Origin of the sequence: Bacillus proteolyticus (assembly GCF_001884065.1) — a bacterium.
In the GTDB taxonomy this organism is placed as follows: domain Bacteria; phylum Bacillota; class Bacilli; order Bacillales; family Bacillaceae_G; genus Bacillus_A; species Bacillus_A proteolyticus.
The window spans coordinates 173014-229594 of record NZ_MACH01000142.1 but is presented as its reverse complement, the minus strand read 5'-3'; the positions used below and the strand labels follow the sequence as shown (position 1 = coordinate 229594).

Here is a 56581-nt window from a genome sequence, read left to right as displayed (position 1 = left end):
AGTAAGTATTATGTTTTATCGTGGTTGCCAACTATTGTGTACGCAGCGTTTGCATTTATGATTTCTGTTTTAACGAGATCTAGTGGCGGCGCAATTGGTATTTCGCTATTTCTTGCTTTATCAGGAAATATTGCGTTAATAGCAGCAACTAGATATGAATGGGCGAAATATTTATTGCCAGCAAACACAGATTTATATAGTATTTCAAAGAATGGAAGCTTTATTGATGGAGTAACATTCCCATTCGCTTCTTGTATACTTCTTCTGTATTTAATTGTATTTCTAGGGATTTCTTATACAGTATTTATAAAACGAGATTTAACCGCATAGGCAAAAGCCGTTAAGGATTAACTTAACGGCTTTTTGTATGTGCTAATTGATGAATAGCCTCTTCGGCTAATAAGGAGAAATACTCCGCGCTAATAGGTAATGCTTTTTCATCTACTGTAAAAGATGGATGATGCCATTCATGTGTACCACTTGTTCCCATAAAGACGAATGAACCTGGTGTTTTTTGTTGGTAAAAAGAAAAATCTTCTCCGGCCATTGATGGTGTAGGAGAGATAACGTTTAGATTCATTTGCTCTGCAATTTGAATAGAAAGATTAGTGAGTGTTTTATCGTTATGAACAGCAGGAGGACCTGGGTAAAATCGGAATTTTGTTTTTACACCTAGTGCATCAGAAACCCCTTTAATAATACGCTCCATTAATGCTGGAATCTTTTCACGTGTTTCAGCTTGGAATGTACGTACAGTTCCTTCTAACGTAGCTTTTTCAGGAATAACGTTCCACGTATTTCCTGAATGGATGTTTGTAACACTAACAACTGCATTATGAGATGAACTTATATTTCGACTTACAATTGTCTGCAGTGCCATAACAATTTGAGAGGATGCGACAATAGGGTCAACGCCAGCATCTGGTACAGCTGCATGTGTACCAACTCCGTGAATTTCAATTTCAAATCGATCAACTCCGGCCATTAGTGGTCCATCTTTAATACCGATTGTACCTACTGGTAAATCAGGTTTATTATGCATACCAAAGATAGCTTGTACATCCTGTAAATGTCCAGCTTCAATAACTTTGCAAGCACCATTACTGCTTTCTTCAGCTGGCTGAAATATAAAGCGTATAGTTCCGTTAAGAGAAGATTCTTTTTCCTTTAATAAATAAGCTGCACCAATAATAGCAGCCGTATGAAAATCATGCCCGCAAGCATGCATTTTACCCTGTATTTTTGAAGCGTATGGAAGGCTTGTTTCTTCCTGGATAGGAAGAGCATCGATATCAGCACGAATCGCTACAACTGGTCCATTTTTATTACCAGAAATTTCAGCGATAATCCCTGTTTCTAAGTTGGAATCCATAATAGTGATATTGGCCTCTTCTAACCAATTTTTTATCGCTTTTGTTGTTTCAAATTCTTCGTATGATAGTTCTGGATTTTCATGTAAATGCCGACGAATAGAAATAAGTTTTTCTGTTAATTGATCTGGAATAGATGCCACTTATTATGCCCTCTTTCTTAAGTGAAGTATTTATATTAATTATACAATAATAAAAGAGAGGATTCTCAAATGAAAATCCTCTCTCGTTTATCCCCGATTGGTTTAACTAATAATCAGTGGGGATGAACAAAACCCCCACTGATTAAAGTTTCACTTTATGCTGCAACTTTTTTATGAGTATGCTGTTTTCTATGACGTCCACGCATTGCATATGCAATTTGCGGGATTGCGATACCGATTAAAATAAGTGATACACCGAACCATTGTGAAGATAGTACAGCTTCTTTTAAAACGAATACAGACATAATAGTTGTAACTGGTAGTTCTGCTGCACCAAGAATAGTCGCTAATCCAGAACCGATTTTTGGAATGCCAATTGTAAAGGCAATAGACGGAATAACGATACTAAATATTCCTAATCCTAAGCCATATTTCCAAAGCCCTTGAGAAATGGCACCGTTCATAATAAATGTTGGCGGGAATACGAGCATTACTAAAGTTAAAGCACCAGCCATTAAAAGAACACCGCGCGGTAATGAAGGCACTTCAACAGCAACTTTTCCGCTCACGAAAATGTATGTTGCGAATGTGACGGCAGATAATAAACCTAAAATGATTCCAGTCGTATCGAAATCACCTGCTGATTTTTCTAGTAAACCACTTGATAAAAATGTACCTACAAGTAAGAAAATAACCGAAATAACTTTTTCTCTTGAAGGTAATGTTTTCGTTGCGACTGCTTCAATGATAATCCCAACCCAAACGAATTGGAATAAAAGTATAATTGCAATAGAAGCTGGTACAGTTTTTAATGAAGCGTAATAAAAAATTCCAGTGAAGCTTGCCGATGTTCCTGCAACGAATAAAATTAACGCTTGTTTTAATGGAACACGGTGTCTAGAAAATAGAAGTGTAATAGTAAGCAAAATAATCCAACCGAACAAATATTGGCTACCAATTACCTCTCCGAGTGAAAATCCTTCTGCATATGCAAGCTTAACAAAAATAGCTAAAATCCCATAACTACACGCTCCTAATAAAACTAAAAGAGAATAACGAAGCATGAAAAATTCCTCCCATCTATATGAAATTGTTCCGTAACGGACATATATAACTAGAGGGAAGTATACAAAATTAAAAATAAAGGGTCAACTGAAAGAAAAGTGCGACATTTTATAGAATAATAATAAAAGTATGATATTTATGCATAATCTTGAAATTAATAATAATTAAAGTATTGTAAAATCAGTGTTACATTGTATAAAGACAGCATTTGAAAAAAATATTTTTTCAGGTCAATATGTGTGAAGTTGATTGTAATGTGCTAAGTATTTGAGAAACTGTGATACCTTTGTTATGTTAGTAACAACTAGAAAGAGCTTCATAATTCAATTGAGATTGTTCTATATAATAGAAGGAAATGAAAACGTTTTATTAGAAACTGTTTGAAAGAGTAGTTTTTCTTATTATCACGTTGTTAAAGTGAGTTCACGAATTGTTCATAGTATTTTTATGTGTTTTTGCTACAATATGTAAGGAGAGGAGTGGAATCATGCAAGATATTAGTATTTTTTTAGCGTTTGGCGCTGGGTTTTTATCATTTATTTCCCCATGTTGCTTACCGCTTTACCCGGCATTTTTATCATACATAACAGGTATGTCGGTTTCTGAATTGAAAGAAGAAAATGCAATGCTTCGCAAAAGAAGTATGATACATACAGCGTTTTTCTTACTTGGTTTTTCAATTATTTTTATTGCGATTGGATTTGGTACAAGTTTTATCGGAGGCATCTTTACGGATTATAAAGATTTAATTAGACAGTTAGGTGGTATATTTATCATCGTGTTCGGTCTTATAATTGTCGGTGTGTTTAAGCCGAAGTTTTTAATGCAAGATCGTAAATTTACTTTTAAGAATCGTCCGAGTGGTTATTTTGGTTCAGTTCTAATTGGATTGGCATTTGCTGCAGGGTGGACACCATGTACTGGCCCTATTTTAGTGTCTGTAATTGGATTAGCTGCAACAAATCCAGAATCGGCAATGATTTATATGATTGCTTACATACTTGGATTTGCTATCCCGTTTTTCGTACTTTCATTCTTTATTACGAAAATGTCTTGGATTAAAAGAAATAGTATGGCTTTCATGAAAATCGGAGGATACATTATGATTGTCATGGGGATATTCTTATATTTTAATTGGATGACGAAAATTATCGTATATTTCTCAAGTTTATTTGGTGGTTTTACCGGTTTTTAGTATTATTCTGTGAAAATGTTGGAAATACTAACGGAAAAGCATATAATGAAAGTATATTTTGCATATAGCCACAAAAAAGGATGAGAAAATATGAACATAGTTCTTTTATCAAGTATCGTTGCTGTTTGTATGGCTGTCGGTGCGATGTTTATTCGTTTAAAAGCAGCTAAGAAACCCGCAACATTGAAAAAAATTATACTTCCACCATTTTTTATGAGCACGGGAGCATTGATGTATGTTTTTCCTGAATTTCGATTAACTCCAGCGGAAATGTTAGAAGCTATTGGCGTTGGTTTGTTTTTCTCTATTTTTCTTATTAAAACATCTAAATTTGAAATTAGAGGGCAAGAGATTTATTTGAAGCGTTCAAAAGCATTTGTTTTTATATTAATTGGATTACTTGTAGTGCGAATTGTATTTAAAACATACTTAAGCCAATCTCTTGATTTAGGACAACTTAGTGGCATGTTCTTCTTACTTGCGTTTGCGATGATTGTGTCATGGAGAATTGCGATGTACCGTTCCTTTACGAAATTACAGAAGGAAATGGAAAAAGAAGACGGTTTTTATAATGAAAAAGATATGAAGCTAACTTAAAACTGTATATGTATTAAATAAAAAGACAGCGCCAAAAACGCTGTCTTTTTATTTATATTGTTAACATCCTCTGTTCCAACCGCGACGTATAAAACGTTCACCATTAAAAAAATAATTTAAGTTTGGTGAGACGAATGGACCGATAAACGGAACGATGTTAGGTTCTGAAGTCTCATCAACAGGAATTGGTGGTTTAGTAGGGTCTGGTCTGAGTGTATATCTAACTCACGCAGTATTTCGGATAAGGCCATTTTGTGGCTCGCTTGTTACTTGTACGATGAAGCGAACGATAACGGATTCCCCTGGATTGACAGTTTCAATAAGAATACCAATAGCTGGATTACTTCCAGGACGTAATACGCCGTTTACTGTTACTGAATCCTGATAGAAAGTAACTTCAGGAGGTAGTGAGTCGGTAATGAGTAAATTATGTGCTGGTATAGTGCCATTGTTAGTGAAGGTAAGTGTATATGTTATGAAGTCACCAAGCTGGGCGCTATTTACATTTGCAGTCTTAATAAATGTGTTTGGCTCATTCGGGTTTACTTCTATCGTAATTGGTGGTGTTGTTGTCGTTGTTGTCGTTGTCGTTGTTGTGACGGGTGGTCTAGTAGGATCAGGCTGAGAAGTATACGTAACTGATGCGATATTTGTAATCATTCTATTAGTTGGGAGTGTAATAACCTGTACTTGGAATGAAATAGTTACTGATTCTGATGGATTCAAGGTTCCAACTGGAATTCCTAATGGTGATACGGATGCGACTGCAGATATATTTGTTTTAAATGGTAGTGCACTTTCAGGACCTAACAATGCTAATCCAAACTTTTTCGCCTTACAAGTTAATAATTATTTAGGGAATTTAGATACAGTAGGTAGCTTTGCAGACCGAAATATGCCTATTGGAACTGCTGCAACGAATCGGCGTGCTGAATTTGATGTGACGAATGTTCCTGCGAACGGTGTATTAACAGCGGGATCAACTTCTACGTCAGTTAATATTCCAAATACATTTGATTATATTTATGCTGGTGCTGTAGGCTTGCAAATAGAGTTAGGAGAGGCTCGTCTAGTTGCTACAAAATCAGTAACTGTAAGTTAAAAAAGATTGCCATAAGCTAGCAATCTTTTTTTACGAAGGGTATTTTGTTAGTAAAGATTGATAATTAGAATAATCAATCTCTTTTTCTTGTAGTTTTTTAACTAAAAATTTATGATCACGCTTTGGTGTGGCGATAATATATCCTTTAATAATTAAATCTTGTGTAATTTTAGAGGCATTTTCTTGTAATGCTAGTTCCCCAATTTTACCAGCAATTTTTGATTTAGCAACATCACGAAATAGTTCAGGAACAGGGCTTACGAGTTCTTCTAATAATTGTTTCTGCTCGTTATCCCATAAGTGTCGTGTTTGATCAATGTAGTGTGCTTCCCAATCTAAAATAGACATGCCGTCTTCTTTCGGTAATCGTTTTAAAAATTTTCTGAACATAAAGTATCCACCGATAGACATAAGTCCTAATAAAATTACAGTCCATAATACAATGAACCAACTGAACCATCCTTCGAGCAAGTATATCCCCCCTTAATGATTGCGGTCTTCTTTTATTCATATTATAAACAGTGAGATTCATAGAAAGCAAGAACGCTTGGTCAATTTGACCAAGCGTTATAGTTTAAACGAAGTATAGTTGTTCAACACATAAATTATTATTATCGTCTTCAACGTACTCAATAATAAGTGTGCCAACTTTACGATCTTTATCTTCAGTTGTGAAAATAGAGTAAGAAGTAAAACGCGCTGTTGATAGGCCGCTTATATGTGTAGGTAAAGAAATGTAGTCGTTATCGCGGAAGAATTCCATTAGTTCAATATCTTCAAATTCTTTTCGGTCAACTTGTTTGTTTGTATAGCGGCGTTGAAGTTGTTTTAAAGATGCATTCCAAGAAATTGCTTTTGTGTCGTATACCATTGTTCTATCTCCTTACTGTATGTAATTATTAAGAACATACGTTCTAATTTAGTATACTCTTTTTATAAGAAAAGGGAAAGCAAAAAATAATGTAAGCTTGGATTTCCAAGCTTACATTATTTTGCGTCCGTCATAATCTCTATTTTTTATTATAAGTTACATAAGAATAAGAAACAAGGTGATATATATTATGTTGATAGTTTTCAAAATTCTGTATATTATCAATGTATTATAAGAAAAGGGAATGAGAGGGATGGTATACGTAATTTCACTTCAAGGACCGATGGCAAGTGGAAAAACAACATTGGCCAAAAGCTTAGAGCGATGTGGGCTTTCAGTTATATATGAAAATCCTTATCAAATTGTAGAAAAGCGAAAAAAATTAAATTTGGATATGTGTACAAAAGAGGGATTTATTACAAATCAAAAAATGTTTATTGAAGCAAAAATAAAAGAGGTTCAAAATGTGAAAAGTTCAGTCGTGATTTTTGATCGTGGGCCAGAAGATATTGAATTTTATACACTCTTTTATCCGAAAGTGATAGGGAAAGAGTGGGATATAGAAACAGAATTAAAAGATGAATTGTATAAATTAAGAGAATGCCGTTCGGATGCAATTTTTTATTTAGACGTTTCGAAAGAGAATGTATATGATAGAAAAAATAATGATATGACAAGAAATCGAAGTACTTTTGAGGAACAATTTAAATTAGTAGAAACTGAAAAAGAATGGTATAAACAATTTCCTGTAACTTGTGTGGACACGAATACATTAACAGTGGATGAATTAGAAGCATATTTTATGGGCTGGTTAAAGGAGAAAGGACTATGAAAAAAATATTATTATTCGTATATCCAACATTTGCGGAGTTTGAAATTACAGTAGCAACAGCATTGCTGAAAAAGAAATATGAAATCATTACTGCGGGTTTAACAAAAGAATTGATTATAAGTGAAACAGGCTTGCAAGTACAACCGCATATAGAATTAAGTGAAGTGCGTGTAGAAGAATATGAGGGGATTATTATTCCAGGCGGAGATGCAATACATATGAAGGGTGCGGAAGTACTCTTTTCACTCATCCGTCAATTTCACGAACAAGAAAAATTAGTAGCTGCTATTTGTGCTGGACCGTATGTGCTAGCAAAAGCAGGCTTATTCAAAGAAATCTCGTATACAGTGACTATCGATTATAAAAAAATAGATTGTTTTCCAGTAGAAAATTTTGTGTATGAAGAAGTTGTGCGACACTCAAATATTATTACAGCACAAGGACATGCTTTTGTACCATTCGGAATAGCAGTTGCTTCTTATTTTGGAGTAGCGAACGAACATAATACAAATTTTTATGGTGGCAAGGGCAATATGATGATGGAGAATCTTTTACCGGAAAACGTGTAAAAGCTAGCATTTGCTAGCTTTTTTCTTTTTTACATTGATAAATCGCTATCGTTTTCGGATCGCGCCATATACCGTTGTGAAATGATAATTCATTTTCTATTTCTTCTTTTAGCCATTCCTTCATTTCAGTGTGAAGATATATATTATCAGGTATATTCAGGGACGGAAACATGCTAGAAATATAGTTTATAATTGGAGAGGCATGATGGAAAACGAGTGCATTATGAATAATTGTTTCTTCAACAGTTGAAAAAACAGATTGTAGTATCTCTTTACCATTTTCTGAACAAAATGGAGCTACCGCTACTGATGTTTTTGGTAAGTCAAATGCGTCTAGCATGCTGTTACACATTTCAACTATACGAGGCATTGAAACTTTGGAATTTGTTGTAGCTAAAAGTGCGCCGCCGGGACGAATTACTTTATGGAATCCTTGAATTGTTTTTTCGACATCTTTCATGTGGTATAGCATATGCCTTGCGATTACCCAGTCATAACAATTAGCGTCGAAAGGAAGTTTACTAGCATCGCCCAGTTTCCATTCAATTATTTTATTCTTTATTGCAGCTTCAGAAAGCATAGTTTCCGATTGATCAAAGCCGGTTAGATGTCCTTTATGACCGTTTGTTTGTAAAAGGGAAAGGAATTTTCCATTAGCGCATCCGACCTCTAATATTTTTTCTTCTCCTTGGAGTTGTAAATGTTCCATGACGACTTCATCTACATTCACTCGTTTCTCTTCAAAATGTTTATGCGTATTGATACGTGTTTGTAAATGGTTGCTTACGCTGTATTGGCGTTTTACATCATTCATTTTTTCACATTCCACCTTTATGCAAAATTGCTGGATTGCATGTGTTAATACGTCTGTTTTATTTAAACTTTCGTAATGGAGTGCTGCTTCAAATCTTTCAAGTAATTTTTCTTCAATTCGAAAATGAATATCTTTTCGCTTCGCCACTGAAATTTCGCTCCTTTGCATCTGTTAGTGAGACTATAGCACGCTTGAAAAATTTATGTAAATAATTTGTGTACACAAATTGAGAAGATGAAAAAATTGTTTGAATATTATTTTAAACTATTGACGATTTAACCGTTTTCATATATTCTTAAATTAAGTAATATTCAAATAATTCAAAAGAAATGAGAGAGTCACATGCTTCTTCAAGGAACACATCGAATTGGTCGTATGGCCATGCTGTTGGCACTTGCGGATGAGAATGAAAGCCCTGTATTATCTATTCCAAAAGGTTGGAAGTATTGTACGGGGAAAGTGGGTTCTATGAATTCGCAAAAGGTTGTAGCAGCAATGGAAACAGCGGCGAAAAGCACCCAAGTTATTGAAACAGACGTTTACAGAGAAACACATGCACTTTATCATGCAATAATGGAAGCTTTGTACGGAGTGACGAGAGGTCAAATTCAGTTAGCAGACGTTCTTCGTACAGTAGGACTTCGCTTTGCGATTGTGCGCGGTAGACCATACGACGGAAAAAAAGAAGGCGAATGGGTTGCTGTTGCATTATATGGAACGATTGGTGCACCTGTAAAAGGATCTGAGCATGAGGCGATTGGTTTAGGAATTAATCACATATGATTTGCCCATAGTCTATTAGTTAGAAGGGGGCCTTACTTTTTTAGGACAGAAGTCTGTCTTAAAAAGATAAGGTCCCCTTTTGCCTTTATAAGGAGGAAAAAGAATGATTACGCTAACAGGACACACATTGACAGTTGAAGAAATGAAGAGGTTGTTACTTGAAGGTGAAGGTGTAACAGCTTGCCCAACTAGTATGCAAAAGGTGGCAGAGTGCCGCGAAGTTGTCGAGAAAATTGTAGAGGACGGAAAAGTTGTTTACGGTATTACAACTGGTTTTGGAAAGTTTAGTGATGTGCTTATTCAAAAAGATGATGTAAAGGCACTTCAGCACAACTTAATTCAATCACATGCATGCGGGATAGGCGACCCATTTCCTGAAGAAGTATCACGCGGTATGTTAATTTTACGAGCGAACACGATGCTTAAAGGAGTATCTGGTGTTAGACCGCTTGTTGTAAATATGCTTCTTGAGTTTGTAAATCGTAAAATTCACCCAGTCGTTCCGCAACAAGGTTCACTTGGTGCGAGTGGCGATTTAGCACCTCTATCTCATCTTGCTCTCGTTTTATTAGGGGAAGGTGAAGTGTTCTACAAAGGAAAACGAGTTCATGCGATGGTCGCTCTTACAGAAGAAGGACTTGAACCTATTGAACTTGAAGCAAAAGAAGGTCTTGCGTTAATCAATGGTACACAGGCGATGACAGCGCAAGGAGTTCTTTCTTATATAGAAGCTGAAGCAACGGCTTATCAATCTGAATTAATCGCTTCTATGACAATTGAGGGATTGCGCGGCATTATTGATGCATTTGATGAAAATGTTCATAAAGCGCGTGGTTATAAAGAGCAAGTAGAAGTAGCCAGCAGAATTCGTGACATTCTTCATGATAGTAAATTAACAACAAAGCAAGGAGAACTTCGGGTACAAGATGCATATTCACTTCGTTGTATCCCACAAGTACACGGTGCTTCTTGGCAAGTTTTAAATTACGTGAAAGAAAAATTAGAAATTGAAATGAATGCAGCGACAGATAACCCACTTATTTTTGATGGCGGGGAAAAAGTAATTTCAGGTGGTAACTTCCACGGACAACCAATTGCATTTGCCATGGACTTCTTAAAAGTTGGAATGGCAGAACTTGCAAATATTTCAGAGCGTCGTATTGAACGCTTAGTAAATCCGCAATTAAATGATCTACCACCATTTTTAAGTCCAGAGCCAGGACTTCAGTCTGGTGCAATGATTATGCAATATGCAGCGGCTTCACTCGTTTCAGAAAATAAAACGTTAGCACATCCGGCGAGTGTAGATTCAATTCCATCGTCAGCTAACCAAGAAGATCACGTGAGTATGGGGACAATCGCTTCACGTCACGCACATCAAATTATTCAAAATGCAAGACGCGTTCTTTCTATTGAGATGATTTGTGCGATGCAAGCAGCAGAATATCGCGGTATTGAAAACATGAGTACAGTAACGAAAACGTTCTATCATCAAGGCCGTCAGCAAGTACCTTCTATTACAAATGATCGCATATTCTCAACGGATATTGAAAATATCACGCATTGGTTAAAAACGAATTATTCGATAAAAGAAAGATTGGATGTAAACGCAGCACTATAAAACAAGAAAAGGGAGAGATTGAAATGGAAAAAGTACAACAAACAATTCGTGCGGCAAGAGGTACTGAGTTACAAACGAAAGGGTGGGTTCAAGAAGCTGCACTTCGTATGTTAATGAACAATTTAGATCCTGAAGTTGCTGAAAAACCAGAAGAATTAGTTGTATATGGCGGAATTGGTCGTGCAGCTCGTAACTGGGAAAGCTACAATGCAATTGTTGATTCATTAAAAACGTTAGAGAGCGATGAAACGTTACTTGTTCAATCAGGAAAACCAGTTGCAATTTTTAAATCACATGAAGATGCACCTCGCGTTCTGTTAGCGAACTCAAACTTAGTACCAAAATGGGCGAACTGGGATCACTTCCGTGAACTGGAGAAAAAAGGTCTTATGATGTACGGCCAAATGACAGCTGGTAGCTGGATTTACATTGGAACACAAGGGATTTTACAAGGAACATATGAAACATTTGGTGAAGCGGCACGTCAACATTTCGATGGATCATTAAAAGGTACAGTAACACTTACTGCTGGTTTAGGTGGTATGGGTGGTGCGCAACCTCTTGCTGTAACGATGAATGGCGGTGTTGTGATCGCTATTGATGTAGATAAGCGTAGTATCGATCGTCGTATTGAAAAGAGATATTGTGATCTGTATACAGAATCATTAGAAGAAGCATTAACTATTGCGAACGAGTATAAAGAGAAGAAAGAGCCAATTTCAATTGGGTTGTTAGGAAATGCAGCAGAAATCTTACCTGAGTTAGTGAAGCGTAATATTACGCCAGATTTAGTTACGGATCAAACATCTGCTCATGATCCATTAAACGGTTATATTCCAGTAGGTTACACGTTAGAAGAAGCAGCGAAACTTCGTGAAGAAGATCCAGAACGTTACGTACAATTATCAAAAGAAAGTATGAAAAAACATGTAGAAGCAATGCTTGCTATGCAAGAAAAAGGCGCGATTACATTTGATTACGGAAATAATATTCGCCAAGTTGCTTTTGATGAAGGTTTGAAAAATGCATTCGATTTCCCAGGATTCGTTCCAGCATTTATCCGTCCGTTATTCTGTGAAGGAAAAGGACCGTTCCGCTGGGTAGCGCTTTCTGGTGATCCAGAAGATATTTATAAAACTGATGAAGTAATTTTACGTGAGTTTGCTGATAACGAGCATTTATGTAACTGGATTCGTATGGCTCGTCAACAAGTTGAGTTCCAAGGTCTTCCATCACGTATTTGTTGGCTTGGTTACGGTGAGCGCGCAAAATTTGGCCGCATCATTAATGAAATGGTGGCAAATGGCGAATTGTCAGCACCGATCGTTATCGGTCGTGACCATTTAGATTGCGGATCAGTAGCATCTCCAAACCGTGAGACAGAATCGATGAAAGACGGCAGTGATGCAGTAGCAGACTGGCCAATTTTAAATGCATTAATTAACAGTGTAAACGGTGCGAGCTGGGTATCTGTTCACCACGGTGGTGGCGTTGGTATGGGTTATTCACTTCACGCTGGAATGGTTATTGTTGCAGATGGAACAGAAGCAGCAGCAAAACGTATTGAGCGCGTATTAACTTCTGATCCTGGAATGGGTGTTGTTCGTCACGTAGATGCTGGATATGACTTAGCTGTTGAAACAGCGAAAGAAAAAGGCGTTAACATTCCAATGATGAAATAAGGAGGAGAAAACATGCTGGACACTTTACTAATAAATATCGGTCAATTACTAACAATGGATCAAGAAGATGGCTTGTTAAGACGGGAAGCGATGAACACGCTTCCTGTTATTGAAAACGGTGTAGTTGGAATTGAAAACGGCGTAATTACTTTCGTTGGAACAGCGGAAGAAGCAAAAGGGCTTCAGGCGAAAGAAGTTATTGATTGCGGCGGGAAAATGGTTTCTCCTGGTCTTGTTGATCCGCATACTCATCTTGTATTTGGTGGATCACGTGAAAATGAAATCGCGCTGAAATTACAAGGAGTTCCGTACCTAGAAATTTTAGAACAAGGCGGAGGTATTCTTTCAACTGTAAATGCAACGAAGCAGGCGTCGAAAGAAGAACTTGTTCAAAAAGCGAAATTTCATTTAGACCGTATGCTATCTTTCGGTGTGACAACTGTAGAAGCGAAGAGTGGTTACGGATTAGATGATGAGACAGAATGGAAACAATTAGAGGCAACTGCGCAATTACAAAAAGAACATCCAATCGATTTAGTTTCCACATTTTTAGGTGCCCATGCAGTTCCGAAAGAGTATAAAGGTAGATCAAAAGAATTTTTACAATGGATGTTAGACTTAATGCCAGAAATGAAAGAGAAGCAATTAGCTGAATTCGTCGATATTTTCTGCGAAACAGGTGTGTTCTCTGTAGAGGAATCAAAAGAATTTTTATTAAAAGCGAAAGAGCTTGGCTTTGATGTGAAAATCCATGCAGATGAAATCGACCCTCTTGGTGGTGCGGAAGCAGCAGCTGAAATTGGTGCAGCATCAGCGGACCATTTAGTTGGCGCTTCTGATAAAGGAATTGAAATGCTTGCAAACTCTAATACAGTAGCGACTTTATTACCAGGGACAACTTTCTATTTAAATAAAGAAAGTTTTGCACGTGGACGCAAAATGATTGATGAAGGTGTAGCGGTTGCTTTAGCTACAGACTTTAACCCAGGTAGCTGTCCAACTGAAAACATCCAGCTTATTATGAGCATTGCGATGTTGAAACTGAAAATGACACCAGAAGAAGTTTGGAATGCCGTAACAGTTAACTCTTCTTACGCAATTAATCGTGGTGATGTAGCTGGGAAAATTAGAGTTGGTCGTAAGGCAGATTTAGTTTTATGGGATGCTTACAATTATGCTTACGTACCGTACCATTACGGCGTAAGTCATGTAAATACAGTGTGGAAGAACGGTAATATCGCATATACAAGAGGTGAACAATCGTGGAGCACGGCCACTATTTAAAGAAAAATGCAAAATTTATTGATCGTGAAGTAACGAAATGGAGTGAGATGATTAAAGATTGGGAGGAAGGCGTAGAAATATTCGGTGCAGCCTTAATTGGTGCACCTCTTTCTAAACCATCTATTAGTCATTCAGGGGCATGTTTTGCACCGAAAACAATTCGTGCGATGTTAGATGCATATAGCACGTACGCAATTACAGAAGAACACGATATGAAAGAAAGTGTTCTTCATGATTGCGGTGATATTACGATGCATGTGACAGATTTAAAAGAAAGTCATAACCGAATTGCGAAAACAGTTGGTCACTTGACGAAAGTAAACCCGAAAATGATACCGATCGTTCTTGGTGGTGACCACTCGATTAGTTTCCCGAGTATAACAGGTTTTGCAAATAGTAAAGGAAAGGTCGGTATTATTCAATTTGATGCCCATCATGATTTACGCAATTTAGATGATGGTGGTCCATCAAATGGTACACCGTTCCGTAGTTTACTAGAAAATGATGTGATTACAGGAAAACAACTCGTTCAAATCGGAATTCGTAATTTTTCAAATGCACGTACGTACCATGAATATGCAAAAGAGCATGGCGTGAAAGTGTATACAATGAAAGATGTAAGAGAGCGAGAAATAAAAGATCTTATTTCAGAAAGTATTGAAGTATTAAGAAAACAAGGTGTGACTTCTATTTATATTTCTCTTGATATGGACGTATTAGACCAAGCGTTTGCGCCAGGCTGTCCAGCAATTGGTCCTGGTGGAATGGATAGTACAACTTTACTTGATGCAATTGAATTCCTTGGTAAAGAGCCACTCGTTCAAGGGATGGATATAGTCGAAATTGATCCAACTCTTGATTTTAGGGATATGACGAGTAGAGTAGCTGCGCAAGTGATTATGAGTTTTCTTTTAGCGCGAGAAACGATTAGTAAACAGGTTAGTATATAAGCGAAGAATTGTGCGTGTGAAGTTTTGAAGTAACCGTTTTTGTCTTTCATGTTGCACATTATATAAAAATACATTGCTACTTATATGTAGTGATGTATTTTTTGTTTTACAAGGTATATAAAATTGGAGGAAAAGGTAACAAAAATGCGGGTTTTTTAGTGTTTCTGTACAGATTGAATTTTTATGTGTAAATAAATTGACATGGAAAATATTTTTGTGATATTATAAAAATTTTGCTAAAAAAATAAATGTGTGTTATGCTTGAGAAGGTTACCATATATGGAGGTGGATTATTTGTTTCAAATTGGCGATAACATTGTTTATCCAATGCACGGAGCAGGTATAATTAAAGCCATAGAAGAAAAGGAAATTTCAGGAGAAAAACAACAGTATTATGTTATAAAAATGTCGGCTAGTAATATGGAAGTAATGATTCCTATGGGGAAAATATTGAATTCAAATATACGACCAGTTACAACTCTAAAGGCATTAACACACATAATAGATGTTTTTCAACATGGAGAATCAGATAGATTACTTACGTGGAAACAAAGGTATAAATTGAACACTGATAAAATAAAAACGGGTAAAATACAAGAAGGTGCTGAAGTTGTACGTGATTTATTACGTATGCAGAAGGAAAAAGCACTTAATGCAAGCGAAAAGAAAATGTTAGATAACGCACATGAATTTTTGATTAGTGAACTGGGATTAATTGAAGGTATCACAGAAAATCAAATAAAAAGCTTTTGTTAAGATTCATTGTAGATAATGTATTACATCCCAAAAAAGATCTTGAATTTTTTGGGAATATAATTATAGAGAATCAATCATTTCAAAGACATTCAACTCTTTCAAACCACTTTTAGAGCATTAACCTCTTTTGTTATTACTACAATCTAATCCATTTTTATTTTTTAATTTCTTTTACGAATGTTCGAGGTTTAATTAAATAACTCGATAAAATAGTTACTTGATTTTTGCAATCCTGATTCACACTGGCACGGACGAGGAGCCGTAAGGATGAAAGAGAGGTAGGGCTTTCATTTTTTTAGGTATATAAGTTATTATTTTTAGAAGAATACTGAACCACTCCCACTTCTATTGTTAAGAGATTTTCCATATGTGAGGAGATAATAATTGTTTATTTTCTTTATGTAAAAGAGATAAACGAATTGTTAGCCTTATATGGTCAACTAAAAAAAGGTTTCCTAATTAGGAAACCTTTTTAATTTTTGTTTTTATCATTCTGTTTGTTTAATATTCGAATTTATAATGGCAAAGACGTATAAATTGACGTTACTATCTAAAAGTAAGTATGATGCGATTGTAGTAAGAATTTTTTTAGGGGGAAGAAAAATGACAAGTTCAAATAATAAAGCAGCGAGTATTTATGAAGGAACAAATATAAACGCTTGGGGCTCTTTTGAAAATATTGAAAAGACGAAGTTGTTTGATCCGATTCAAATAGGTTCTTGGTCTCTTCGTAATCGTATAGCAATGGCACCGATGACGAGATGTTTCGCGGATAATGAAACAGGAGTAATTGGTGCTGATGTAGTCGAATACTATAGAAAACGTGCTGCTGATGGATTGGGATTAATTATTACAGAAGGAATTGTTATTAGTCCGAGAGCAAAAGGGAATCCAGGAGTACCAGGTATTTACACACAAGCGCAAGTCGATTCTTGGAAACCTGTTACAGAGGCAGTACATAAAGAAGGCGGAACGATTATTGCTCAAATATGGCATGTTGGCCGTATGAGTCATCACGAAATAATTGGTGGTCAAATGCCACAAGCACCGTCTGCAATTGCTGCGGAAGGGAATGTTCCGCGTTTTCGTAAACCGTTTGATACACCAGAAGCAATGACGTTAGCAGAAGCAAAAGAAGTTATCGGTCAATACGCACAAGCTGCGAAGAATGCGATAGAAGCTGGGTTTGATGGAGTAGAAATCCACGGTGCACACGGATATTTAATTGATCAGTTTACTTATGAGTTTGCGAATAAGCGTACTGATCAATACGGGGGAGACTTAAAGCAAAGGTTAACGTTTATGAAAGAAGTAACGGAGGCTGTAATAGAAGTGGTTGGAGCTGATAAAACACTTCTTCGCTTCTCTGCTTTCAAAGGTGATAATCCTACTTATATGTGGGAGAACCCTGAACTTGCAATTGAAACTTTTGTAAATATGTTCAAAGAAGTTGGATTAACGATGATTCACCCTTCAACGATGAATTATACGCAAGTTATTGCTGACGAAATGAATTTTCATCAATTAGTAAGAAAGTATTGGGATCGTACTATCGTAGGAGTAGGTAATTTAAATCCGAAAGAGGCAGAAGAAGCACTGCAAGAAGGAACAATTGATGTAGCGGCATTTGGAAGACCATTAATCGCTAATCCGGATTTTGTTCATCGAATTAAAAATGCTGAAAGTTTAGTTGAATATGATGCGAAAGAGCATCTTGCTACGTTAATTTGAATAAGGATAAAAGGAGAACACATGAAGTGTTCTCCTTTTATTATGGAATTTCATAGGGGGAAGCGGGATGAGTGAAACTCTACTCGTTATTATTAGTATATTGCTCTTTTTGATGTTACTTTTAATTGTCTTTTTTATTATTACATTTTTTATAAAAAAACGGACGCACCATTCTATATTAAAACTGCATCCATACTTAGGAAGAATGCGCTATTTACTTGAAAAGATAGGACCGGAATTCCGGCAATACTGGTTTGATCATGACACGGATGGAAAACCTTTTTCACGTTACGATTTTCAAAGTGTTATGTTCTTAGCGAAATATCGTTCTGAAATACTTGGTTTTGGATCGAAACGAGATTTTGATGCATCTGGCTATTATATTGCTAATACATTGTTTCCGATTTTAACAGATGAATTAAGTGTAAATCTCACGAAAGAAAGTAAGGGGAAAAAGTATGTAATTCATAAAGAAGGATTATTTTCAAGAAGAGAGAAATTGACAGCGGATACAACAAATCTTTGGTTATATGAAGATGACGATGCAATTATAGTTGGTGAAAATCGTAAATACCCATGGAAGCTACATGGAATGTTTGGAGCATCAGCGACATCTTACGGTGCGATTGGAGAGAATTATATTTTAGCGAGCGGTTTTGGTGCGAAAATGGCAGGTGGATCGTGGATTAATACTGGAGAAGGGGGTGTAATTCCAGAACATTTACATACAGGTGCGAATATCGTTGCACAAATTGGTCCAGGGTTATTCGGATACCGTGATGAAGACGGGAATTTTTCAATGGAGAAATTTATGGATAAAGCGAAAGAAAGTAATATTAAGGCGTTCGAGTTAAAATTTGGGCAAGGTGCTAAAATACGTGGTGGCCATCTAGAGGGACAAAAAGTAAATGAGAAAATTGCTTCTGTTCGGAACGTACGAGAAGGGGAGACGATTAATTCACCGAATCGATTTTCATTTTTAAAAAATGCAGCGGATACACTTTACTTTATTCAAAAGTTGCAAGAAAACGGTGGTAAGCCAGTCGGGATGAAAATCGTAATTGGACAGCAGAAGCCTCTGGAAGATTTATTAAAAACAATGAGTGAATTAAATATTTATCCAGATTTTATTACAATTGATGGTTCAGAAGGTGGATCGGGTGCTACGTATAAATCGATGGCAGATAGTATGGGACTTCCGCTTATACCCGCATTACTTACATTTATTGATACAGCAAATCATTTTGGTGTTCGGGATAAATTAAAGGTGTTTGCCTCTGGGAAATTAGTCACACCAGATAAAGTGGCGATTGCTTTAGCTATCGGTGCAGATGCCGTAAATTCAGCACGTGGATTTATGATGGCGAGTGGCTGTATTATGGCACTTCAATGTAATTCAGGACAATGCCCATCGGGGGTTGCAACTACAAATCCACACTACCAAAAAGCATTAGATCCGTATGAGAAAAAATGGCGAGTAATGAACTATGTTATTAGTATGAGATATAGTTTGTTTTCATTAGCGGCAGCAGCAGGGGTAAAGAGCCCACGCCATTTAACAAGAGAACATATTGTATTTAAAGATGAGATGGGGAGGGTAGTTGTTCTGTCGGAATTGTTTCCTGCTGTAAGTGAGAAGTAAACATATAGTAGAACAAAAAATATTGGTAAAAGTCATACATTTGTATGGCTTTTTTGATTATAGTAGTATGGGTATTAGTTATCAGAATATTGCTTTTGATGAAAAAGTGAAACGATATACTCATTGACAATAAAAACTAATTAGATTATAATAAATCTCGAATTCAAGATAAATTTTAAGGGTAGTCAAAACAATAAAAAATTATTTTAAATAATGTTAAACTAAGCATATTGTAAGAACTGTAATTTTTTTGTAAATTATCTCGAATTCGAGATAATTTCTGAGCTGAATGAAATGTGTTAGTTCTTTAGAGAAATACCTCAATTTTGAAAAAGATAGTATTGCGGATTGAACTTTATCATATGGACAAAATGAATAATGAAATTTAGCGAATAAACGTTTTTTGTAATGAAATAAAAAAGGAGTGGAAGAAATGGAAAAGAAAACAATGGGAATCCATCATATTACAGCAATTGTAGGACATCCACAAGAAAACGTAGACTTTTATGCTGGTGTATTAGGGTTACGTTTAGTGAAACAAACAGTGAATTTTGATGATCCAGGTACGTACCATCTTTATTTTGGTAATGAAGGAGGAAAACCTGGAACAATTATTACATTTTTCCCATGGGCAGGTGCTCGCCAAGGAATTATTGGAGACGGTCAAGTAGGAATTACTTCTTATGTTGTGCCAAAAGATGCAATGGAGTTTTGGGAAAATAGATTAGAAAAATTTGATGTTTCGTATACAAAGATGATTCGATTTGGAGAACAGTATATAGAATTTGATGATCCACACGGTTTACATATAGAATTAGTTGAAAGAGAAGAGGGCGAATTAAATAATTGGAATTTTGGAGAAGTCACACCAGAAGTAGCAATTAAAGGATTTGGCGGAGCTGTTCTTTTATCTGCACAACCTCAAAAAACAGCTGAATTATTAGAGCATGTTATGGGTCTTGAGAAAATTGGAGAAGAGGGTGAATTTGTTCGATTCCGTTCTTCTGCTGATATTGGAAATATTATTGATTTAAAATTATCAACAATCGGACGCGGTCAGATGGGCGTTGGTACAGTTCATCATATTGCTTGGAGAGCGAGCGACGATGCTGATCAACTAGATTGGAGAGAACATGTATCTCGCTTTGGGTACGGTGTAACTCCTGTGCAAGATCGAAATTATTTTAATGCGATTTATTTTAGAGAACACGGGGAAATTTTATTTGAAATTGCAACAGACCCTCCTGGTTTTGCCCATGACGAATCTTTAGAGACGATGGGTGAGGATTTAAAGTTACCGGAGCGATATGAAACACATAGAAAACAGATTGAACAAACACTTTTACCATTTGAAGTGAGAAATTTAGACTAAAGTGATTGGAAGGGGAAAAGAATTATGATGAAACATGTTTTTCAAAAAGGAAAAGATACGTCAAAACCAGTATTGTTATTACTTCATGGTACAGGTGGTAATGAGTTAGATCTATTACCGCTTGCAGAAAGAATTGATCCAAAAGCTTCTGTATTAAGTGTTCGTGGAAATGTATTAGAAAATGGTATGCCTCGTTTCTTCCGCCGATTAGCAGAAGGTATTTTTGATGAAGAGGATCTTGTTTTCCGTACTAAGGAATTAAATGAATTTTTAAATGAAGCAGCAAAAACATATGAATTTGATAGAGATAATATCGTAGCTGTTGGGTATTCAAATGGAGCAAATATTGCAGCGAGTTTATTATTCCATTATGAAAATGCATTAAAAGGTGCTATTCTTCATCATCCAATGGTCCCAAGAAGAGGGATAGAACTTCCTAATTTAGTAGAGAAAGCGGTGTTTATTGCTGCTGGAACAAATGATCCAATTTGTTCACCTTCTGAGTCAGAGGAATTGAAGATGCTATTAGAAAACGCAAATGCTAATGTAACAATGCATTGGGAAAATAGAGGGCATCAATTAACGATTGGTGAAGTAGAGAAGGCAACAGAATGGTATGAAAAAATGGTTTCACAGGCATAAATGATAGACTAAAACGGGTATAAAATCTTTATGATTTTATACCCGTTTTTTGTTGTAATTTAAGGGATTAAAAGAGAATAGGAAAACTATGTTAAAATATAAAGAAAAGTAAAGGGGTTCCTGTTTGTTAATGAGCAGGAGTGTGGATTTTTCTAATAATGAGGGGGAAACTATTAGATGGCAAACTACGAAAATGAAGAAATGCTAACGGGAGGGAATGTTTCAAACGTATATCGTTCGGAAGATACTGTTCGACGAGAATTAAAGAAAGGCAGTACGAAAATTCATAAGCTATTAAAACATTTGGAAAACAAAGGTTTTAGTTATGCACCAAAGTTTTTAGGTATTGATGATAAAGATAGAGAGATATTATCATTTATTGAAGGGAAAGCCGGTAATTATCCTTTAAAAGAGTACATGTGGTCTAATGATGTTTTAAAAGAAATAGCGAAGATGCTCCGTCTTTATCATGATGCTGTGAGTGATTTCCCGTTATCAGATGATTGGAAACCGATGGATAATACTCCAAATAAAATAGAGGTTGTATGCCATAATGATTTTGCAATATACAACATTATTTTTAATAACGAAAAACCAGTAGGTATTATTGATTTTGATGTTGCTGGTCCTGGACCAAGACTTTGGGACATAGCCTATACTCTTTACACTTGTGTCCCATTAAGTAGAGTTTATTATAAAGAAACAGGTGAGGCAGTTTATTATAGTTCATTACAGCATGCGGATCGTATAAAGCAAAGGGTTAAATTATTTTTTGAATCTTACGGTGGGGGTATGGAAGAAGATTATCTGGAGATGGTATTGCTACGATTAGAGGGATTATGTAAATACATGAAAAGAAAAGCACTAGAAGGCGATATGAACTTCCAAAAGATGATAGATGAAGGGCATCTTGAACATTATGAAAATGATATTCAGTTTATTCGTGAACATGGAAAAGAGTGGATTTAATAAAATAAATCGTTTACAAAAATAAAGCTCAGAGTCATATAGGGACTTTGAGCTTTTTAACGTATTAGTGTAGATGTTTTCCACAATAACCCAACTACTTATAACAGATGTCTTTTACTATATTAATGTAGCATAGTTAAGAGTTTGTTACAGGCTGGGCTGTAGCAATCGGTAATTGGATATCGACAGTTGTTCCTATGTTTAATTCACTGGAAATGAATAATTTACCGTGATGCTCTTGAATGATTTTATAGCACATCATTAAGCCGAGGCCAGTTCCTTTTTCTTTCAAGCTATAAAAAGGTTCGCCAAGACGAGCCATGCGCTCTTCAGGAATCCCACAACCTTCATCAATAATGCGTATTGAAACAAAATCATTTTCTAACGAAGCTGTTTGAATGAATATGTTACCACCATCAGGCATCGCCTCGATTGCGTTTTTTAATATGTTAATAAAAACTTGTTTTAATTGATTACTGTCACATTGAATGTCAGAAATATAATCGAAATGATCCATGATGATATGAACGCTATGCATAATTGCTGTTGGTAAAATAAAAGTTACAACTTCTTCAATTAATGCCTGTACGTTGCATGTATGAATAGATAACACTTGTGGTTTAGACATCGCCATAAATTGGCTTGTTATAGATTCCATTTGTGAAATTTCACTCAACATAACGTCCACATACCATTTATTTTCCTCATTTATTTCTGGATGCAATAATGTTAAAAATCCTTTTAATGAAGTGAGTGGGTTTCTAATTTCATGGGCAATTCCAGCTGTCAGTTGTCCTACTACTGCAAGCTTTTCGGATTTTCGTAATAACTTTTCAGTTTTTTTTAGTTCGGTAACGTCCCTTCCCATCACTATAAGACCTTTGCGTGAGCCATCAGGGTGGAAGAGTGGGACCTTTGAAATACTTAAAATTAGGTCGAAATCATCTCTATGTATAATAAATTCCTCTCCGTGAAGAATTTGTCCTTTTTGCCATGTTAGTTCATCAACTTCTTCACAATGCAAAAAAGCTTCCCGATACGCTTCGTTATATTGAATGAGTTCATTATCTCTTTTTCCATGATAAGGAACGTTATGGAAATTGAAACAAGAAAGTGCATAGTCATTCGCTTCAAGCCAGCGCCCTTCATGATCCTTAAAAATAACAAACGCAGGCATTGAATTCATTAATGTGCGTAATCGTTTCTCGCTCTCTTGTAATGTTTTCTCAATTCTTTCTGATTTTTCAAGGGGTTTCATAATGGCGTATACACCTGTTAAACGGTTTTCAACAAAAATAGGAACTAATTTTGTTACGACATCTAGTGAATATCCGTCTTTATGATAAATAGAGACGATATACTCTTTTTGATTGTCAGCTGCAGTATTTTTTATGTATTGTAGTACTTGATCAAAAATATGTGCTTCTAAAATAGAAGTGATTATTTTTCGCTCTAATTCGCTAGAAGTATAACCCAATATTCTTTCAGCAGCGGGGTTAATATGTAAAATAACTCCTTCTAAATTCAATGAAATAATACTATCAGGATTATGTTCAAAAAGAGATGCATACATTTCTGCTAAAGAACGATTTTGTATATGGTTTCGCAAGCGTCCAGATACGTTCGGATGACGCTTTTTTTGAGTAGATGAATATTTTTTACGACTCATAATATTTCCTCCGTACAACTAGCATCTAAAAAGATTAATCTAGTACTAACTATAATATAGGTGCAATGTGTATTTCTATAAAAAATGGAAATTATATAATAAATTTTCTTTTTTATTTTTAGTGTAAGGTAAAAAAAGGTGATAATAAGAGAATCTTATATTGCTTTATTAATTTTTTCTAAGTTACATGAATGTATTTTCGTTATAACATTAGAATAGAAGAGGGGGAAGGAATATGAAAAATTATATTCAAGGAATTGATCATGTACAAGTAGCCGCGCCCGTAGGATGTGAAGAAGAAGCACGAGAATTTTATGGTAATAAAATTGGTATGGAGGAAATCCCCAAACCAGAGGAATTAAAGAAGCGTGGTGGGTGTTGGTTTAAGTGTGGAAATCAAGAGATTCATATCGGAGTTGAACAAAACTTTAATCCAGCTAAAAAAGCGCATCCAGCTTTTTATGTTTTGAAAATTAATGAATTTAAACAAGAGTTAATAAAGCAAGGTGTTGAAATAATAGATGATAATGCACGACCAGATGTGATTAGATTTTACGTGTCAGATCCGTTTGGAAATCGAATTGAATTTATGGAAAATAAAAACTAGGTGGAGGTCCACCTAGTTTTTTACGCTTTTCTAAACAATCCTAATACTTCAACAGTCTCCGTAATATTAACGAATGCATGAGGATCAATTTCGGAAATCGTTAGTTTCATACTTGCTAACTCTTCACGAGAAACGACTGTCATAAGTACACGTTTTTTCTCGTTTGAATAAGCACCTTCACCATCCAGTAATGTAATTCCGCGTACTACAGTTGAAAGAAGCTTTTTTTTCATTTCTTCTGCTTGATTTGTTACAATCATAAGTGTAACTTTACGATGCTTCGTATGAACGGCATCAATTACTTTACCAGTTACATAAATTGAAAGTAAGCTTGTAAGGGCAACATCCCAAGTGAAGAAAAATCCTGCAATGACAACAACAACAGTATTTAATGCAATAAGGAATCCACCAAGTTTAATATCTCGCTTACGAGATAACAACATACCGATAATATCAAATCCACCAGTTGAACCATGGCAGTTAAAGACAAGACCAATACCAGCTCCGGCGATGACACCGCCAAATACAGATGATAAAAGTGGGTCTGTTGCCACGACTTTTACAGGAATATAATATAGTGCAACAGATAATACAATTACAGAGACAACTGTGTTAAAAATTACTTTTTTTCCAAGACCTATGTATCCTAAAATGAGGATAGGTAAGTTCAATACAAAGTTAATAATACCTGTGTTCACAGGGGTTGCAATTCCTAAAACAATAGCAATTCCGCCAATTCCACTACTTAAAATTTTATGGGGGATAAGGAAAAGATTAAAGGCAATTGCAATAATAATAGAACCAAAAATAACACCAAGAAATCTGACCATCTCTTTCCCGTCCTTCACTAAATAATCATATTATTTCAAGATTATATATGAAATTGAAAGTTTTGGGTAAAAACAGTTTATTTCGGGAAATCGGAGTAGTCTAAAAAGTTTGATTTTTTAAAAGTGGAAGGGGATACAAAAATGGAGATAATGACGTATCAACAGAAAAGCCCTTTAAAACAAGAATGTGAGGATTCATTTTTTTGTAATGAGCATAACATGATGTACGGTGTATGTGATGGCGCAACACCGCTTGTCCCGTTTCGTGATGAAAAGGGACATAATGGAGCATACATCGCTTCGCATTTATTTGTAAGTCATTTTACTTCATTACGGGAGATTAATAGTTTAAAAGTTGAAGTGGAAAAAGCGAATGCGTTATTACAGAACAAGATGCTAGACTATAAGGTTGATACGAGAAAAAAAGATCATTTGTGGTGTACATGTGTTGCGGCAGTTCGAATAGTTGACGAAAAACTGGAATATGCACAGCTAGGTGATTGTATGATTGTCGCAATCCTTCAAAATGGAACGATGCAAGTATTAACGAAAGATACAGTTCAAGGAATTAGTAAACGTGCAAAAAAGAAGAGAGAAGAGGATCGAAAAAAAGGTTTACCAGTCCCGGAAGAACAAATTTTTCAGGAGGTTCGGGAACAGTTGAAATACAATCGTTATCTTGCAAATATGCCAAATGGCTATTCAGTCGCAAATGGTATGAAGGAAGCGATGACCTATTTACAACATGGAGAATTACATGTAGCTGACGTAAGTGGGATCTTTATTTGTTCAGATGGATTGTTCCACCCAGAGTGGTCGTTAGAACAAACTGTAGCATATATAAGAAAGAATAGTATAAAAGAATATGTAGCAATCATTGAAGAGTTAGAAGGGGAAAATAGAATAAGACCAGATGATAAAACAGTTATTATGATTGATTTTTAAGAGGAGGACGTTCATATGGAAATTAAATGTGCAAATTTAACATTTCAAGATGAGTTAGTCCCTTTAGAAAAAGTAAATAAGCTTATTATCCACCATACGTCAGAAGATGGATGGGATGTGTATAAAACCCATGAATTTCATCAAAAAGTACGAGGATGGAGCGGTATTGGTTACAATTATTTTATTGAAGAAGATGGAACTGTAGTCGAAGGGCGAGGTTTACATATTGGAGCACATGCGAAAGATAATAATAGTGACACAATTGGAATATGTATGACGGGAAATTTTGATAAATATGATCCTACTACCCCGCAAATGAATTCATTATATTCTTTATGTAAAATGTTTATGAAGCAGTTTGCCATAGAGAAAGGAAATATACTCGGCCATAGGGAGTTAGAAGGGGTTACAAAAACTTGTCCAGGAAATCGCTTTTCTATGGTAGAGTTAAGAAAAGTATTATCTTAAATATAGAGGAGTAACGAATGATGATGAACATAAAAATACCAAATGATAAAAAAGAAGAGCTTGTAGCACAAATTCAGCAATTTTTCGTTGAAGAAGATTTAGATGAGATTGGACGTTTCCAAGCAGAACGTTTAATAGAAGAAATGATAAAGTTAGTAGGACCATTTGCATACAATCAAGCAATTGGAGATGCAAGAAAACTTGTAAGTGAGAAATTAACGAATATTGAAGAAGATTTATATGTGTTAGAGAAGAATGAGGGTAAATAAAAAAGAGCCAGATGGCTCTTTTTTATTTGTTTTCTTTATATTCATGTATTTTCTCTTTTATATTACCGACAGTATCTTTTGCATTACCTTTTACTTTATCCCATTTTCCTTCGGCTTGTAATTTTTTATTGTCAGTTACTTTCCCAACAACTTCTTTTACTTCGCCTTTTACCTTATCAATGGCACCTTCTACTTTTTCTTTTAAACCATAATCATGTTTAGTCATACATTTCTCCTCCTTGTAGTTTGAGTAGAATTCTCTTTTCATATTGCAAGTTGAATGATGTATCTAGTAATAGCGTAACAAATCTTGTTTGAATATTCAAATGATTGATGGGATAGAAAAGGAATTGTCATAAAGTGAAAATTTAATCAGTGGGGGTTTTGTTCATCCTCCACTGATTATCAGCCCTCACCAATCGGGCTTTTACGGGCAGCCCGACGAATAGTGGGATAAAATGTATAAGGTTGTAATAGAAAGAATGTTAATTACATGTCTTTTGCAGTCCATATCGATTTCGTATAAGCGATTTTCATATGGGCACGTTCCATATTATTTTGACTGCCGCTACCAAAGCGAGCTTGTCCAACTATTAAATTGCAATTGGATTCAACAGCGGTCTCAATCCGTTTTTGAATTAATGCAGTATGACAACCTTTACGTTGAAATTCTGGTAAAGTAGCAGAAGCAGCTAGTGAGGCGACACCTTTATTTATGTAGAGTACCCCTATACTAGCTGGAGTGTTTTGAACTTCGGCTATGAAAAAATGCCACCCAGGCTGATTGTAAAGAATTTCATTATTTCGACGAACGCCATCTTTTGTAAATGAAGGCATGTTAAAGCCCTGAACATAAATGTCTGCAAAAGTATGAAACTCATTTTCTTTCAGTTTGCGTACTGAAATGTTAGAAGGGGGGAGCGAAAAATCTTGTCCCGGTATACTATATAAAGCGGTATGGAAGCTAGATTGGTAAAAGTCTTTTTGAGATAAGTATTGAAATAGTTCAGTTGTGCCTTGAGCCGGTGTAATTTCAAAACGGCAAGGGATTTGTAGTGATTGATAATAAGAGATGATTTCATCTATCTCGTCTGTATTTGTAAATGCAATGCCCTTTACTGTGTTAAAAGTAGGACCAGCGATTATTTTTGATGAAAAGGCAGTAGCACTCCCAAACTTTTTCAATTGTACTTGCATTGGATTTTCTGACATCGCTTGTAATGCCTTTAATCTAGAAGATAGCATATCTATTTCTGCGTTTTCAATTTCTTGTGCTGCATTGAATGTCATAATAGTACTCATAAGATTCCTCCGTCAATTAATATAGTTCATAGTACATATACGATTTTCGTTCTGAGATTCCTGTTGAAATGTAAGAGAATAAGAGGTTTTTTGGAAGGGAAATGGAAGTTAACTGTCGAAGGGAGTGGAAACAGATTAAAGGTGGTGCTCTCATGAAACAGAAAGACGTGCAGACATGCTCTCATTGCGGTTCTCAAAACATAGGAGAAGGTGAGTTTATCGGTTATGCACAAATACGGAAAAAGGAGACGATGTTCACATCTTCACCAGTAGATGCTTATATTTGTACAGATTGCGGGAATATCCTTTCATTAAAGGTGCGGAATTATGAAAAGTTTAAGCAGAAGCCGTTATGATTGTTGAGAAGTGGTAATATAAAATGTCGTATACGAAACATATTACATTAAGTTAATTTAATAAAAGTGAAATTTTACATATATATGAGTACGCCTTAAAAAAAGAGATAAAAACATATACTGTATGAGATGCTCATCATTCATTACATGACACAGAAAAATATATAGAAGAAAAAGTAGTCATCTTAGAATGGTTCATAACGAAAACTCCTTTAAATGAATAAAGGAGTTTTTTGGGTTTTTTTATAACAATAATTACCTTTAATTGTTATAATTGGTTATTGAGAGGGGTTGTTTTATTAACGCCATAATCATAGAAGAAAAACAGCTAAAACGTATACAAAACCGCCATATAACATAATCGCAACCGTAAGTTGACAAAGTGCAACCGCAGGAAGATAGAAATAGGGGCAATGTTTACATACAATTTAGTTAAGAAAACAAGGGGGGACACACATATGGGATTTGGTGAGAAACTTTTTAAATTAAGAAAGGAAAAAGGCCTTTCTCAAGAAGCATTAGCTGAGAAATTAAACACGACAAGGCAAGCGGTTAGTAAATGGGAAAACGGTCAAGGTTTTCCAGAAACTGAAAAGCTAATAATGATTGGAAATGTATTTGAAGTATCGCTTGATTACTTATTAAAAGAAACTGCTGAGCAAAGTAATGAAAAGGAACATGGTTATTATGTAAGTAAGGAAATGGCAGAAGGGTATATAGTATATGGGCAAAAAATTTCTAAATATATCGCATTAGGGTTTAGTTTGCTTATTTTATCTACAATACCGTATTTATTATTTAAAGAAGATCCAACAATGTCTACATTCCTTATCATTATTATTGCTGTCCTTGGAATTGGAGCGATTATGGTACCTGTAACGATAGAAGAGAGTCGATACAATGTATTGAAAAAGGAAGAACTACTATTTGATCCAAACTTTTTAAAAGAATTGACAAAAAGATATGCGACTATTAAAAAGAAATATGCTGTAGTAGTAATTGTTGGACTTTGTTTCATAGCAGCGGGTGCAATACCATTTTTGTTTGAGAAAAAGCATATCACTTCAGGAGAGTTAGTACAATATTATCCCTACTGTGTTGTTCTTATTGCTATAGGTTTCTATCTTTTCGTTCGCGTTTTAGGAGTGTTAGAAACGTATAAAATTTTAGTTGAAAATGAAGAGTACAGTAATCGTTTCATTTTCAAATTAAAAAAGAAAGTAAGGAAAAAGGTAGATAGTTTTTAAATAGGAGAGAACCATGTTTTGTATCGTATGTATTCAAAACATGGTTCTTATTTATTAGAATTATTTCCAAAGAAATAATTCAGAAAATACAGAAAAATGTCGTAATTATTTGTAGAAGTCTGTTATAATGAACGAAATGAAAACGCTTTAAAGGGAGGATGTAAACAATATGATGATGAATGTACCTCTAACAATTAGTTCTATGATGGAAAGGGCAGAAAAACTATTCCCAAAGAAAGAAATCATTTCACGGACACATGATACAGTTACGACATTAACGTATAAGCAGCTAGGGGAAAGGACAAGAAGACTTTCAAGTGCGTTAAAAAAGCTCGGAATTAAAGAAGGCGAGCGCATAGGAACGTTAGCGTGGAATCATCATCGACATGTGGAGGCATATTTTGCTATTCCAGGTATTGCTTCTGTTTTACACACAATTAATATTCGTTTATCTCCTCAACATATTTCATACATTATTCAACATGCAGAAGATCGTATTTTACTTATTGATGAAGATCTTGTACCACTCATTGAGAATATTCAGTCTGAATTATCGACTGTACAAGCATATATTATTATGACTGATAAAGAGGAACTCCCAAAAACTACACTTCAACCTGTATATCATTATGAGAAACTTTTAGAAGAAGGCGACCCGGATTTCCAGTTTGCTAAAGATATTGATGAAAACACACCTGCTGGTATGTGTTATACGTCAGCGACTACAGGGAATCCAAAAGGTGTTGTTTATACACATCGCAGTACAGTGTTGCACTGTATGGCACTCGGATTAGCGGATACGACGGCTTTATCGGAAAGTGATGCAGCAATGGCTATTGTGCCAATGTTTCATGTGAACGCTTGGGGACTTCCTTTTGCGGCTACTTGGTTTGGGGCAAAACAAGTTCTTCCGGGACCGATGTTTACGCCGAAAATTTTATTAGAAATGATTCAAACTGAAAAAGTAACGATAGCTGCAGGTGTGCCGACAATTTGGCTTGGTGTTTTACAAGAGTTAGAAAATAATAGTTTCGATTTATCTAGTATAACGAGATTACTATGCGGAGGCGCAGCTGCACCGAAAAGTGTTATTAAAGCGTTTGAGCAAAAATATAATGTTCCTTTCGTACATGCATATGGAATGACTGAAACAAGTCCACTCGTAACGCTTGCACGTCTAAAAAGCTATGAAACAGATTTGGCGTATGAAGAACAACTTGAGATAAGATCGAAACAAGGATATCTTGTCCCTGGTGTAGAGATGAAAGTAGTCGGTACAAATGGGGAAGTGAAGTGGGACGGTACGGAGATGGGAGAACTATGTTTACGAGCGCCATGGATCGCTGCAAGCTATTATAACGATGATCGTACTGTCGAAGGTTTTCGAGATGGGTGGTTATATACAGGAGATGTCGTTACGGTTGACGAGGAAGGGTGCGTAAAGATTGTTGATCGTACGAAGGATGTTATTAAAAGCGGGGGAGAATGGATTTCCTCAGTTGACCTTGAAAATGCTCTAATGGCACATGACGCTATATTTGAAGCGGCTGTCGTTGCAATCCCACACCCGCAGTGGCAAGAGCGTCCAGTTGCCTGTGTTGTACAAAAGAAAAATAGTACTGTTACAAAAGAAGAACTATATGAATTTTTAAAACCACAGTTTGCGAAGTGGTGGTTACCAGACGATATTGTATTTATGGAGGAAATTCCGAAAACATCTGTTGGGAAGTTTTTAAAACAGGCGCTTCGGAAAGAACTTGAGCATTTGCATAAAGAGAAATAATTGAACTTATATTTGTTAACTTAAAATAAAATAAAGTTGACAAAAGGTGAATAGGAAGATAATATAACCCCTATAATATGTTATCTGAAATGGATTTTAAGTTTACAAATAGGAGAAGCAAATATGAATACAAAAAACTTAGTTTTCGTCGCTTTATTTAGTTCTATTATGGGAGTGTTAGGGTTAATACCTCCGATTGCTCTTTCTATTACACCTGTTCCTATTACATTGCAATCGCTTGGAGTCATGCTTGCAGGTGGATTGCTAGGATCACGTCTAGGTGCACTAAGTCAGCTTATTTTCTTACTTATTGTAGGAGTTGGAGCACCACTACTTGCAGGTGGACGCGGGGGGCCTGGCGTATTTGTTGGGCCAAGTGCAGGATATTTACTTGGTTATATTGCAGGAGCATTTGTAATTGGTTATTTAATTGAACGTTTACGTGAAGTTTCTATTATAAAAGTATTATGCATTAATATAATTGGTGGTATTTTCGTAGTTTATGTATTTGGTATCATTGTACAAGCTTTCGTAATGGATATTTCCGTATGGGAAACGATGAAAGTGAGTGTTGTATTTTTACCAGGTGATTGCATAAAAGCGATTATAGCAGCAATTCTTGTGACAAGGTTACATCGTTCATTGAAACATATTATTACGCCCGCTTTGAAGAATAGAAAATATACAAATGCGGGATAAGAGAGAAGAAACACGCTAATTGCGTGTTTCTTTTTATTATTTTGTAAAGAAAGGACGTCTCATATGGGGATTACAAAAGAATATAAACAGCATGCCTCTTTACAACCGAATAAAATAGCGATAAAGGAAAATGATAGAGTATTAACATATAAAGAGTGGTTTAATTCAGTTTGTAAAGTAACAAACTGGTTGCGCGCAACAGAATCGAAGAATAAAACTATAGCAATTGTACTAGAAAATCGTATAGAATTTTTACAACTATTTGCTGGTGCTGCTATGGCTGGATGGATTTGTGTACCATTAGATATAAAATGGAAGCAGGGTGAGCTAAAGGAAAGGCTAGCCATCAGTAATCCAGATATGATGGTGACAGAACGGTACAAGTTAAATGATATATCGGATGAAGAAGGAAGAGTAATTGAAATTGATGAATGGAAAATAATGATAGAGAATTATCCAACTACCAATCCACCTTTAGAAAATGTAGAAAATGCTCCTTTTTATATGGGATTTACATCAGGATCGACAGGGAAGGCGAAGGCATTTTTACGTGGACAACAATCGTGGGTTCATAGTTTTGAGTGTAATGTACATGACTTTCATATGAAAAAGAAAGATTCTATTTTAATAGCTGGGACGTTTGTTCATTCTTTGTTCTTATATGGAGCAATAAGTGCATTGTATTTAGGGCAAACCGTACATATTATGAGAAAATTCATTCCAAATCAAGTGTTGGCTAAGTTAGAAACTGAAAATATTTCGGTCATGTATAATGTACCGACGATGCTTGAGTCTTTATATAAAGAAAATAGAGTAATAGAAAATGAAATGAAAATTATTTCGTCAGGAGCGAAATGGGAAGCTGAAGCGAAAGAAAAGGTGAAGAATATGTTACCTTATGCAAAAAGATATGAGTTTTATGGTGCGTCTGAGCTAAGCTTTGTAACAGCATTGGTCGATGAAGAGAGTGAAAGAAAACCGAATTCAGTAGGGAAACCTTGTCATAATGTACAAGTTCGAATATGTAATGAAGTAGGAGAAGAAGTACAGACAGGCGAGATAGGAACTGTGTATGTGAAAAGTGATCAGTTTTTTATAGGATACATAATAGATGGTGTTTTAGCTCAAAAGTTGACTGCAGATGGCTGGATGACAGTGCAAGATGTAGGCTATCAAGATGAAGAAGGCTTTATATATATTGTTGGAAGAGAGAAGAATATGATTTTATTTGGAGGAATCAATATTTATCCAGAAGAAATAGAGAGTGTGCTACAGACACATCCAGCTGTTGATGAAATAGTTGTAGTTGGTGTAGAGGATAGTTATTGGGGTGAAAAGCTTGTCGCTATCGTAAAAGGAAGTGCTACAAAGCAACAATTGAAGAGTTTTTGCTTACAACGATTATCATCTTTTAAAATACCGAAAGAATGGCACTTTGTTGATGAAATACCTTATACAAATAGCGGGAAGATTGCTCGTATCGAAGCAAAAAGTATGATTGAAAACCGGGAAAAGATATATGAATAGGGCGGTTATTGTAGAAGCGAAAAGAACACCTATTGGTAAAAAAAACGGGATGTTGAAAGATTATGAAGTTCAGCAATTAGCAGCACCACTTCTTACGTTTCTAAGCAAAGGAATTGAGAGAGAAATAGATGATGTCATATTAGGAAATGTCGTTGGACCAGGAGGTAACGTTGCAAGATTATCTGCTTTAGAAACAGGGCTCGGTTATCATATACCTGGTGTAACGATTGATCGGCAATGTGGTGCAGGATTAGAAGCCATTCGTACTGCGTGTCATTATATCGGGGGCGGGGCAGGTAATTGTTATATCGCTGGGGGAGTAGAGAGTACAAGTACGTCACCTTTTCAAAATAGAGCACGGTTTTCGCCTGAAATAATTGGGGATCCAGATATGGGATTAGCCGCTGAGTATGTTGCAGAGCAGTATAATATAACGAGAGAAATACAAGATGAATATGCTTGTCTTAGCTATAAAAGAACGCTGCAAGCATTAGAAAAAGGATATATACAAGAAGAGATATTACCTCATTATTTTAATGGATTATTAGATGAATCTATAAAGCGAGAAATGAATTATGAAAGAATGATTAAGAGAACGAAACCTGTATTTTTACAAAATGGAACGGTAACAGCAGGAAATTCGTGTGGTGTAAATGACGGGGCATGTGCTGTTCTTGTAATGGAAGAGGGGCAAGCCCGGAAATTAGGATACAAGCCTGTTCTTCGTTTCGTTCGCAGTGCTGTAGTTGGAGTGGATCCAAACCTTCCAGGAACTGGTCCGATATTTGCAGTGAATAAATTATTAAATGAAATGAATTTAAAAGTAGAGGATATAGATTATTTTGAAATAAATGAAGCATTTGCTTCAAAAATTGTGGCATGTGCAAAGGAGTTACAAATTCCGTACGAAAAATTAAATGTAAATGGTGGTGCAATTGCGCTCGGGCATCCGTACGGTGCGTCTGGAGCTATGCTTGTAACGCGCTTGTTTTATCAGGCTAAAAGAGAGTATATGAAATATGGAGTTGCGACATTAGGAATTGGGGGCGGGATAGGGCTTGCTCTATTATTTGAAAAAATAGAAGACTAGCTCCTAAACTAGTTTTCTATTTTTTGAGGAGTATAAACATTGCTACCAGGTTTTGCTTTTATTTCATTCCAAGCAGCGATAGCATCAGCTTTTGATTTTCCTTTGTTATTTGGATCTTCGAAAAAGTCACGAGTAAAGCGATTGTATTCAAACTGCGCGCTGATAGTAGTTTTGTATGTAGGATCTTTTTTTCGTTCGTTTTCTTCATACCAAAACGTTATCGCGTCTTCATATGTTTTTCCAACATTCGCTTTAAAAAACTTTTGAAGAGCTACTGTAAAGCGGAAGTTTGCTCCGATTTTTTCTTTGAAAAAAGCACGAACATCTTCGCTACAGCGGTGATTGTTAGTAATAACAGTTTGAAGGGAAAGGTCTTTATAGGATAGGGAGGCTTTACTCACCTTTTGACCGGAGCTGTTTTTTAATATTTTACCAGTAGTTAAATAATGGGAGATACGCTCGGTTATTTCGATCTTAGAGCCACTAGCTGGAAAATCATGTTCACGACAAAATGTTTGCAGTTCTGCTTTTAACCAATAATAGTTTTGGAAATCTTCAAGTGATATAGACTTTGTTAAAGGCGGACGCATGAATGTAACAACTTCTTTCTTCCATAATTTTCTTTAATTATAAAACGTACGTTCTTTTTGTGGAAGGATTAATTTGTAAATATAATGGGAAGAGGAGATTACATATGGAAAATGTAATGCAAGTTCGTGTTACCGGAATTTTAACTGAAGATGAAAAGGTGTTACTAGTAAAGCAAAAAATTGCTAATCGGAATTGGTCTTTACCTGGAGGAAGGGTAGAGAACGGTGAAATGTTAGAAGCAGCGATAATTCGAGAAATGAGAGAAGAAACAGGGTTAGAAGTTAAAATTAAGAAGCTGCTCTATGTTTGTGATAAACCAGATGCTAGCCCATCTTTATTGCATATTACGTTTCTGCTTGAAAGGATTACAGGGGAAATTACGTTACCATCAAATGAATTTGATCATAATCCAATTCAAGATGTGCAAATGGTACCGATCAAAGAATTGAGTAGATATGGTTTTTCTGAGAAGTTCATTAAACTTGCATCTGAAAAGTTCTTGAACGCAGGAAGTTACCAAGGATTAAAACAAAATATTGGTTTGTAAACATAAAAGGAGGCTGTTATTTTGGAGCAGCCTCCTCTTACTCTATAAGTTGTGTTTATTGTCGTATGTCGTTGGACAATCGATATTTCTTATAGGATCGTTGATATATTTTGATTTATGATAGATATATTTGAAAAATCGTTAATATAATTTCATTTACTGTATTACTATGTACGAAGCAAAGCAGCAAAGAGGATATCATCGAGTTCAATGACATCCCACTCATAAAATGATCTACACTGCTGACTGTAAAGAAGAAACAAGTTGATTTAAAAACTCATCCCCACTCATAATTGCTTTCCCACCACCACGAGCACTCTTTTTATTTCCTCCGCCTTTTCCTTCAATTGTAGGAAGGGCATCTTTTAAAAGAGCATTCATATCGAGTGTCACTGCTTTACCACAAGCAAGAATACATTGTAATTTGTCCTCATTTTCAATAACGAAGTATGTAATTGCATGTTCTTGTTGTTCTGTAATAATAGCAGACAGTTTTGCAATTTCTTGCATAAGGCGGTTTGTAAATACTTTAGAAATAAGTATACCACCGTGTATTTCTAAAGGCTGTTGCAGTAGTTCATTTGCCTCTGCAAATAATAGTTTTTCATTCATTGTTTGTAGTGCTTTTTCGTTTTCTTTTTGGGATGTAAGAAGTTGGGATACTTTTGCTGGAATATCAGCTTCACTACTGTTTAATTGTTTAGAAACATCTTTCATAATTTGTTGTTGTTGACCCATTAATTTTAGTGTGCGCCAGCCAGCGATAAACGTTAAGCGTATACTACCTTTATTGCGCTCCCATCCTAGTACTTGAATAGGACCTACTTCACCAGTGTGTTTCGGATGCGTTCCGCCACAGCCGTTGTAATCATAGTTTTCGATAATAACAACGCGTATATTTTCTGTCATAGTCGGTTCTTTGCGAAGAGGTAATGTTTTCGCTTCTTCTAAGTTCATCCACTCTATACGGATCGGATGGTTTTCAAAAACAATTTTGTTGGCAATTTGCATAGCCTTTTCAACTGTTTCTGCATGCAGATTTTCCGTTTCTAAATCAATTGTTATCGTTTCTTTTCCGAGGTGAAACCCAATTGTTGGTATGTTAAAATGATCCCAAAAAGCAGCAGATAAAATGTGCTGAGCTGTATGTTGCTGCATATGATCAAAACGGCGCTCCCAATCTATTTTACCCTCTACTTCTTCTGTATGTAATTGTTCTACTATGAAATGACGAATTTCTCCATTTACTTCTTCAACGTTACTTACCGGAATACCATTTAAAGTTCCAGTGTCGTGTGGTTGTCCGCCGCCTGTTGGATAAAAGGCTGTTTCATTTAAAACAACATATAAGTTACCTTCTTTATCATAATCTTGCTTTATAATTTTAGTAGTAAAGTCTTTCGTATAAGCGTCGATGTAATATAATTTTTGCTCCAATTTTCTTTCCCCTTTCGTGTTAGCTAGTTTCATTGTAAAGCAATTGAAATTAGTTTCCTAATATTTCAGAAGAAAGAAACTATTTTTAGAATTTTCTTGCTATAATAAGAAGAAAATGCGGGGGTGGAATGAATATGTTATATGAAAACGGTGTAGATAAACTGCTTAGTTTAAGCAGAAATATTTCTGAATTATATCGAGAACTAAATGAAATGACCCGGATTTTAACGGATTGTAACCGAGAAAGTGTGAAATTTGATCGGTTATATGTAAAGGAGTTACTTTGGAAGAAAGAAGATGTACTAGAAAAATATGACCAACTACTTGTACAACTTTGTATTAATGAATGCTTTGATTTAAAAAGTGTCATTACAGGAGAATATAAGTATACATACGAAGAAGTAGAAAGCATAGTTTTACAATTTAATGAAACGTATAATGTCGCGATTTTAATTAAAGATGTTTGTAAGGAATTACAGTTTACATATGGAATTGATATGGACATAACGCGAACAGCTCGGGTACAAACATCTCAAGTATAAAAAAGGAAAAGAAAGCAGATCCTTTGCTTTCTTTTTTTATGTAAGAATAGGGAGAGTAGGTTTGAAGATGAAGGGGAAGTTACAGAATATTCATCCGTTAGGAATGACAATTATAATAGGGACTTTATTTGCGAGGTTCGCCACGTCAATGAGTATTCCATTTTTAGCAATTTATTTAACGACTGTTAAAGGGGTATCAGCTGGAATGACGGGTGCTATTATCGGAACGAGTGCACTTGTTGGAGTTTTTGCTAGCTTTATCGGAGGGAATTTATCGGATCGATTCGGCCGAAAGATGATTATAATATGTTCCATGATCGTTTGGGTGTTTGTATTTATAGGTTTTTCAGTGGCAGATCATGTTTTAAGTTTCTTTTTATTAAATGCTTTGAATGGATTATGTAGGTCCTTTTTTGAACCGACGTCAAGAGCATTGTTATCAGATTTAACGAAACCAGAGTATCGGTTACTCGTCTATAACTTACGATACGGTGCAATAAATGTTGGGGTTGCGATTGGACCAATTGTTGGAATACAGCTCGGAAGTGCAAAATCAACAATTCCTTTTTTAGTAGCCGCTGGAGTTTACATTTTATATACAGCTATATTGGCGTTCCAATTTAAGAAGTATCCACTGGAACGAAAGAAAATAAATAAAGAAAAGTCTGTTACAATGTTAAATGCAATTCGTATTTTGCGAAAGGATGTAGTATTTTTAGTTGCTTTAGTCGGGATTATTTTGAGTAATAGTGGTTTTTCACATTTAACCACGACAGTATCTCAATATTTTGCAAATGCACATATATTTCAGGATGGAGTGAAGTTGTTTTCATATATGCTAGCTTTAAATGCAATTACAGTAGTAGTTATTCAATACCCTGTTATTCAAATGTGTAAAAAGTATACGCCATTAGCGTCTATTATGGTTGGAACGTTATTTGTGAGCGGGGGATTGTTTGGATTTGGACTAGTAGAATCCATGTTAGAGGCAGCTATTTGTACAATTATTTTTACATTTGGAGAAGTTTTAATGTTTTCAATGACAGATGTATTTATTGATGAGATCGCTGATTCCAATCTGAAAGGAACATACTTCGGAGCGATGGGCTTTTCAGGAATTGGAGTAGTAATTGGTCCTTGGTTTGGAGGAGTACTTCTCGATTATTACGGGTACCAAAATGGATTTGTAGTATTTTCAGCGCTAGCTATATTTTCAACTATAGCATTTCCTGTACTTTTAGTTACAAAAGGCTTATTGAAAAAAAGATATGATAGAAATTCTAATATAGAAATGCATGCGAAATAAAATAAGCCCCAGCAAGTTACTGGGGCTTATTTTTGTATTTATGTTAACTCTCAATTTGAAAAAAGAATCTTCTTTTCATGCTTATCGGCAACGTCATTTTTGGAAATATGAATGGCTAAAAATCCATTCTCTAAGCAGGCTAGCATCTTCTTATAAATAATATTAGCGGGTAAAGGAATGGTCCGCTGTAAAGAAGTATTTTTATGAAGTATGCATATGTTTAGGCCTGTCTCCATCTTTTTAATGAGTACATTTTGTTCAGTCACATTTGGTACATCTGTTTCCAAAATGTATTCTTGTTCTGTTTCACAAAGGTCAATATGAATTTGATTTGGAAAACTAAAATTACTACAAGAATCAGAACAAAATTGATCCATCCATTCTTCGAAACCATCAACATGAAAAAGACAATCCTTCTTTTTCTTGCCCATGTAAGACACCCTCCGTAAAATCTCAATTCATACTATGTTATGCATGAATGAACCAGGGGTGAAGAATAAATGGAAAAATATAAACATTGTATGTGGCAAAGGTAGCTAGTGTGAATGTTTTGTTTTACATATCATGATGCGCATGATTTTTTTGGCGTGAATGGTTACGGTTTTTTACTTTATGAGACCCGCTTAATGGTTCAGGTTGTCCTTTTTTTTCTTTCGATTCACGATTGTTTTTTCCCATTGTATGTGACACCTCCTCTTTCTATTTAGAATGAGAGAAGTTTGCGAATTTATACGAGAATGTTTTTAGAAAAAAGGGTAAAGATAAAGGGGACTAACTATTACAGAAAGGGGATCATATAATGCCATATCATAAAGATAAACAACAAGCTTTTCAAGCTGCACAGCAAGGAGTTACACAAGCAGAAAATATATTCAATAACATTGTGAAAAATGATCCAAACTACGGTCATGATTTAAAAGAATTACGCCAAGAGGTCCAGGAAGCGTATGAACAGATTCAAAATGCGCTAGAAGTAGCTTCGGAAACACAACGTCCACAACTTGAGCAATACGAAAATAATCTCCAAAATATTATGCGAAATGTAGATCAATTAGAAAAGTAAATGAGGTTGTTGTGAATTCAACAACCTCAAAACTTTTAGCGCTAATATGCAGAAACAAAAAATTATTCTATTAATTTTTTCTTTAATTTGTGCAGTACATATATTTCAAGTGGATAAAGTGGAAGCTAAAATGTTGTTAAGAAAAGAATTAGAGCCAACAGGCTATGTAACGTGGGAAGTGCCAAATAATGAAAAGGTCATTGCAATCACATTTGATGATGGTCCGGATCCAACATACACGCCGCAAATTCTAGATTTATTACATCAATATAAGGCGGAAGCGACTTTTTTTATGATTGGATTCCGTGTGCAGCGTAATCCATATTTAGTAAAGCAAGTGTTAAAAGAGGGACATGAAATTGGAAATCATACGATGAATCATTTGTATGCGAGTAATTCATCAGATGAAAAATTAGAAAATGATATTTTAGATGGAAAGAAATACTTTAAAAAATGGGTGAAAGAACCTTTGTTGTTCCGTCCTCCAGGCGGATATATTAACGATGCTGTATTTAAAACAGCTAAAGAAGCTGGTTATCAAACTGTTCTATGGTCGTGGCATCAAGACCCTCGTGATTGGGCGAATCCAGGTACTGAGTCCATTGTAAATCATGTTGTGAAACATGCTAAAAGTGGAGATATTGTACTGTTGCACGATGGAGGAAGTGATCGTAGCCAAACAGTGGCGGCGTTATCGAAAATTTTACCTGAGCTTAAAAAGCAAGGATATCGATTTGTAACGGTTTCGGAGTTATTACGTTATAAGCATTAGAAAAAAACCAAAAGGCAGACATACCTTTTGGTTTTTTTGTTACTGATTCTTTTTACGTTTCTTATTATTTTGTCGCTCTGCTGGAGTTAACGCCTCATTTGCAAACTCTTCGTTATAACCAGCACCTTGCCCTTGTGCGGGTGCAGCATTCATTCCTGAAATAATATGATTGGCTTTTCTTTTACCCATTTTTTTCACCTCTATAATGATTTTTTATAGACGAACCATGAGTTGTTCATAGCATATATGAACGTAAAGTAATACGCTGAAAGAGCGCTTTACTTTATGGTAATAGTATTAATAAAGAGCATGGACACTATTCAAATTTAGAAAGATAAAGAAAACTTATGATAATCCATAAGTTTCTTATTATTTACTTATTTAGAAAGTTGTAATAAGATATTATCGTAAGGTATTGAAAAGTTTGTCTACATTTTATATTCAGACAACTTAGTCACGTTTAACAGGGGGGAAACATAATGGTCAAACATAATCCATTTCAATCACGTGCAACTTTCGAAGTAGATGGAAAAACGTATCATTATTATCAATTGAAAGCGCTTGAAAATGCAGGGGTTGGCAACGTATCTCAATTACCATATTCCGTGAAAGTTTTACTTGAATCTGTACTTCGTCAAGTAGACGGACGTGTAATTACAGAAGAGCATGTTACAAATTTAGCGAAATGGGGAACGAAAGATGTTCAAGAGATCGATGTTCCGTTTAAACCATCTCGTGTAATTTTACAAGATTTCACTGGTGTTCCAGCTGTTGTAGATTTGGCTTCGCTTCGTAAAGCAATGGCAGATATGGGCGGGGATCCTGATAAAATTAATCCAGAAATTACTGTAGACCTTGTAATTGATCACTCTGTACAGGTTGATAGAGCGGGTACGGCAGACGCGCTTGCATTCAACATGGACTTAGAGTTTAAACGTAATGAAGAACGTTATAAATTTTTAAGCTGGGCACAAAAATCATTTGATAACTATCGTGCAGTTCCACCAGCAACAGGTATCGTACACCAAGTAAACCTTGAATATTTAGCACCAGTTGTTCACGCGGTGAAAAATGCTGAGGGCGACTTAGTTGCATACCCAGATTCATTAGTTGGAACAGACTCACATACAACGATGATTAACGGTATCGGTGTTCTTGGATGGGGCGTTGGTGGTATTGAAGCAGAAGCGGGAATGCTTGGACAGCCTTCATACTTCCCAGTACCTGAAGTAATCGGTGTGAAATTAACTGGCACACTTCCAAGTGGTACTACAGCAACTGATGTTGCATTAAAAGTAACACAAGTATTACGTCAAAAAGGTGTAGTTGGTAAATTCGTTGAGTTCTTCGGTAATGGACTAAAGAGCATGCCTCTAGCTGACCGTGCAACAATTTCAAATATGGCACCAGAATACGGCGCAACTTGTGGATTCTTCCCAATCGATGATATTTCATTAGAATACTTACGTTTAACAGGTAGAGATGAAGAGCAAATTCGCGTTGTTGAAGAATACTGTAAAGCAAACGGTTTATTCTATACAGCAGACAGTAAAGATCCAATTTACACTGATCTTGTTGAAATTGATTTAAATACAATCGAATCTAACCTTTCTGGACCGAAACGCCCACAAGATTTAATTCCACTTTCAGATATGAAAGATGCGTTCCACAAAGCTGTTGTAGCACCAGTTGGAACACAAGGACTTGGATTTAATGAGCAAGAATTCGATAAAGAAGTGAAGGTTACATTAGAAGATAAAGAAGTAACGATGAAAACAGGTGCAATTGCAATCGCTGCAATTACAAGCTGTACAAATACATCAAACCCATACGTATTAATTGGGGCAGGTCTAGTTGCGAAAAAAGCAATTGAAAAAGGACTTGTAGTACCTGAATACGTAAAAACATCATTAGCACCAGGATCTAAAGTTGTTACTGAATACTTAGACAAATCAGGTTTAACAACATATTTAGATCAATTAGGTTTCCAAACAGTTGGTTACGGCTGTACGACTTGTATCGGTAACTCTGGTCCATTAGCAGAGGAGCTAGAAGAAGCAATCGCAGCAAACGATTTATTAGTAACATCTGTTTTATCTGGTAACCGTAACTTCGAAGGTCGTATTCATCCGCTTGTAAAAGCGAACTACTTAGCATCACCACCACTTGTTGTGGCATATGCACTTGCAGGTACTGTTGATATTGACCTGAAAAATGATGAAATCGGTAAAGATGCAAATGGCAATGCTGTTTACTTCAACGATATTTGGCCATCAGCTAAAGAAATTGAAGATGTAGTTCAAAGCGTTGTTACATCTGAACTGTTCAAGAAAGAATATGCACAAGTATTTAACAGCAATGAGCGTTGGAATGAAATCCAAACTTCAAATGAAGCTTTATATACTTGGGATAATGACTCAACTTATATTCAAAACCCACCATTCTTTGAAGGTTTATCTAAAGAGCCAGGTGAAGTTGAAACATTATCAGGTTTACGCATAGTTGGTAAATTTGGTGACTCTGTAACGACAGACCACATTTCACCAGCAGGTTCAATTGGTAAGCATACACCAGCGGGACGTTACTTATTAGAAAACGGCGTACAACCAGTTGACTTTAACTCTTACGGTTCTCGTCGTGGTAACCATGAAGTTATGATGCGTGGTACATTTGCAAACATCCGTATTAAAAACCAAATCGCACCAGGAACAGAAGGCGGATATACAACATATTGGCCAACTGGTGAAGTAACATCTATCTATGATGCTGCCATGAAATATAAAGAAGATGGAACAGGTCTTCTAGTTGTTGCTGGTAAAGATTACGGTATGGGAAGTTCTCGTGACTGGGCTGCGAAAGGTACAAACTTATTAGGTATTAAAGCAGTAATCGCAGAAAGCTTCGAGCGTATTCACCGTAGTAACTTAGTATTAATGGGCGTATTACCACTTCAATTTAAAGATGGCGACAGCGCTGAAACGTTAGGTCTTGTTGGTAATGAGTCATTTGAAATTCAAATCGACAAAACAGTTAGACCACGCGATCTTGTAAAAGTAGTTGCAACCGATGCAGATGGCAATGAAAAACAATTTGAAGTAGTAGCTCGTTTCGATAGTGAAGTTGAAATTGATTACTACCGTCACGGTGGTATCCTGCAAATGGTTCTTCGTGAGAAAATTGAAGAGTCTAAAGTATCGAACTAAATAATTGAAATGAACGATAAGGAAGCTAACGTATGTTAGCTTCCTTATTTTATGGAAAGGGATGAAACCATTTGGTTTCATCCCTTTCTTTTTACTATAAAAAATGGAGGGAACATCATGAAAGAATATAAAAGAATATTGTTACCGTTACAGAAAGAAAAATTATTAGTAATAGCAGCTGTATGCAGTGGACTTTTTGCAGCTATTTTAAATTTATCTCGGCCACTATTTATGGGGCTAATTGTAGATAATCTTATTCAACGAGAGCTGAAGGGAGCATATCTTTACATTACTTTGTTTACAGTTAGCCGCTTGTTAATGTGGGTGAACAATCTTTCATTTGATTATGTAAGCTCAAAAGCGAGTCAGCGAATATTAAGAGAGAAGCGTATAGATGTATTGCGTCATTTTTTCCTATTACCGTTTGAAGAGAGTGAGAAAGTCAAACAAGGAGAGTTAGAAACGTTAGTCGTGTCTGATATTCCAAACTGGGTCAGATTATATGGCTCTATATTAATAGAATATATACACGCTATTGCGCAATTTATAGGTGCGTTCATAGCACTACAACATATAGATACAAAGTTCATATTGTGGGTAACTCCATTTTTATTTTTAAGTGCAACGGTTCCGATGTTGATGGGGAAAAAGGTAAGAAATATTGCAAGCATTGCTCAAAAAAATCAATCAAGTGTTGTAGAGATGGTGTCACAGTTTGTAAAAGGTATACAAGATTTACGGAGTTTACTAAAAGAAAAATGGGCAATTCACTTATTTAAAGGAGTAACAGCACAATCTTATAAAACGGAAGTAAAGAAGATGATGATGCAACATTGCATTGGAATAGTTGGAACGGTGATTGAAACGGTCACGTATATAGTTGTTCTTATTATAGGAGCACAAAAAATAATAAAAGGGGATATGGAAGTTGGATCGCTCGTTGCAGTATTAGCTACAATTGAGATGCTTTTTTCCCTGTTCGTTATGCGAGTGATTTATTGATGATGACGCAAGTCGCAATCGCTTCGGCAAATCGAGTTTTTTGTTTTTTAGATATACAGGCTGAATACAGAAATGTAGAAAGAGCGATGGGAATCAGATTAACAAATGTTTCATTTCAAGAGAACGGTGAAGAGAGATGTAGAATTAAAAATATTCATTTGCAAATTAATCCTGGCGAACTCGTTATCATTGTGGGGGAAAGTGGTGCAGGTAAAACGACGCTTTTAAAATTAATCGCGTGCTTATATAAACCATCTAATGGTAGTATTGCTTATTATGGTAATAAAGCTTGTATGACTACTATATGGCAGGAACCTCGTTTTTTTCGAACGACAGTAAAAGAGAATATGTATTTCGGAGAAGAGTGCCTAGAAAAACAATTAGAAAAAAATATTGAACTTGTAAATGCGAAGCCGATTATTTGGAGGTTATCTGAAGGTATTCAGACTGTACTACATAAAAGCGGAGAAGAGTTTTCGGGAGGAGAGAGAAAGCGTCTGGCGTTATTGCGAGCGATTGTATCAAATCCGAATCTCATTATTTTAGATGAACCAACTGCGGGATTAGATCCGAACAATCAAGAAGTGGTTTGGAATATACTGAAAGGGCTAGGAGGGAATGTAACGAGAATTGTGACGACACATGATGTTGAGAGGGCGATGATAGCGGATCGAGTTGTCGTCATGAATAATGGGAGTATTGTGGAATGTGGGGATCCTAGAGAATTATTAACTTGTAAGTCATTGTTTAAAGAGATGCTAATAAAAAGATAAGAGCTATATAGCGCTCTTATCTTTATTCACTCTTATTAAGTTGATACGTATAAGATTCAGGATCGTTAGTGCTAAACTCTTTGACTAGAGTAAGTTGATTTGTATCCGGATTATATTTGAAAATTTTGACCGTATGTTCGCTACTTAGTGATGGATTATATTCTTGAATAGCAAATGTATTTTCAGCAATCTGTGTCATATTACTGGTTGAAACGTTTTCTGCGGCATCATGATTTGTAGAAATTTCAACGACTCTTTCACCGTTGAAAAATAAAAGAACGATTAATAAAACAACTAAACATATTCGTATATAGCGAAGTTCTTTACTAATAGGATGTTCTCCCAAAACAATCATCCTTTCTATAACTATTGTATAGTAGTGGTGGTAGTCATCGTGAAGAAACTAAGAATACCGAGACCGGCTAAAAGGATAAATGAGATTAAAGCGATATAGAGACAAATACGTCCAACTTGCTTTTTTTCAGGATCTTTACTGAAGAGCGAGATGATCCAAGTGATAATCCCGATTGGGGAAAATATAAAACTAAGAATATATAATAGTATTTTTTCAAATAGATTCATAAAAATCCCCCTTTTTGAAAGTTCTACATGTGCAGTTTTCTTCGTATTAGTGCTGCTGTTATGTAGGAAAGTACAGAATAAACAGCACTATAACTAATCCAAACGTCTAAGTTTTGTAAAGTTAGGTGTATATCAAATCCCGAGACGATAATGAAAAAAATAAGTGGAACAGTAAAAGAAATAATAATAGCAGCCCATTTGAATTTGTATAGCAAGCCGCTAAAACAAATACATAGTAATGGTAAAGTGAAGAAAGCAAAAGTAAAAGGGTTGATAAGTAATTGTAAAATACATATCACCTCGCAGGTTTTGTATTTATTTCTAATTATATGATAAAAAGGTAAATATTTCATCTAGACTATAAATATTCTAACTATTTTGAATGTGAATATTTCCAAGCTTGTCCGTATAAGCTAAAATAAGGTATATAGTATTTTGTGATTATGTTATAAGAAGATAAACACGTTAGGGTGATATAAGATGTGGCGGAAGCTTACGATTATTGTAGTGTTACTTTGTTTAGCGGGATATGCAGCTTATGATCAGTTTGGTAAAAAGGATCAAGTAGTACAAGAAAAGCCAGCAAAAAGTGAAGCTGCTATGAAAGAGATGATCGCAAGGAACGGTATTGAAATAGGAAAGAGTGCACCAGACTTTGAATTGACAAAATTAGATGGAACGAAGGTAAAGTTATCGGATTTAAAAGGGAAGAAAGTTATTTTAAACTTTTGGGCAACGTGGTGTGGACCTTGTCAGCAAGAAATGCCTGATATGGAGGCTTTCTATAAAGAACATAAAGAAAATGTAGAAATTTTAGCAATAAATTATACGCCTTCAGAAAAAGGAGGGGGAGAAGAAAAAGTAAGAAATTTCGCTAAAGAAAAAGGGATTACTTTTCCTATTTTAATGGACAAGAACATTGATGTGACAACAGCGTATAAAGTAATTACGATCCCAACTTCGTATTTTATAGATACAAAAGGTGTTATTCAGGATAAGTTTATTGGACCGATGACGCAAAAAGAGATGGAAAAACGGATTGCTAAATTAAAATAACGGCGAAAAGGTAGAGATGGAATATAATCGTTTCTGCCTTTTCTTTTTCAAGTAGTGAAAGCTTCGTGATATGATAAAAGAAATATAAATGTTTAGAGATAAAGGAGTGTCTGGAGTGGGGAATGTATCCTTACCGTTAGATTATGTTGTAATTGATTTTGAAACAACAGGATTTAACCCTTATAATGATAAAATTATTCAAGTTGCAGCAGTGAAATATCGTAATCATGAACTAGTAGATCAGTTTGTTTCCTATGTGAATCCGGAGCGTCCAATTCCGGAACGAATAACGAGTTTAACAGGTATTACAAATTATCGCGTTTCGGATGCACCGACGATTGAAGAAGTGTTACCTTTATTTTTAGCATTTTTACATACAAATGTTATTGTGGCACATAATGCCTCTTTTGACATGCGTTTTTTAAAGAGTAATGTAAATATGCTTGGGCTACCTGAGCCGAAAAATAAAGTTATCGATACTGTATTTTTGGCGAAAAAATATATGAAACACGCGCCTAACCATAAACTTGAAACGTTAAAACGAATGCTTGGAATTCGCTTAAGTTCTCATAATGCATTTGACGATTGTATTACGTGTGCGGCAGTTTATCAAAGGTGTGCATCAGTTGAAGAAGAAGGAAAAAGAAAAGCGAAGAAAGAAGTGCTTGATGAAACAATAGTATTTGAAGCGGTAAAAGAAATGCTTGTACGAAATAACCGTGATATTGAATGGATTCGTTGTATGAGTGTAGGAAGCTATTTAGATATAAAAGCTTTTTATCCGGTTATGAGAGTAAAAGTAAAAGGGCGAAAGAAATACATATTAACAGAAATATTAGAAGATGATGTGAAAGAAATATGTACGAGTTTAAAATGTGAACCTGCGTTAAAAAGTGAAGTTGGTAATACGAGAATTATGCTTAATAACTTAGAGGATGTCTTGAAATTAGAAAGTTATATTTTAGAACAGTATGATTTCGTATTACGAGCGCTGCGTGATTATAAAGAAAGTGAAGTGAATGCAGAAGAAAAATTAAAAGAGTATTTAAAAGTTTTGGTATAAAAAACTCCGTGTGCTATTTTGAAGTGAACCCGAATCGTGGTATAGGAAAAAACACCTCCTGAATTCGCATACAAAGTATGTAAATGTAACGGAGTTGTTTTTCATTTGAAGAGCAGAGTACATTACTGAGAAGAAGTAATGTGATTGATTTGATATTGAAAGGCCCCCACCATTTTAGTCCTATCTAAAATGGTGGGGGCCAATTTGGTTTCTAGTTAGTCGCTTATTAAATGTAAAGCTGTTTAGTTATCTTACAAATTTTCTTTGAAAAGTTCTGGTAAAAAATTACTGAATTCACTCATTTCTTCTACATTGTGTTTATATAAACCACTTAGATTAATAAATGGTGGTAATCCTTTCGGAAAAATGAATGTAGAAGTCATTACTGTACCGTTCTCGGATTTTTCGTATTGATGTATTACTTGTGAAATTACATCGTCATTATCATCTAAACATGAACCCATTAAAACATGGCTGTAATGGGTATTTATAGGACAATCTTTAGGGTCTTCCCATCTGATTCTTAGCGGGAATTCTAGTCCATCCCCAGCAGATTCGATTGAAGCTGATATGGCTCCTACATGCCCATGCACTTTAGGATCAACTAGCCACTTAAAATCAACATGTTCTTCTGGGTGCCATAGTTTATATCGTTCAGAGTTATCGATATTATCCCACCACCAGTCAATCATTTCTGGTGTTACGTCATTCAATTCATGTTCAACTACTATTGATACTTGGTTTTTCATTTTTGTACCTCCTATTTTTTAACCAACATAGTGTCGGTTATTTATATTTATTATTATAGTTTGTGTATTTCATACGTTCAATAAACAGAAATAGCCGATCTGTTGTATTCTGAACACTTTATAAAAATATGTCTAAAAAAATTTAGGAAGGGAAAAATTGGCAAAAGCATACACTGATTTACGTATAGCTCGTACTAAAGAAGCAATACATTATACAGGAACTAAATTAATACATGAAAAAGGGGTAGATTCGATTATATACGTTTAAGGATATTACAACTAAAGCCAATATTAATCGAGGGACATTTGCTTGGAATTCAAAATATTTTCCGAATTAAGATATGAATGAAATGGTAACGTATCGATCCAATTTATCGATTTAACAACCTGTAGGAAATAATATCCTTTTGGAAATATACCAAAAGTACTAAGGGAATTGGGGCAGATGGTTTAGGTGTTTTGATCTGTGTCCCGATTTCGGGGGCATTTTAATTTATTATACACGGAGTTTTTTTAGGAGTACTAAAACATAAAATTTTCTTACAAATCTGATTAAAGAGTTTTTCATTTGCTCATACTATGTAGTAAGAAAGCGAAGGAGAAAGGGTGAGCAGCATGAGAAGAAGTCGCCGTAAATCGTTTGAAGAACTTGTAAATGAAAATAAACAACAATTATTAAGCGATCGCGATGCAATCGATCGAATTGAAGAACGTATTGAAAAACGTTATGAAATGAAACTTTTTAAGCAAGCTGAATAATTCTTAACGCTAGTACGATACTAGTGTTAAGGAGGCGATAGTAATGGGTAATCCGAAAAAGAATTCAAAAGACTTTGCACCAAATCAAATTGGAACACAATCGAAAAAAGCTGGTGGCAATAAAGGGAAGCAAATGCAAGACCAAACTGGTAAACAACCGATTGTTGATAACGGTTAAAGTAAAGGAGAATATTGCATTCTCCTTTTTTTGTATAAATTTGAAGGAACATAGGTAATTTAAGATGGTATGTAAAAAGAATTAGGAGGGAAGTACATGCCGAATCCAGATAATCGAAATGACAACGCTGAAAAATTACAAGAAATGGTACAAAATACGATTGATAATTTTAATGAAGCAAAAGAAACAGCGGAACTTTCTAATGAAAAAGATCGTGCTGCCATTGAAGCGAAAAATCAAAGACGTTTAGAAAGTATTGATTCATTAAAAAGTGAAATAAAAGATGAATCTTAACAGAATGTACAAAAAAGGCTGACGGAAGTCAGCCCTTTTTTGTAATCGTAAAGTTTTCGACGAGTAAACGCCAATTTTGTGGGAATGGTAAACCAATCTTCCAGTAACTAATACCGCCAATACCTTGTTCTTTCATTAAATTGAATTTACTTTGAACAGATCGTGAATCTTCAAACCAAACTTCATGTTGTACACCGTTTTCGTCAAAGTAATTAAAATGGGGAGCTTGAGCTGTGAAATCATAACGGATAGGAACATTGTACTTACGTGCTAATGCGACGGCTGCGACAGAACTAACAGCTTTTGCGGGCGGATTACCTTGTTTAAATGGAAGTTTCCAATCGAACCCGTATAAATTTTGCCCCATCATAATTTTTTGTGGAGGCATTTGAGATTTTGCATATTGAAGTACTTCTTTTACAGGACCGATAGGAGAAATAGCCATCGGTGGCCCGCCTTGCCAACCCCAGTCGTATGTCATAATGACGACGAAATCAACAATTTGCCCTTGTGCTTTATAATCATGAGCTTCAAAGAATTTTCCTTTTTGAGTGGAGCTTGTTTTCGGTACGAGAGTTGTACTCAATGTGAACCCGCTAGGTAAGCGTGTTTTCACATTTCGTAAAAAACGATTATATGCTTCGCGATCTTCGGGCGCCACATTCTCGAAATCGAAGTGAATATCTCGCATACCGTATTTTTCAGCTGTTTGCAAAATGTTCGTAATAAATTTATTTTGAATGGTTGGGTCACGCAACAAAACAGATGTTAGTTCAGGACTAAAGTTCCCGTTTTCGATATTTGTAATAACGAGCATAGGGATGGTTTTGCCTTGAGTTGCAATATTAGCGATTTTAGCTGTTTCCGTTGGTTCTTTTAAAGTGCCGTCTCTTTTTGCTTCAAAGCTGAAGTAGGCTAAATATGTTAAAAATGGATTAATAGCACGTGTAGCATTTACTAAACTTTCTTTTATCGGTATTGTTGAAGGTTGTAAATAAGCGATGGATTCTACTGCTCGTTTTGTCCCTTTCGGTATATATAATTGCTGTCCGACATGGAGTATAGATTTTAACGATAGATTATTAACTTTAGCCAAACTAGCAAGAGGAACGTTATACGTTTGAGAAATTCGATATAGGCTGTCACCAGGCTGCACATAATAATTATTTCCTTTCGTATTAACGATAAGTGCCTGACCAACAACGAGCGTTTCAGCTGGATTTAATCCGTTGTCTTTTACTATTTCGTCAGGTGTTGATCCATATTTTGATGCCAAGCTATATACGCTATCACCGCTACGAACAGTTACAATTTGAATCATATGCTTGCTCCTTTCAGGAAAAGATTCACTGTTTTTATTTTATTTTTGATTCCGGTGTATTATGATTAAATGTATGCAAGGCAGCAGAAGTGAAAGAAGGCGAATACATATGTTTGTAGCAGAACATGAAGTTGAAATCCGTTATGCGGAAACAGATCAAATGGGTGTTGTTTACCATTCAAATTATTTGGTGTGGCTCGAACTAGGTCGCACGAAACTTATACAAGATTTAGGATTTTCATATGTTGAAATGGAGAAAGAAGGAATTATTTCTCCTGTGTTAGATTTGCAAATTTCATATCGCAAAGCGATGCGTTACGGAGAAAAAGCAATTGTGAAAACGTGGATTGATACTGTGAGCCCGCTTCGTGTTGTATATGGTTATGAAATATATAACGGTGATGATGAGCTTTGCATTACTGCAAGTACAACGAATATTTGTGCAAAAAAAGAAGGGTTCCGCCCTGTATCATTTAAAAAATTATATCCTGAGTGGTATGCGAAATATGAGGAAATTAAAAAGAAATAAAAAAAGCGTGGCAGAAGCCACGCTTTTTTTTATTTTTCATAATTAAATTGAGGGAAATCATCACCGTCGTTAAGTGTAACAGATAAATTATGTCCATCGAAGAACCACTCATCATCGCCTTCAATAAAGAAGTTAATACCTTCTTCTTGAGTTTGAACAGCAGGATGTGCAGGGTCATCTTTACGAATACCTAAAGAAAGTCCTTTTTGCACAGTACTGCAACCGCCGTATTGTACGAAAAGGCGTAGTGTTTCACCCGATTGTAAGTTTAATTCGTTTTTATACCATTGTGCTGCTTCTTTTGTTACGGAAAGATTCATGTATAGTTCCTCCAGATTATGTTGCTTTTTCTTTAGTATAAAAAATAACGCAAAAAGACGCTATTAATATGCTTCACGTTTTCTTTTTGCGTTATGTGGGTTACGATCTTATTTTTGCTTTTTTGAAAAGTTTGCTTTCGGTTCAGTTTTATTTATAATTCGTCCGATATTTGCACGGTGTTTATAAATAACCATACCTGCTAATAAACACATCGCAATAATGAAGATTTTATCCCCGCTAACAATGGATGCAATAACAGCAACGACAGCTGTTACCATAGAAGAAAGTGATACGTATCTTGTTGTAAATAAAAGGCTGAAAAAGACAACAGCTAATATTGCAAAAACAACTGGTGAGTAGCATAATAGCACGCCAGCAGAAGTTGCAACTGCTTTACCACCGCGGAATTTCGCGAAAATTGGATATACATGTCCAAGAACAGCAGCTAAGCCGAACCATAGTGGGTGAACATCTAATCCGAAAATAATCGGTAGACTTGTTGCTAATGTACCTTTTAAAATATCAGCAATTGTAACGATGAAACCTGCTTTTTTCCCTAATGTGCGGAATGTATTTGTTCCGCCTAAATTACCGCTTCCGTGCTCACGAATGTCGATTCCATAGCCAATTTTTCCAACGACTAATGCAAATGGAATCGAGCCAAGTAAGTAGGCAACGATAAATAAAAGATATGTAGTAACCATAAGTTCAGTCTCCTTTATTCAAATGTGTTGATAAAGGGTAAAAAGAGTTTTTCCCGTTTATTGTACCATACATTTGTAAAGAGCACATTTCTTTTTTGTAAATGAAAAATTCATTATTTCGTGAAAAAAATTCACAGGAATGTTACATTTCTTACAGAAACAATAAGACTATATGTTGTAACATTTTAATCAAGAGACACCAACATATTGATGGAGGGTTATGAATGTTACAACAAAATACACGTGGAGAAGAATTAATGAAAGTGTTTGGGACAATTGTCCACGGTAATGAACAAGATTTAATGCAGGAAAATGCAAATGTAGATGGCCGATCTCCAATGGGAGTGATGGGAACGTTCGCATCTGAGAGTGCAAAGTACTATGCTGTAGCAAATTTACTATCAGATCAAGTGAAAAAAGCGATAAATCAAAATATATTATATCCACATGATTTGGATTTTTATGCAACAGGAACGACGACTTGTTCGCAAATTCCTTTAGCACAAATGCTTGCTACCGGTTTTCATACTGGACATGGACATATGAGACAACCGCAAGACATTAAAAGTGCGTTGGCGCTTTCTTCAATTATTTTTCAAGCGAATCAAAACATGCAGCATGGTGGTCAATCGTTTGCACTCTTTGATATTGATTTAGCTCCATATGTGAGAAAAACCGTACTGAGACATAAAAAACGACTACAGTCATATCCGCTTACGAAAGAACAAATAGAAGAATTTGCATGGAAAGAAACAGAAAATGATACGTATCAGGCATGTGAAGCGTTCATTCATAATTCAAATAGTATGCATAGTAGGGGCGGTGGACAAGTACCGTTTATTTCTATTAATTATGGAACAGACACATCAAAAGAGGGACGGTTATTAGTTAGACAGCTTTTAAAAGCGACACAAGCTGGTCTTGGTAAAGGGGAAACACCAATTTTTCCTATTCAAATTTTTAAAATGAAAAAAGGTGTGAACTTTGAAGAATCTGATCCGAACTATGATTTATTTGAATTAGCGTTAGAGACAACGGCTGAACGATTATTCCCTAACTTTTCATTTTTAGATGCTCCGTTTAATGCAGTGCATTATGATGGGCGACCTGAAAGTGAAGTATGTTACATGGGATGTCGCACTCGTGTTATGTCTAATATACATGGAGAAGAAACAGCAATAGGAAGAGGGAATCTGTCGTTTACTTCTATTAATTTAGTGAAATTAGGGCTAATTAGTGGATCGAAAGAAGCGTTTTTTGAAGCGCTAAATTATTACTTGGATTTAGGAATTAAGCAATTATTAGAGAGATTCGCGTATCAATGTACGAAGCGAGCGAGAGATTTTCGATTTTTATATTCACAAGGTGTATGGCGTGGTGGAGAAACATTACAGCCTGAAGATTCTGTAGCACCTATTTTAAAGCAAGGGACGTTAAGTATTGGTTTTATCGGTCTTGCGGAATGTTTAGTAGCTTTAACAGGAAAGCATCATGGAGAAGATGAAGAGTCATGGAAACTTGGATATGAAATTATTTCCTTTATGAGGGAGAGAATGGATAAGGCGACAGAAGAACATCAACTGAATTTCTCAATCATTGCAACTCCTGCAGAAGGTTTATCAGGGAAGTTTGTGAAAAAAGACAGAGAAGAATTTGGTGAGATTAGCGGTATAACGAACCATAATTACTATACGAATTCATTCCATATTCCAGTTTATTATAACATTCAAGCGATAAATAAAATTCGTTTAGAAGGACCTTTTCATGCTCTATGTAATGGAGGGCACATTACGTATATTGAACTAGACGGAGCAGCGATGCATAATCAAAAGGCGTTAAAACAAATTGTACAAGCAATGGCAGAGCATGGCGTTGGATACGGTTCAATTAATCATCCTGTTGATCGTTGTAAATGTTGCAGCTATCACGGAGTTATTGGAAATGAATGTCCAAGCTGCGGAAATGAAGACGAGACTAATATAGAAAGAATTCGCCGTATAACTGGCTATCTTGTGGGAGATATGTCGAAGTGGAATAGTGCGAAACGTAGCGAAGAGATGGATCGGGTGAAGCATAAATGAAAGTGATGAATATCATTCATGATAGTGTAGTAGATGGGGAAGGGTTGCGGACAGTCGTGTTTTTTGCGGGCTGTCCGCATCGTTGTATTGGTTGTCATAATCCGAAATCGTGGAATGTTTGCAACGGAACTGAAATGACAGTAGAGGAAATTGTGAAAGAGATTGAAAGTAATCCATTAACTGATGTAACATTTTCAGGTGGAGATCCATTCTTTCAAGCTGCTGAAGTGAAAAAAGTAGCGAAAGCTGTGAAGGATTTGAAAAAAAATCTATGGATTTATACAGGTTATACGTTAGAAGAGATACAGAGTGACCAAAATAATGATATGATAGAATTGTTACATTATGGGGATGTTTTGGTCGATGGAAGATTTGAACTTGATAAAAAAGATTTAACACTTCCATTTCGCGGAAGCTCCAATCAACGTATTATTCGATTGAAAGAGTAAAAAGGCGGGATAGGTTATATGAATAAAACAGTATTGCTTGTTGAAGACGAAAGAAGATTACGTGAAATTGTTAGTGATTATTTTCGTAATGAAGGCTTTGAAGTAATCGAAGCGGAAGACGGAAAAAAAGCGCTAGAATTATTTGCTGAACATACAATTGATTTAATTATGTTAGATATTATGTTACCAGAAATAGATGGTTGGTCTGTTTGTAGACGAATTAGAAAAGAGTCAGCAGTACCAATTATTATGCTGACAGCACGTTCTGATGAGGATGATACATTACTAGGATTTGAACTAGGTGCAGATGAGTATGTAACAAAACCTTTTAGTCCAAAAGTGTTAGTAGCTCGAGCAAAGACATTATTGAAACGTGCGGATGGTGCGATAGGCGTAACTGAAGAAAATGCTATGTCTTTAGCTGGAATAGAAGTGAATCGACTATCTAGAACAGTTTTAGTAGATGGAGAAGAAATT

General features: G+C 35.6%; 61 protein-coding genes and 4 pseudogenes (2 of these 65 running past the window's edge). 44 read left to right on the top strand and 21 right to left on the bottom strand.

Features of this window, described 5'->3' with window-relative positions:
* Positions 1 to 330 carry the 3' end of an ABC transporter permease gene (locus BAQ49_RS26430; RefSeq protein WP_071747709.1) on the top strand. The gene continues 618 nt to the left of window position 1, outside the view, so the window shows 330 of its 948 coding nt (coding positions 619-948); its start codon lies off the left edge, out of view; it ends in the stop codon at positions 328 to 330.
* A gap of 22 nt (positions 331 to 352) precedes the next feature.
* Here the strand turns inward: BAQ49_RS26430 and BAQ49_RS26425 are convergent, their stop codons facing one another.
* Complete coding sequence (locus BAQ49_RS26425; RefSeq protein WP_071747708.1) at positions 353 to 1513, bottom strand: M20 peptidase aminoacylase family protein; 1161 nt, start codon at positions 1511 to 1513, stop codon at positions 353 to 355.
* Positions 1514 to 1668: 155 nt separating this feature from the next.
* Positions 1669 to 2577 carry an EamA family transporter gene (locus BAQ49_RS26420; protein ID WP_071747707.1) on the bottom strand — a complete coding sequence of 303 codons (909 nt, stop codon included), beginning with the start codon at positions 2575 to 2577 and terminating at the stop codon, positions 1669 to 1671.
* A 322-nt stretch (positions 2578 to 2899) separates the two neighbouring features.
* Here BAQ49_RS26420 and BAQ49_RS34165 point away from each other — a divergent pair.
* The 3 genes and pseudogenes from BAQ49_RS34165 to BAQ49_RS26405 all read left to right on the top strand — a co-directional run bounded on the left by BAQ49_RS34165 (position 2900) and on the right by BAQ49_RS26405 (position 4370).
* Positions 2900 to 3049, top strand: a pseudogene (locus tag BAQ49_RS34165) (peptidase T).
* A 16-nt stretch (positions 3050 to 3065) separates the two neighbouring features.
* Positions 3066 to 3773 carry a cytochrome c-type biogenesis protein CcdA gene (ccdA, locus tag BAQ49_RS26410; protein WP_071747706.1) on the top strand — a complete coding sequence of 236 codons (708 nt, stop codon included), beginning with the start codon at positions 3066 to 3068 and terminating at the stop codon, positions 3771 to 3773.
* A gap of 90 nt (positions 3774 to 3863) precedes the next feature.
* A complete protein-coding gene (locus tag BAQ49_RS26405) occupies positions 3864 to 4370 on the top strand; it encodes a CcdC family protein (protein WP_001028439.1) in 507 nt (168 codons plus the stop codon).
* A gap of 60 nt (positions 4371 to 4430) precedes the next feature.
* Here the strand turns inward: BAQ49_RS26405 and BAQ49_RS26400 are convergent.
* Positions 4431 to 5114, bottom strand: a pseudogene (locus BAQ49_RS26400) (hypothetical protein); the annotation flags it as partial.
* A gap of 1 nt (position 5115) precedes the next feature.
* Here BAQ49_RS26400 and BAQ49_RS33780 point away from each other — a divergent pair.
* A pseudogene (locus BAQ49_RS33780) lies at positions 5116 to 5472 on the top strand (hypothetical protein); the annotation flags it as partial.
* A gap of 30 nt (positions 5473 to 5502) precedes the next feature.
* On the opposite strand, the gene BAQ49_RS26390 reads toward BAQ49_RS33780, so the two are convergent.
* Positions 5503 to 5943 carry a DUF2621 domain-containing protein gene (locus BAQ49_RS26390; protein ID WP_071747705.1) on the bottom strand — a complete coding sequence of 147 codons (441 nt, stop codon included), beginning with the start codon at positions 5941 to 5943 and terminating at the stop codon, positions 5503 to 5505.
* 103 nt (positions 5944 to 6046) lie between these two features.
* Positions 6047 to 6343, bottom strand: a complete 297-nt coding sequence (locus tag BAQ49_RS26385; RefSeq protein WP_000262392.1) for a hypothetical protein — start codon at positions 6341 to 6343, stop codon at positions 6047 to 6049.
* Positions 6344 to 6587: 244 nt separating this feature from the next.
* Here BAQ49_RS26385 and BAQ49_RS26375 point away from each other — a divergent pair, with 244 nt between their 5' ends.
* On the top strand, positions 6588 to 7175 hold the full coding sequence (locus tag BAQ49_RS26375; protein WP_116733505.1) for an AAA family ATPase: 588 nt from the start codon (positions 6588 to 6590) through the stop codon (positions 7173 to 7175).
* Positions 7172 to 7744: a DJ-1/PfpI family protein gene (locus BAQ49_RS26370; protein WP_071747703.1), complete on the top strand. Its 573-nt coding sequence runs from the start codon at positions 7172 to 7174 to the stop codon at positions 7742 to 7744. Before BAQ49_RS26375 ends, BAQ49_RS26370 begins: the two co-directional genes overlap by 4 nt.
* A 13-nt stretch (positions 7745 to 7757) precedes the next feature.
* On the opposite strand, the gene BAQ49_RS26365 is transcribed toward BAQ49_RS26370, so the two are convergent.
* Positions 7758 to 8705, bottom strand: coding sequence for a class I SAM-dependent methyltransferase (locus tag BAQ49_RS26365; protein ID WP_071747702.1), 948 nt, complete (start codon positions 8703 to 8705; stop codon positions 7758 to 7760).
* A gap of 195 nt (positions 8706 to 8900) precedes the next feature.
* Here BAQ49_RS26365 and hutP point away from each other — a divergent pair, with 195 nt between their 5' ends.
* The 11 genes from hutP (at position 8901) to BAQ49_RS26310 (ending at position 21990) form a co-directional block, all read left to right on the top strand.
* Positions 8901 to 9341: a histidine utilization transcription antiterminator HutP gene (gene hutP / locus BAQ49_RS26360; protein ID WP_000926520.1), complete on the top strand. Its 441-nt coding sequence runs from the start codon at positions 8901 to 8903 to the stop codon at positions 9339 to 9341.
* 103 nt (positions 9342 to 9444) lie between these two features.
* The gene (gene hutH, locus BAQ49_RS26355; RefSeq protein WP_071747701.1) at positions 9445 to 10962 is read left to right on the top strand and encodes a histidine ammonia-lyase; all 1518 of its coding nucleotides are present in this window, start codon (positions 9445 to 9447) and stop codon (positions 10960 to 10962) included.
* A gap of 23 nt (positions 10963 to 10985) precedes the next feature.
* Complete coding sequence (gene hutU, locus BAQ49_RS26350) at positions 10986 to 12644, top strand: urocanate hydratase (protein ID WP_071747700.1); 1659 nt, start codon at positions 10986 to 10988, stop codon at positions 12642 to 12644.
* A 12-nt stretch (positions 12645 to 12656) separates the two neighbouring features.
* Entirely contained in the window at positions 12657 to 13928 is a 1272-nt protein-coding gene (gene hutI, locus BAQ49_RS26345; RefSeq protein WP_071747699.1) for an imidazolonepropionase, read from the top strand.
* Positions 13907 to 14878 (top strand): formimidoylglutamase, encoded by a 972-nt coding sequence (gene hutG, locus BAQ49_RS26340; protein ID WP_071747698.1) that lies wholly within the window; start codon positions 13907 to 13909, stop codon positions 14876 to 14878. The genes hutI and hutG overlap by 22 nt, the downstream gene beginning before the upstream one ends.
* Positions 14879 to 15172: 294 nt before the next feature.
* Entirely contained in the window at positions 15173 to 15634 is a 462-nt protein-coding gene (locus tag BAQ49_RS26335; RefSeq protein WP_000486322.1) for a CarD family transcriptional regulator, read from the top strand.
* Between the two features lie 603 nt (positions 15635 to 16237).
* On the top strand, positions 16238 to 17365 hold the full coding sequence (locus tag BAQ49_RS26330; protein WP_071747697.1) for an alkene reductase: 1128 nt from the start codon (positions 16238 to 16240) through the stop codon (positions 17363 to 17365).
* Between the two features lie 67 nt (positions 17366 to 17432).
* On the top strand, positions 17433 to 19007 hold the full coding sequence (locus BAQ49_RS26325; protein ID WP_071747696.1) for an FMN-binding glutamate synthase family protein: 1575 nt from the start codon (positions 17433 to 17435) through the stop codon (positions 19005 to 19007).
* Positions 19008 to 19440: 433 nt separating this feature from the next.
* Positions 19441 to 20379: a ring-cleaving dioxygenase gene (locus BAQ49_RS26320; protein ID WP_071747695.1), complete on the top strand. Its 939-nt coding sequence runs from the start codon at positions 19441 to 19443 to the stop codon at positions 20377 to 20379.
* Between the two features lie 27 nt (positions 20380 to 20406).
* Complete coding sequence (locus BAQ49_RS26315; RefSeq protein ID WP_116733507.1) at positions 20407 to 21021, top strand: alpha/beta hydrolase; 615 nt, start codon at positions 20407 to 20409, stop codon at positions 21019 to 21021.
* Between the two features lie 177 nt (positions 21022 to 21198).
* Positions 21199 to 21990, top strand: a complete 792-nt coding sequence (locus tag BAQ49_RS26310) for a phosphotransferase (protein WP_071747693.1) — start codon at positions 21199 to 21201, stop codon at positions 21988 to 21990.
* Between the two features lie 136 nt (positions 21991 to 22126).
* Here BAQ49_RS26310 and BAQ49_RS26305 read toward each other — a convergent pair whose 3' ends face one another.
* Positions 22127 to 23659 carry a BA3702 family sensor histidine kinase gene (locus tag BAQ49_RS26305; protein WP_071747692.1) on the bottom strand — a complete coding sequence of 511 codons (1533 nt, stop codon included), beginning with the start codon at positions 23657 to 23659 and terminating at the stop codon, positions 22127 to 22129.
* A gap of 235 nt (positions 23660 to 23894) precedes the next feature.
* Here BAQ49_RS26305 and BAQ49_RS26295 point away from each other — a divergent pair, with 235 nt between their 5' ends.
* Complete coding sequence (locus tag BAQ49_RS26295; protein ID WP_071747691.1) at positions 23895 to 24266, top strand: VOC family protein; 372 nt, start codon at positions 23895 to 23897, stop codon at positions 24264 to 24266.
* A gap of 20 nt (positions 24267 to 24286) precedes the next feature.
* Here BAQ49_RS26295 and BAQ49_RS26290 read toward each other — a convergent pair whose 3' ends face one another.
* A complete protein-coding gene (locus BAQ49_RS26290; RefSeq protein WP_071747690.1) occupies positions 24287 to 25096 on the bottom strand; it encodes a YitT family protein in 810 nt (269 codons plus the stop codon).
* Between the two features lie 141 nt (positions 25097 to 25237).
* Between BAQ49_RS26290 and BAQ49_RS26285 the strand changes: the two genes are divergently transcribed.
* From BAQ49_RS26285 to BAQ49_RS26275, 3 genes are read left to right on the top strand one after another with little or no spacing between them, the layout of a single operon-like run.
* The gene (locus BAQ49_RS26285) at positions 25238 to 26041 is read left to right on the top strand and encodes a protein phosphatase 2C domain-containing protein (protein WP_071747689.1); all 804 of its coding nucleotides are present in this window, start codon (positions 25238 to 25240) and stop codon (positions 26039 to 26041) included.
* Between the two features lie 15 nt (positions 26042 to 26056).
* Entirely contained in the window at positions 26057 to 26509 is a 453-nt protein-coding gene (locus BAQ49_RS26280; RefSeq protein WP_071747688.1) for a peptidoglycan recognition protein family protein, read from the top strand.
* Between the two features lie 17 nt (positions 26510 to 26526).
* Positions 26527 to 26778, top strand: coding sequence for a DUF2164 domain-containing protein (locus BAQ49_RS26275; protein ID WP_002066602.1), 252 nt, complete (start codon positions 26527 to 26529; stop codon positions 26776 to 26778).
* Between the two features lie 22 nt (positions 26779 to 26800).
* Here the strand turns inward: BAQ49_RS26275 and BAQ49_RS26270 are convergent, their stop codons facing one another.
* Both BAQ49_RS26270 and BAQ49_RS26265 read right to left on the bottom strand, forming a co-directional pair.
* A complete protein-coding gene (locus tag BAQ49_RS26270; protein ID WP_071747687.1) occupies positions 26801 to 27004 on the bottom strand; it encodes a CsbD family protein in 204 nt (67 codons plus the stop codon).
* A 263-nt stretch (positions 27005 to 27267) separates the two neighbouring features.
* Positions 27268 to 28080 (bottom strand): GNAT family N-acetyltransferase, encoded by an 813-nt coding sequence (locus tag BAQ49_RS26265; protein WP_071747686.1) that lies wholly within the window; start codon positions 28078 to 28080, stop codon positions 27268 to 27270.
* 152 nt (positions 28081 to 28232) lie between these two features.
* Between BAQ49_RS26265 and BAQ49_RS26260 the strand changes: the two genes are divergently transcribed.
* From BAQ49_RS26260 to BAQ49_RS26235, 6 genes are all read left to right on the top strand, one after another.
* Positions 28233 to 28436, top strand: a complete 204-nt coding sequence (locus BAQ49_RS26260; RefSeq protein WP_012261408.1) for a hypothetical protein — start codon at positions 28233 to 28235, stop codon at positions 28434 to 28436.
* A 458-nt stretch (positions 28437 to 28894) separates the two neighbouring features.
* A complete protein-coding gene (locus BAQ49_RS26255) occupies positions 28895 to 29683 on the top strand; it encodes a helix-turn-helix domain-containing protein (RefSeq protein WP_071747685.1) in 789 nt (262 codons plus the stop codon).
* A gap of 169 nt (positions 29684 to 29852) precedes the next feature.
* Positions 29853 to 31466, top strand: coding sequence for a long-chain fatty acid--CoA ligase (locus BAQ49_RS26250; protein ID WP_071747684.1), 1614 nt, complete (start codon positions 29853 to 29855; stop codon positions 31464 to 31466).
* Positions 31467 to 31589: 123 nt separating this feature from the next.
* Positions 31590 to 32165, top strand: coding sequence for a biotin transporter BioY (locus BAQ49_RS26245; protein WP_071747683.1), 576 nt, complete (start codon positions 31590 to 31592; stop codon positions 32163 to 32165).
* 63 nt (positions 32166 to 32228) lie between these two features.
* Positions 32229 to 33692 (top strand): acyl-CoA synthetase, encoded by a 1464-nt coding sequence (locus BAQ49_RS26240; protein ID WP_071747682.1) that lies wholly within the window; start codon positions 32229 to 32231, stop codon positions 33690 to 33692.
* Positions 33685 to 34782, top strand: a complete 1098-nt coding sequence (locus tag BAQ49_RS26235) for an acetyl-CoA C-acyltransferase (protein WP_071747681.1) — start codon at positions 33685 to 33687, stop codon at positions 34780 to 34782. The genes BAQ49_RS26240 and BAQ49_RS26235 overlap by 8 nt, the downstream gene beginning before the upstream one ends.
* Before the next feature lie 8 nt (positions 34783 to 34790).
* Here the strand turns inward: BAQ49_RS26235 and BAQ49_RS26230 are convergent, their stop codons facing one another.
* Positions 34791 to 35372 carry a DUF6434 domain-containing protein gene (locus BAQ49_RS26230; RefSeq protein ID WP_071747680.1) on the bottom strand — a complete coding sequence of 194 codons (582 nt, stop codon included), beginning with the start codon at positions 35370 to 35372 and terminating at the stop codon, positions 34791 to 34793.
* 104 nt (positions 35373 to 35476) lie between these two features.
* Between BAQ49_RS26230 and BAQ49_RS26225 the strand changes: the two genes are divergently transcribed.
* Positions 35477 to 35920, top strand: a complete 444-nt coding sequence (locus BAQ49_RS26225) for an NUDIX hydrolase (protein ID WP_071747679.1) — start codon at positions 35477 to 35479, stop codon at positions 35918 to 35920.
* 234 nt (positions 35921 to 36154) lie between these two features.
* Here BAQ49_RS26225 and BAQ49_RS26220 read toward each other — a convergent pair whose 3' ends face one another.
* Positions 36155 to 37357: an alanyl-tRNA editing protein gene (locus BAQ49_RS26220; protein ID WP_165616082.1), complete on the bottom strand. Its 1203-nt coding sequence runs from the start codon at positions 37355 to 37357 to the stop codon at positions 36155 to 36157.
* 134 nt (positions 37358 to 37491) lie between these two features.
* Here BAQ49_RS26220 and BAQ49_RS26215 point away from each other — a divergent pair, with 134 nt between their 5' ends.
* A complete protein-coding gene (locus BAQ49_RS26215) occupies positions 37492 to 37899 on the top strand; it encodes a hypothetical protein (RefSeq protein ID WP_071747677.1) in 408 nt (135 codons plus the stop codon).
* Between the two features lie 67 nt (positions 37900 to 37966).
* Complete coding sequence (locus BAQ49_RS26210) at positions 37967 to 39205, top strand: MDR family MFS transporter (RefSeq protein ID WP_071747676.1); 1239 nt, start codon at positions 37967 to 37969, stop codon at positions 39203 to 39205.
* A gap of 50 nt (positions 39206 to 39255) precedes the next feature.
* Here the strand turns inward: BAQ49_RS26210 and BAQ49_RS26205 are convergent, their stop codons facing one another.
* Both BAQ49_RS26205 and BAQ49_RS26200 read right to left on the bottom strand, forming a co-directional pair.
* Positions 39256 to 39636 (bottom strand): Hsp20/alpha crystallin family protein, encoded by a 381-nt coding sequence (locus BAQ49_RS26205; protein WP_071747675.1) that lies wholly within the window; start codon positions 39634 to 39636, stop codon positions 39256 to 39258.
* 124 nt (positions 39637 to 39760) lie between these two features.
* Positions 39761 to 39883: a small acid-soluble spore protein P gene (locus BAQ49_RS26200; protein ID WP_000517651.1), complete on the bottom strand. Its 123-nt coding sequence runs from the start codon at positions 39881 to 39883 to the stop codon at positions 39761 to 39763.
* A gap of 121 nt (positions 39884 to 40004) precedes the next feature.
* Between BAQ49_RS26200 and BAQ49_RS26195 the strand changes: the two genes are divergently transcribed.
* Together BAQ49_RS26195 and pdaB are read left to right on the top strand one after the other, a co-directional pair.
* The gene (locus BAQ49_RS26195; RefSeq protein ID WP_001146298.1) at positions 40005 to 40268 is read left to right on the top strand and encodes a hypothetical protein; all 264 of its coding nucleotides are present in this window, start codon (positions 40005 to 40007) and stop codon (positions 40266 to 40268) included.
* Positions 40269 to 40314: 46 nt separating this feature from the next.
* Positions 40315 to 41040 (top strand): polysaccharide deacetylase family sporulation protein PdaB, encoded by a 726-nt coding sequence (gene pdaB, locus BAQ49_RS26190; RefSeq protein WP_116733504.1) that lies wholly within the window; start codon positions 40315 to 40317, stop codon positions 41038 to 41040.
* 39 nt (positions 41041 to 41079) lie between these two features.
* Here pdaB and sspO read toward each other — a convergent pair whose 3' ends face one another.
* Complete coding sequence (gene sspO / locus BAQ49_RS26185) at positions 41080 to 41229, bottom strand: small acid-soluble spore protein SspO (RefSeq protein ID WP_071747673.1); 150 nt, start codon at positions 41227 to 41229, stop codon at positions 41080 to 41082.
* Between the two features lie 290 nt (positions 41230 to 41519).
* Here sspO and acnA point away from each other — a divergent pair, with 290 nt between their 5' ends.
* Both acnA and BAQ49_RS26175 read left to right on the top strand, forming a co-directional pair.
* Entirely contained in the window at positions 41520 to 44243 is a 2724-nt protein-coding gene (gene acnA, locus BAQ49_RS26180) for an aconitate hydratase AcnA (RefSeq protein WP_071747672.1), read from the top strand.
* Between the two features lie 51 nt (positions 44244 to 44294).
* A pseudogene (locus BAQ49_RS26175) lies at positions 44295 to 46018 on the top strand (ABC transporter ATP-binding protein).
* Between the two features lie 22 nt (positions 46019 to 46040).
* On the opposite strand, the gene BAQ49_RS26170 reads toward BAQ49_RS26175, so the two are convergent.
* Together BAQ49_RS26170 and BAQ49_RS26165 are read right to left on the bottom strand one after the other, a co-directional pair.
* Positions 46041 to 46373, bottom strand: coding sequence for a YmzC family protein (locus BAQ49_RS26170; RefSeq protein WP_084667566.1), 333 nt, complete (start codon positions 46371 to 46373; stop codon positions 46041 to 46043).
* A gap of 11 nt (positions 46374 to 46384) precedes the next feature.
* The gene (locus BAQ49_RS26165; RefSeq protein WP_002121369.1) at positions 46385 to 46600 is read right to left on the bottom strand and encodes a hypothetical protein; all 216 of its coding nucleotides are present in this window, start codon (positions 46598 to 46600) and stop codon (positions 46385 to 46387) included.
* Between the two features lie 480 nt (positions 46601 to 47080).
* On the opposite strand from BAQ49_RS26165, the gene BAQ49_RS26155 reads away from it, so the two are divergent.
* Positions 47081 to 47656, top strand: coding sequence for a TlpA family protein disulfide reductase (locus BAQ49_RS26155; RefSeq protein ID WP_071747669.1), 576 nt, complete (start codon positions 47081 to 47083; stop codon positions 47654 to 47656).
* A 115-nt stretch (positions 47657 to 47771) separates the two neighbouring features.
* Entirely contained in the window at positions 47772 to 48719 is a 948-nt protein-coding gene (locus tag BAQ49_RS26150) for a 3'-5' exonuclease (RefSeq protein ID WP_071747668.1), read from the top strand.
* 251 nt (positions 48720 to 48970) lie between these two features.
* Here BAQ49_RS26150 and BAQ49_RS26145 read toward each other — a convergent pair whose 3' ends face one another.
* Positions 48971 to 49468 carry a DAPG hydrolase family protein gene (locus tag BAQ49_RS26145; RefSeq protein WP_071747667.1) on the bottom strand — a complete coding sequence of 166 codons (498 nt, stop codon included), beginning with the start codon at positions 49466 to 49468 and terminating at the stop codon, positions 48971 to 48973.
* A gap of 615 nt (positions 49469 to 50083) precedes the next feature.
* Between BAQ49_RS26145 and BAQ49_RS26140 the strand changes: the two genes are divergently transcribed.
* The 3 genes from BAQ49_RS26140 (at position 50084) to tlp (ending at position 50699) form a co-directional block, all read left to right on the top strand.
* A complete protein-coding gene (locus tag BAQ49_RS26140; RefSeq protein WP_001254699.1) occupies positions 50084 to 50227 on the top strand; it encodes an FbpB family small basic protein in 144 nt (47 codons plus the stop codon).
* Between the two features lie 43 nt (positions 50228 to 50270).
* Positions 50271 to 50405 (top strand): acid-soluble spore protein SspN, encoded by a 135-nt coding sequence (gene sspN / locus BAQ49_RS26135; RefSeq protein ID WP_000527988.1) that lies wholly within the window; start codon positions 50271 to 50273, stop codon positions 50403 to 50405.
* Positions 50406 to 50501: 96 nt separating this feature from the next.
* Positions 50502 to 50699 (top strand): small acid-soluble spore protein Tlp, encoded by a 198-nt coding sequence (gene tlp / locus BAQ49_RS26130; RefSeq protein WP_001133508.1) that lies wholly within the window; start codon positions 50502 to 50504, stop codon positions 50697 to 50699.
* A gap of 28 nt (positions 50700 to 50727) precedes the next feature.
* Here tlp and BAQ49_RS26125 read toward each other — a convergent pair whose 3' ends face one another.
* Complete coding sequence (locus BAQ49_RS26125) at positions 50728 to 52020, bottom strand: glycoside hydrolase family 18 protein (protein WP_071747666.1); 1293 nt, start codon at positions 52018 to 52020, stop codon at positions 50728 to 50730.
* 109 nt (positions 52021 to 52129) lie between these two features.
* Here BAQ49_RS26125 and BAQ49_RS26120 point away from each other — a divergent pair, with 109 nt between their 5' ends.
* Positions 52130 to 52549 (top strand): acyl-CoA thioesterase, encoded by a 420-nt coding sequence (locus tag BAQ49_RS26120; RefSeq protein WP_071747665.1) that lies wholly within the window; start codon positions 52130 to 52132, stop codon positions 52547 to 52549.
* 29 nt (positions 52550 to 52578) lie between these two features.
* Here the strand turns inward: BAQ49_RS26120 and BAQ49_RS26115 are convergent, their stop codons facing one another.
* Together BAQ49_RS26115 and plsY are read right to left on the bottom strand one after the other, a co-directional pair.
* Positions 52579 to 52869, bottom strand: coding sequence for a HesB/YadR/YfhF family protein (locus BAQ49_RS26115; RefSeq protein ID WP_001054451.1), 291 nt, complete (start codon positions 52867 to 52869; stop codon positions 52579 to 52581).
* Positions 52870 to 52977: 108 nt separating this feature from the next.
* Entirely contained in the window at positions 52978 to 53574 is a 597-nt protein-coding gene (gene plsY, locus BAQ49_RS26110; RefSeq protein ID WP_000258967.1) for a glycerol-3-phosphate 1-O-acyltransferase PlsY, read from the bottom strand.
* A 224-nt stretch (positions 53575 to 53798) separates the two neighbouring features.
* Here plsY and BAQ49_RS26105 point away from each other — a divergent pair, with 224 nt between their 5' ends.
* The 3 genes in view from BAQ49_RS26105 to BAQ49_RS26095 are tightly spaced (at most 18 nt apart) and all read left to right on the top strand, a layout consistent with a single transcriptional unit that may run on beyond the window.
* Positions 53799 to 55655 (top strand): anaerobic ribonucleoside triphosphate reductase, encoded by a 1857-nt coding sequence (locus BAQ49_RS26105; RefSeq protein ID WP_071747664.1) that lies wholly within the window; start codon positions 53799 to 53801, stop codon positions 55653 to 55655.
* On the top strand, positions 55652 to 56104 hold the full coding sequence (nrdG, locus tag BAQ49_RS26100; protein ID WP_071747663.1) for an anaerobic ribonucleoside-triphosphate reductase activating protein: 453 nt from the start codon (positions 55652 to 55654) through the stop codon (positions 56102 to 56104). The genes BAQ49_RS26105 and nrdG overlap by 4 nt, the downstream gene beginning before the upstream one ends.
* Positions 56105 to 56122: 18 nt before the next feature.
* Positions 56123 to 56581, top strand: partial view of a response regulator transcription factor gene (locus BAQ49_RS26095; RefSeq protein ID WP_071747662.1) — the 5' portion only. It continues 219 nt past the right edge of the window; the window shows 459 of its 678 coding nt (coding positions 1-459); its start codon is at positions 56123 to 56125; its stop codon lies off the right edge, out of view.

Excerpts from the sequence above, each read along its gene's own strand:
- BAQ49_RS26260 (WP_012261408.1), top strand. The coding sequence starts at position 28,233 with ATGAAACAGAAAGACGTGCAGACATGCTCTCATTGCGGTTCTCAAAAC.
- BAQ49_RS26280 (WP_071747688.1), top strand. The coding sequence starts at position 26,057 with ATGGAAATTAAATGTGCAAATTTAACATTTCAAGATGAGTTAGTCCCT.
- BAQ49_RS26375 (WP_116733505.1), top strand. The coding sequence starts at position 6,588 with ATGAGAGGGATGGTATACGTAATTTCACTTCAAGGACCGATGGCAAGT.
- BAQ49_RS26200 (WP_000517651.1), bottom strand. The coding sequence starts at position 39,883 with ATGGGAAAAAACAATCGTGAATCGAAAGAAAAAAAAGGACAACCTGAA.
- ccdA (WP_071747706.1), top strand. The coding sequence starts at position 3,066 with ATGCAAGATATTAGTATTTTTTTAGCGTTTGGCGCTGGGTTTTTATCA.
- BAQ49_RS26155 (WP_071747669.1), top strand. The coding sequence starts at position 47,081 with ATGTGGCGGAAGCTTACGATTATTGTAGTGTTACTTTGTTTAGCGGGA.
- BAQ49_RS26140 (WP_001254699.1), top strand. The coding sequence starts at position 50,084 with ATGAGAAGAAGTCGCCGTAAATCGTTTGAAGAACTTGTAAATGAAAAT.
- BAQ49_RS26215 (WP_071747677.1), top strand. The coding sequence starts at position 37,492 with ATGTTATATGAAAACGGTGTAGATAAACTGCTTAGTTTAAGCAGAAAT.
- BAQ49_RS26240 (WP_071747682.1), top strand. The coding sequence starts at position 32,229 with ATGGGGATTACAAAAGAATATAAACAGCATGCCTCTTTACAACCGAAT.
- BAQ49_RS26105 (WP_071747664.1), top strand. The coding sequence starts at position 53,799 with ATGTTACAACAAAATACACGTGGAGAAGAATTAATGAAAGTGTTTGGG.
- BAQ49_RS26265 (WP_071747686.1), bottom strand. The coding sequence starts at position 28,080 with ATGAGTACTATTATGACATTCAATGCAGCACAAGAAATTGAAAACGCA.
- pdaB (WP_116733504.1), top strand. The coding sequence starts at position 40,315 with ATGCAGAAACAAAAAATTATTCTATTAATTTTTTCTTTAATTTGTGCA.
- BAQ49_RS26205 (WP_071747675.1), bottom strand. The coding sequence starts at position 39,636 with ATGGGCAAGAAAAAGAAGGATTGTCTTTTTCATGTTGATGGTTTCGAA.
- BAQ49_RS26125 (WP_071747666.1), bottom strand. The coding sequence starts at position 52,020 with ATGATTCAAATTGTAACTGTTCGTAGCGGTGATAGCGTATATAGCTTG.
- BAQ49_RS26320 (WP_071747695.1), top strand. The coding sequence starts at position 19,441 with ATGGAAAAGAAAACAATGGGAATCCATCATATTACAGCAATTGTAGGA.
- BAQ49_RS26385 (WP_000262392.1), bottom strand. The coding sequence starts at position 6,343 with ATGGTATACGACACAAAAGCAATTTCTTGGAATGCATCTTTAAAACAA.
- BAQ49_RS26305 (WP_071747692.1), bottom strand. The coding sequence starts at position 23,659 with ATGAGTCGTAAAAAATATTCATCTACTCAAAAAAAGCGTCATCCGAAC.
- hutP (WP_000926520.1), top strand. The coding sequence starts at position 8,901 with ATGCTTCTTCAAGGAACACATCGAATTGGTCGTATGGCCATGCTGTTG.
- sspN (WP_000527988.1), top strand. The coding sequence starts at position 50,271 with ATGGGTAATCCGAAAAAGAATTCAAAAGACTTTGCACCAAATCAAATT.
- hutU (WP_071747700.1), top strand. The coding sequence starts at position 10,986 with ATGGAAAAAGTACAACAAACAATTCGTGCGGCAAGAGGTACTGAGTTA.
- BAQ49_RS26255 (WP_071747685.1), top strand. The coding sequence starts at position 28,895 with ATGGGATTTGGTGAGAAACTTTTTAAATTAAGAAAGGAAAAAGGCCTT.
- BAQ49_RS26230 (WP_071747680.1), bottom strand. The coding sequence starts at position 35,372 with ATGCGTCCGCCTTTAACAAAGTCTATATCACTTGAAGATTTCCAAAAC.
- BAQ49_RS26245 (WP_071747683.1), top strand. The coding sequence starts at position 31,590 with ATGAATACAAAAAACTTAGTTTTCGTCGCTTTATTTAGTTCTATTATG.
- acnA (WP_071747672.1), top strand. The coding sequence starts at position 41,520 with ATGGTCAAACATAATCCATTTCAATCACGTGCAACTTTCGAAGTAGAT.
- BAQ49_RS26120 (WP_071747665.1), top strand. The coding sequence starts at position 52,130 with ATGTTTGTAGCAGAACATGAAGTTGAAATCCGTTATGCGGAAACAGAT.
- BAQ49_RS26145 (WP_071747667.1), bottom strand. The coding sequence starts at position 49,468 with ATGAAAAACCAAGTATCAATAGTAGTTGAACATGAATTGAATGACGTA.
- BAQ49_RS26405 (WP_001028439.1), top strand. The coding sequence starts at position 3,864 with ATGAACATAGTTCTTTTATCAAGTATCGTTGCTGTTTGTATGGCTGTC.
- BAQ49_RS26210 (WP_071747676.1), top strand. The coding sequence starts at position 37,967 with ATGAAGGGGAAGTTACAGAATATTCATCCGTTAGGAATGACAATTATA.
- BAQ49_RS26285 (WP_071747689.1), top strand. The coding sequence starts at position 25,238 with ATGGAGATAATGACGTATCAACAGAAAAGCCCTTTAAAACAAGAATGT.
- plsY (WP_000258967.1), bottom strand. The coding sequence starts at position 53,574 with ATGGTTACTACATATCTTTTATTTATCGTTGCCTACTTACTTGGCTCG.
- BAQ49_RS26290 (WP_071747690.1), bottom strand. The coding sequence starts at position 25,096 with ATGGTCAGATTTCTTGGTGTTATTTTTGGTTCTATTATTATTGCAATT.
- hutI (WP_071747699.1), top strand. The coding sequence starts at position 12,657 with ATGCTGGACACTTTACTAATAAATATCGGTCAATTACTAACAATGGAT.
- BAQ49_RS26315 (WP_116733507.1), top strand. The coding sequence starts at position 20,407 with ATGAAACATGTTTTTCAAAAAGGAAAAGATACGTCAAAACCAGTATTG.
- BAQ49_RS26270 (WP_071747687.1), bottom strand. The coding sequence starts at position 27,004 with ATGACTAAACATGATTATGGTTTAAAAGAAAAAGTAGAAGGTGCCATT.
- hutH (WP_071747701.1), top strand. The coding sequence starts at position 9,445 with ATGATTACGCTAACAGGACACACATTGACAGTTGAAGAAATGAAGAGG.
- BAQ49_RS26330 (WP_071747697.1), top strand. The coding sequence starts at position 16,238 with ATGACAAGTTCAAATAATAAAGCAGCGAGTATTTATGAAGGAACAAAT.
- BAQ49_RS26195 (WP_001146298.1), top strand. The coding sequence starts at position 40,005 with ATGCCATATCATAAAGATAAACAACAAGCTTTTCAAGCTGCACAGCAA.
- sspO (WP_071747673.1), bottom strand. The coding sequence starts at position 41,229 with ATGGGTAAAAGAAAAGCCAATCATATTATTTCAGGAATGAATGCTGCA.
- tlp (WP_001133508.1), top strand. The coding sequence starts at position 50,502 with ATGCCGAATCCAGATAATCGAAATGACAACGCTGAAAAATTACAAGAA.
- BAQ49_RS26420 (WP_071747707.1), bottom strand. The coding sequence starts at position 2,577 with ATGCTTCGTTATTCTCTTTTAGTTTTATTAGGAGCGTGTAGTTATGGG.
- BAQ49_RS26225 (WP_071747679.1), top strand. The coding sequence starts at position 35,477 with ATGGAAAATGTAATGCAAGTTCGTGTTACCGGAATTTTAACTGAAGAT.
- BAQ49_RS26275 (WP_002066602.1), top strand. The coding sequence starts at position 26,527 with ATGATGATGAACATAAAAATACCAAATGATAAAAAAGAAGAGCTTGTA.
- BAQ49_RS26250 (WP_071747684.1), top strand. The coding sequence starts at position 29,853 with ATGATGATGAATGTACCTCTAACAATTAGTTCTATGATGGAAAGGGCA.
- BAQ49_RS26295 (WP_071747691.1), top strand. The coding sequence starts at position 23,895 with ATGAAAAATTATATTCAAGGAATTGATCATGTACAAGTAGCCGCGCCC.
- BAQ49_RS26235 (WP_071747681.1), top strand. The coding sequence starts at position 33,685 with ATGAATAGGGCGGTTATTGTAGAAGCGAAAAGAACACCTATTGGTAAA.
- BAQ49_RS26165 (WP_002121369.1), bottom strand. The coding sequence starts at position 46,600 with ATGAATCTATTTGAAAAAATACTATTATATATTCTTAGTTTTATATTT.
- BAQ49_RS26170 (WP_084667566.1), bottom strand. The coding sequence starts at position 46,373 with ATGATTGTTTTGGGAGAACATCCTATTAGTAAAGAACTTCGCTATATA.
- BAQ49_RS26370 (WP_071747703.1), top strand. The coding sequence starts at position 7,172 with ATGAAAAAAATATTATTATTCGTATATCCAACATTTGCGGAGTTTGAA.
- BAQ49_RS26325 (WP_071747696.1), top strand. The coding sequence starts at position 17,433 with ATGAGTGAAACTCTACTCGTTATTATTAGTATATTGCTCTTTTTGATG.
- BAQ49_RS26115 (WP_001054451.1), bottom strand. The coding sequence starts at position 52,869 with ATGAATCTTTCCGTAACAAAAGAAGCAGCACAATGGTATAAAAACGAA.
- nrdG (WP_071747663.1), top strand. The coding sequence starts at position 55,652 with ATGAAAGTGATGAATATCATTCATGATAGTGTAGTAGATGGGGAAGGG.
- BAQ49_RS26310 (WP_071747693.1), top strand. The coding sequence starts at position 21,199 with ATGGCAAACTACGAAAATGAAGAAATGCTAACGGGAGGGAATGTTTCA.